This is a genomic window from Amycolatopsis suaedae (assembly GCF_004214935.1).
Lineage (GTDB): Bacteria > Actinomycetota > Actinomycetes > Mycobacteriales > Pseudonocardiaceae > Amycolatopsis > Amycolatopsis suaedae.
The window spans coordinates 1-56,592 of the sequence record NZ_SFCC01000017.1; the positions used below are offsets into that span (position 1 = coordinate 1).

Sequence of the window (56,592 nt, forward strand, 5' to 3'; positions counted from 1 at the left end):
TGGTACAGGCCTCGACTGCTGCCCATCACCTCGTCGGAGTCCGCGAGGTCCCGCTCCAGGCTGTCGAGCAGCGGCTCAAGATCAGTCACGGACCACCATCCTCACAATCGCATCAGGGCTCGGCTGCCCGTTCGCCACGCGGTCGATGATCTCCTGTGTCCGATGGTGCCCGCCAGATAGGTCGATACCGGACATGCCACGCGAACCAGTGACCGGGTCCTCCACCCGGAGCCGGAGCACATCGTCGTTCGACACGTCCACGTCTGTAGAGTCTCACCGAGCGTGACATGCCGATATTGCCGTCTCGCGGCCTACTCACCCATGATCAGTCTCAAATCCGTGGCATTTCCTCGCTAGGCGAGATCAGACGGCTTGCTCGAGTCGGGCCGCGTACACCACGCTGAGCCCCGAGCACGAGGACTACCGGCGAGCCCAGATCGCGCACCGGTGAGTTTCCCACGCCGCGCTGGTCTATACGTCGGACACCCACGGACGGAAGGCTGGGCCATGCGGAAACTGATCTACGGCATGAACCTGACATTGGATGGCTACGTCGCCGTACCCGGCGACGACCTCAGCTGGAGCGGGCCGAACGACAAACTGTTTCAGTGGTGGTGCGACCAGGAGCGAGCGATCAGCCTGTTTCTTTATGGGCGCCGACTGTGGGAAACCATGAGCGCCCACTGGCCAACCGGCGACCAGCAGCCCAATGCCACCCGGCGGAGATCGAGTTCGCGCGGAACTGGCGGGACACGCCGAAGGTGGTGTTCTCCTCGACGATCGAGAAGGTCGACTGGAACACCCACCTGGTCGCCGGCGACGCGATCGCCGAGATCACCCGGCTCAAGGCCGAGGACGGTGGACCGATGAGGGTCGGTGGCACACCCCTCGCAGGAGCGGTCATGCGGGCCGGGCTGATCGACGAGTACGAGATCGTCACCCATCCGGTCCCCGTGGGTGGCGGCACACCGTTCTTCACGGCGCTGGACAGCTGGGTGAACCTGAACCTGGTGGAGACTCGGACGTTCCCCGGCAGCGTGGTCCTGACCAGGTACGAGACGAGGCACTGAGCAGCAGTACCCAGGCGCTGCTTTTACGCCGACTCACGGCAGACGGACACATCGAGTCGCAGCCGGCACCGTCTGTCAACGACTGACGACCGTCCTGACATATTCCGTCTGATCAGTGACTAAAGGTTACCGAACGTTACAATTTGACGTCATACTGTTCAAATGGCGGATTAGGCGGTTAAGTCACGATGCTTCCCAACCTACCCGGTGTTGTGGCCCGGTCAGCTGTGTTGGACGAACCCGTAGCCTCCTAGAATGGGAACGATCGGGCGACCGCCCCCTCTTGCATCTTGCTGATGAGCTCCAGCGCCGATCCGAGCGACGCTCTGAATTTTCCGACGTCACCTTACCTGACCGGGTGCTCGACTGTCTCACACTCGGCGAACAGTGGCAGACTCAACCGAAATTATTTTCACAATTCGTTGAGGGCATTTTCGAGTGTTCTCTTACAGATCGAGTAGGTCACCTGAAACTGCTCCAATGCCGTGCGGATCCTTTGAAAATAGCCGCCACCTTCCGGCCCGTGATCCAATTCGGTGGTATTGTCGATAATTTGTTCAATTTGCTTGCCGGCGACGTTGATAATTGCCGCCAGTCGGTCGTCTGGATGGGGGTGGGTCGAGAAGCTTGTCGGCGCGGCCCCCAGGGCGCTCACAAGGTACATCGCAAGAATTGTGAAAGCGATCCCGTCGACACAGAAGAGGATGAGACCAAGGCGTGAACGGTCCGGCCCGAGTGGGTGCTCCCCGATACGCCGAACCTGTTCCCAGTTGCTAGCGAGTAGGAGTTCATTGTAGCCCGTTAAGTCTGCTTGAAGCTCCTGCATCCATTCATTGGACAATTCGCCAGCATTGTGGAGTGCATCCATGTTCGCAGCAACGGAGTCTGCCAAGTAGGCTCTGGCGACCTTCTTGACAGGCGCTCCGACGTGGCCGTGCAGAATGTGGGCGAGTTCATGTCCGATAATAAACCCTTCGGCCATATAGATGCGTCGTTTTCGATGTTCGAAGTCGATGTCACTGACCCCTTCTCGGCGCAATTCGAATAGTTCCGCTCGGCCTTTGTATCGCGCCACAAAGCTTGGGTCTCCACCGACCAGGAAGCGTTTGAGTTCGATCGTGCGTGCAATGAATTCTGGTAGTTCGCGCTTGGTTGCCCAATTTTCGATGTACTGGCGTAATTCATCCTCCGCCAGCTTAGCGTTCGCCACACGTGCGTAAACTTTAGCTTGAAGTCTGCCCACGTTTTCCCACAGGTACAAACATTGATCAAGGGCGACGTAGAGACCTTCGGAGACAGCAATGTATGGCGCCGAACCAAAGGAACTCTCAGCACTGGCGTTCGGAGACAGGAAGCTTACGCGGCCAACGAATACTTCTTTTAAGGAAGCATGAAGCTGCCAGGGCGAGTATTTCTTGTACCGGTCCAATATTTCATTGACGATCGGACAGTTGCTCGCCTGGCCTCTAGACGACCATCCGAGCACCTCAGGTCGAACATTTAACTTGACACCTGTCCGCTCCTGCAGCCAGGCGTAGTAATTTTGTTCTCCTGATACTCCGAATCTTTGACTGAATGCGCTCCTGGACCTGCGTAGTGCTTGCTTCATTTACCAGCCTACTGATTGAAGTGGGGTCAACTGATGACGCACACTCTAACCGACTCACCGTCGAAACATGACCATCTCGTTGGGAGGCATCGGCGGCGCGATGGTTCAGTGCTGCTGGTGGCGGGTTTAGGTCGTACCTTGCGGCACCCAAGAGCCGGGTCAAGCAGGACATCACCGACAACTAGTGAACCTGATTCGCCGACGCTGGTTACGGGTCCTTGCCCGCAAGACGAAGTACACCGCAACACGAAAAGCAATTGACATCTGCGCCCGCGTTGGCGCCGTTGAGCCGCCACAGAAGTCCGAGTTGTGCGCGTTGCGCCGGTGGCGCTTAGCCGCCTTTCAGCGCCCCCACATCAGCAGGCTCCTCCGCTCATACCATCCCCTCCACCGCTTTCGCACCCCGCCCGCAACCGTAGAAGGGCGCAGCGCCACACTGAGCATTCTCACGGCCCTGTCATGCGACGGACCCGCCCACAAGGCGGGACAGCGCCGAAACACCGTCGGAAGTCCAAGCCCCCGCCATATCTCGCGCCCTCGTGAACACCGCAGACCGGGAAGCATCTGGCCGGTCGGCTACCGCAATTCTGTCATCCGGCCAATAGACTGAGCGTCCGCGAGTTGGAAGGAACGAGGCCGGTCAGCAGACAAGACGCGTGGCCAGATCTGGGTTCCGCCGACACTGGCCACGCCGATGAGGCCAACTGCCGGCCGGCCTATCGAGGGCGTATGGGATGACGCTGGATGGTCCCACTCCGCTGGCGCAGGCGAACCCCGAAAGGCTCCTTCTGATGGGGCGACCGCCGCTGTCGGTCGGGACCTACGGGAACGTGAGCACGCGCAAGCTCGGCCGCGACCGCTGGCAAGCCTACGCGCGGTATCGAGCCGCGGATGGTTCCCTCATGCCGGCGAAGCGTCGCGGGAAAACCAAGACCGAGGCCGAGAACCGGCTGCGAGAGGCTCTGGGTGAGCTGATCGACGCCGTGCGCGACGGAGAGATCCTTCCAACCACTCGCATGGGCGTGATCGCCGAGGCCTGGTTCGAAGAGATCGAACGAGAGGCGGACCTCGGTGACCGATCACCCACGACCGTCCGGCTCTACAAGTCGGTACTGAAGAACTGGATCCTGCCCTCGATCGAACGTTTGCAGGCCCGCGAAGTCCGGGTGGCCACCTGTGATCGCGTCCTCAAGCGGACCGAGGACACAGCGAGCCGCTCGGTGGCGAAGACCTGCCGGGCGGCGTTGTCGGGACTCTGCGACTTCGCGGTGCGCAACGGTGCCATGACCATCAGCCCCGTACGGTCGCTTCGCCGGACTCGTGCTCCGGCGGCCAAGGACGTGGCGGCGCTGACCGCGGAGCAGCGCAAGGACCTACTCACCCAGCTCGAGCAGCTGGCAAACCGGCGGGCGGTGGATTCGAAAGGCCGCCGGCTCGGTGCTCGGGCACGGATCTGGGCCATCCTCCCCGACCTGGTCCGGACGATGCTCGCTACCGGCATCAGACTCGGCGAACTTCTGGCCCTCGATGCTGCGTCGTTCGACCGGCAACGCGGCACGCTGGCCATCGACTGGCGGCTCGTGCGGGTGACCGGACAGGGGCTACGCCGACTCCGCCTCCGTATGGGCAACAAGGCCGGCATCCTGCTGAAGCTTCCCAATTGGGCGATACCCATGCTGACCCGCCTCGCCGACGCGGCGGGCGAGGACCAACCCCTGTTCGCTTCGGCGGCCGGCGGGTGGCTCGACCCGAGCAACGTCGTGCACCGGATCCGCGAGGCATTCGACGAGTGCGGCTACGAGTGGGTCACCAGCCACGTCTTCCGAAAGACGGTGGCCACCGTGCTGGACGAGGCGAACCTGCCCACCGGGGCTGTCGCCGACCAGCTGGGCAACACCCGAGCCGTGGCCGAGAAGCACTACATCGCGCGCCGCACGGCGAACGACGAGAACGCAGCCGCGCTGGAGACCTTCGAAGACGTCGCGTGAGTTTGTGCACCATTTATGCACCCTCAGGCCATTGGCTGGACCTTTGAAAGGGCTCTGACCTGGGAAGATGCTCCCCCGATTGGACTCGAACCAATAACCTGCCGGTTAACAGCCGGCTGCTCTGCCAATTGAGCTACAGGGGACTACCGTGCGGCCGGGCGTCCCGGCCAACGCAGAGAACTTTAACGCATGCCCTCCGGCCGCCCTGCAGCCACCCCCGGCGTCAGGGGACAATGGACCGGCGAGGCGAGGAGGAGGTGCGAACCGATGAAGAAGTTCTTGCTGGGCGCGGCTCTCGGCTACGTGCTCGGAGCACGGGCCGGCCGGGCGCGCTACGACCAGATCGTGCGGACCTACCGCAAGGTCGCCGATCACCCCGCCGTGCAGAGCGCCGCCGGGGTCGCCAGGGCCAAGCTCGGCGAGAAGGTCCCGCTCGCCGACCGGCTGGGCGATCGTCACCGCGACTGACCGGTCACCGCCACCACGAAGATCCGGCGGAACGGGAACCAGGTGACGCCGTCGGGCCTGCGCGGATAGGCGTCGCGCAGCAGGCCGCCGAGTTCGTAGCGGAACCGCTGCCAGTCCTGTTCGGGCAGGGCCGCCTTGACCGGGCGCAGCGCCGTGCCGGTGATCCACTCCAGCACCGGATCCTCGCCCCGCAACGGCTGCAGGTAGGTGGTCTCCCAGGCGTCGACGGCGCAGCCCGCGTCGGTCAGCTGGTCCGCGTAAACCACCGGGTCCGCCACCGCGTCCTGCTCGCGGAACACCACGTCGTCCAGCTGCGCGGCCCAGCGCGGGGTACGCGCCAGCTTGCGCACCAGCTCGTGGGACGGGGCGCCGAGGTTGCCCGGCACCTGGACGGCCAGCGTCGCGCCCCCGGGCAGCTGACCGACCCAGCGGTCCAGCAGCTCACGGTGCGTGGGCACCCACTGCAGGACGGCGTTGGACACCACGACGTCCGTGTCCGGCTCCGGCACCCACTCCGTCACGTCGCCGACCTCGGCGTCGACCCCGCGCTCGCGGGCCGCGGCAACCATGTCCGGTGAGCTGTCGAACGCCTGCAGCGTCGCCGACGGCCAGCGCCGCGCCAGCACGGCGGTCAGCGTGCCCGGCCCGCAGCCGAGGTCGACCACCCGCCGCGGCGAGTCGGCCCCGATCCGCGAGATCAGGTCGTAGAACGGGCGTGCCCGCAGGTCGGCGAAGTCGAGGTACTTACCCGGATCCCACACAGTACGAGCGTACTGCTATTCGCCGGAACGGGCCAGCTTTCGTGCGGCCTCGTCGGCGATCCCGGCGACCAGCTCCAGGTCGGCACCCGGATCGGGACGCACCTGCAGGACCGTGCCGTCGACACCGGGCGGCTTGCGCTGGACGAACCACGCCCCTCCCCCGGGTAGGTCCTCGTGGTGCCGCGCCCGGATCGACCCGTCGACCCGCTGCCGCACCAGCAGCGGCACCTTCCCCGGCGACGCCACGGCGAAGGACACCGGCTCCCGGTCGGTCAGCAGGACGGCGCCGCCCGCGTTGCCCGACTCCTCGGCCTCGGTGACCGTCAGCGTCCCGTCCTTCCAGACGGCCTTGCTGATCAGGTGCCAGCCGATCCGGCGCGCACCGGCGCCGTCGGGCACCCACAGCCCCAGCCGGGTCACCACCAGATGACCGCCGCCGGTGACGGCCGCCGAGCCGACGGCGTCCTCCCCCGGCTCCAGCGGGCCGGGAAACCCGTCCGGCAGCCGGTCGCCCAGCAGGCGGCGCAGCAAGCCCATCAGTCCAGCCCTCCGACGGCCTGCTCACGCAGCGCCTTGCGGTACTGCTCCAGCGCCACCAGGTCGCCGAACAACGCCCGGTAGTCCTCCGGCGCCTCCACCGGCGACAGCCGCTGCAGCTTGGACTTGATCTCCAGGATCTGCCTGCCGACCAGGTTCTCCTGCACCGCGGCCAGCACGCCGGAGATGTAGCGCGAGTCGACCTCGCCCTTGGCGCGCAACGGTTCCACCGCCAGTTCCGAGAGCACCCTGCGGACCGTCCCTTCCGGACAGTGCGGGGCGGCGGCGTCCAGCAGCGCGGGCCCGGACAGGCCACCGGCGGCGCCACCGGCCTTGAGCACGGCCTTGTGCACGGTCACGTACACCGGATGGGTGAACGCCTCCTCGGGCAGCGCGTCGTACTCCGGCCCGGCGAACGCGGGCTCCTGCAACGCGGCCTTGAGCGCCTCCCGCTGCGCCAGCAGCCGCGGGTCGCCCGGGTTCGGCGGCGGCAGCTCACTGGGCGCGGCGGACTCCGCGGGCTTGCGCGGGGCCGTCAGCACGGCACCGTCTGCCGGACCGGACGCTCCGGCACTGGCCCGCACCCTGCGCACCACCATCGCCTCGTCCTGCCAGCCGACCCACCAGGCCAGCTTGGTGGCGTAGCCGTCACGCTTGGCCCGGTCCTTGATCCGGCCGACCAGCGGCACCGTCTTCTGCAGGGCGGCGACCTGGCCGTCGACGGAGTCGAGGTCGTAGCCGGCGAGCATGCTGCGGATGGCGAACTCGAACAGCGGAATGCGCCGCGCCACCAGGTCGCGCACCGCGGCGTCGCCCTTGGCCAGGCGCAGCTCGCACGGGTCCATGCCGTCCGGGGCGACGGCGACGTAGGTCTGCCCGGCGAAGGTCTGGTCGCCCTCGAACGCCTTGAGCGCCGCCTTCTGGCCTGCCGTGTCGCCGTCGAAGGTGAAGATGACCTCGCCGCGGAACGCGTCGTCGTCCATCAGCAGGCGGCGCAGCACCTTCATGTGGTCGGCGCCGAACGCCGTGCCGGAGGAGGCGACGGCCGTGGGCACGCCGGCCAGGTGCATCGCCATCACGTCGGTGTAGCCCTCGACGACCACCACCTGGTGACGGCGGGAGATCTCCTTCTTGGCCAGGTCCAGCCCGAACAGCACCTCGGACTTGCGGTAGACCGGGCTCTCGCTGGAGTTGAGGTACTTCGCCTCGATGCGGTCGTCGTCGAACAGCCGCCGCGCGCCGAACCCGACGACGTCGCCGCCGAGGTCGCGGATGGGCCACACCAGCCGCCGGTGGAAGCGGTCGATCGGCCCGCGCTGGCCTTCCTTGACCAGTCCGGAGGTGATCAGCTCCTTGAGCTCGAACCCCTTGGTGAGCAGCAGCTTGGTGAGCTTGTCCCAGCCCGCCGGGGCGAACCCGCAGCCGAACGTCTTCGCCGCGGCCGCGTCGAAACCACGCTCGGCGAGGAACTCCCTGGCCTTCAGCGCCTCCGGGGTCTGCAGCTGCTCGGCGTAGAACTCGGCGGCGATCTTGTGGGCCTCGACCATGCGGGTGCGGGTGCCGCGGTCGCGGCGCACCACCGCGCCGCCGCCCTCGAAGGTCAGCCGGATGCCTGCCCGGTCGGCCAGCCGCTCGACGGCCTCCACGAAGCCGAGGTGCTCGATCTGCTGCACGAACCCGATGACGTCGCCACCGGCGCCGCAGCCGAAGCAGTGGAACGTGCCCTTGCTGGGGCGGACGTTGAACGACGGGGTCTTCTCGTCGTGGAACGGGCACAGGCCCTTCAGCGAGTCGCCACCCGCGCGGCGCAGCGCCACGTACTCGCCGACGACGTCGTCGATCCGGCTGCGCTCCCGCACGGATGCGATGTCGCTCTCCCGGATCCGTCCCGCCACGCGTCCAGCTTAGTCGCCGGGCACACTGGACCCATGTCCGACTCCGCTCCCGCCCTCACCGACGAGTTCGCCGCGCAGCGGTCGCACCTGATCGCCGTCGCCTACCGGCTGACCGGCTCGGTGTCCGACGCGGAGGACGCCGTGCAGGAGGCCTGGCTGCGGCTGGCCGCGCTGCCGCGGCAGCGCCGGGACGAGATCCGTGACCTGCGCGCATGGCTGACCACGGTCGTCGGCCGGATCGGGCTGGACCGGCTGCGGTCGGCCGCCGTGCGGCGGGAGCGCTACGTCGGCCAGTGGCTGCCGGAGCCGATCGTCACCCCGCTGGGGTCCACCTCCGGGGAGGACCCGCTGGAGGCCGCCGTGCGGGACGAGGGCGTGCGGATGGCGGCGATGGTGGTACTCGACACGTTGTCGGCCGAGCAGCGGGTGGCGTTCGTCCTGCACGACGCGTTCGACGTGCCGTTCGCCGAGATCGCCGGGATCCTGGGCTGCTCACCGGCGGCGGCGCGGCAGCACGCCTCGCGGGGCCGCCGGGCGCTGGCGGACGCGGAGCCGCCGCCCCGGGCGCCGCTGCCCGAGCAGCAGGCGCTGCTGGAGCGCCTGGTGGCCGCCATGGCCACGGCCGACGTCCAGGCCATCGCCGAGGTCCTGCACCCCGACGTCGTGCTGATCGGCGACTCCGACGGCCGCGCCCGCACGACCCGCCAGGTCATGGTGGGCGCGGACAAACTCGTGCGGTTCTTCCACGGCCTGGCCCGCATGTACAGCCCGGAGGCGCTGGCCAAGGCCACGCCGGTGCTGGTCAACGGCGACCTCGGGCTGTACATCCCGGCCTCGCCTGGCTACGGGCCGTACCGCGCGCTGGACACCCACGTGCAGTCGCTGGCGATCCGCGACGGCCGGATCGTCGCGGCCTACGACCACGCCAACCCGGAGAAGCTGACCCACGTGGCCGTCTGAGCCCCGGCGCTACGAGCCGGGGACCGAACCGATCACCGGCGGCGACGGCGGCTGGCCGGCGACGACCGTGCCCAGCGAGTCCCGCCAGGCCTGCTCCCAGATCCCGGCCTGCTCGATCTTCTGCAGCCAGGTGTTGACGAACCGCTTGAACGCGTCGTCGCCCCGGCGGATGCCGATGCCGTACGGGTCGCTGGTGAACGGCTGGCCGACGATCTGGATCTTGTCGTTGAGCCGTGCCGCGCCGGCGAGCACGGTCAGGTCGTGCACGTAGGCGTCGACCCGGCCGGTCTCCAGCGCCTGGACGCACTCGGCGGGCGTGCCGAACGTGGTCAGCTTCGCGGTGGGCACCTGGCGCTCGACGGCGTCGGCACTGGTGCTGCCGGCCAGGGCGGCGACGTCGCGCCCGGCCAGATCCTCGACCTTGCCGATGCGGCTCTCCGAGCGCAGGGTGGCGATCGACTGGCCGGAGATCAGGTACGGGCCGGCGAAGGCCACCTTCTCCGCGCGCTGCGGGGTGATCGTGTAGATCCGGATCACCGCGTCGACCGTCCCGGTCTGCAGCACGGCCTCCCGCGTCTCCGGGGTGGACTGGACCACCTGGACGTTGGGCTCGCCGATGATGTACTTGGCCAGCATCTTGCCCAGCGTGGCGTCGAATCCCTCGGTCTGCCCGGTGATCGAGTTCTGCTCGGACAGCAGCGGCATGTTCAGCTCGCCGCCGACCAGCAGCTGGCCCCGGCGCTTGATGGCCTGCGCCGTCGGGCTCTCGGCGAGCTCGGCCTCGGTCGCGACCGGCGCCCGGTCCACCAGACCCACCGGTGCGGCGGCACTGCTGTCCGCCAACGGCGTGCCACCTCCTCCGCCCGTGCCGCAGGCGGCGGTCGCCGTCAGGGCGAGCACCGCGGCCACGGCAGGCAGAAGTCGACGCCTCGGCATGAGCCCACACTCCATCCGTCGTTCCCAGTGGGCGACTGGCCCCCAGGACCTCCAGCCGGAGCGAACGCACGCTCGGGCACAGACGATAACCACTCGAACGGGCTAACGTAAAACCCTCTGCTTCAGTGTGTGAAACACCAACTTGCAGGGGCTATAGGTAAACAATCACCGCAGCCGGTTTCCCCCGGTACGCGGACTGATCCGCGGGATCTCCGCCGGGAAGAACTGCCGCACCCGCCACCACACTGTGTCCTACGCCACAGTCCGGTGGCGGGTGTAGGACAGGACCTAACTACGCTCCGTGGAAGCAGGTATCTGGCAGGCGTCGCCACTGGTGAAACCCTGTGCGGGGATGTCGAGCGCGCTGTTGACCCTCGCCCGCTGGTTCTCCAGTGCGATCAGGTAGGTCAGCTCGACGACGCCGGCGCGGCCGAACTCGCGCTCCAGGCGCGCCACCTGCTCGTCGGTGACGGCCACCGGGGTGGCGGTCATCGCGTCGGCGTAGGCGATGGCGAGCCGCTCCGGCTCGCTGAACAACGGCGAGGTGGCGTAGTCGTCGATGGCCTTCAGCCGGTCGACGTCGAGGCCCTCGTGCTGCTGCAGCATCGTGCCGAAGTCGACGCACCACCAGCAGCCCAGCTTCACGGCGACCCGGTAGACGGCCAGTTCCCGCACGCTGACCGGCAGCGTGCGGGCCGCCTTCTCGACCAGCAGCTCGTGTACCCCGCTGGCCCGCAGCAGCTTCGGATGGTGGGCCGAGACGGCCATCGGCTCCGGCATCGCGCCGAACCGCCTGCGGGCGAAGCGGTAGAACAGCTTCAGCAGCGGGCCGGCTTCGCGTTCGGTGACCGCGGGAATGCGCGGCATGGTGACCTCCAACGGTTTCGTGGCTCTCGCCGGATGGACGAGACACCCACCGCCCGTGTGACACGACCATTCGCCAGGAGTGGTTAACTCGCGCATCCGCAGGGGTGGACTCGCGGGTCCGGAAGGGTGGACTCGCACCGCACCGGTCGGGCCCGTCGGCGTCTGGACTGACGAGCCCCAAGGCCGCCCCGCGGCCGACGGCGAGGAGGGAAGACGCCGACCCATGGGGCCCGACCGACGCGCGAACGGAGTGAGCGCCAAGGATTCAGCCGGACGGGCTTTGTTCCGCCTGGTCAGGTACTGGTCGCGGCGCTGGGCGCCGGAAGTCGTCGAGCGGCTCTACGAGGGCGCCCCGCCCGCGTGGACGGTCCAGAACCTCTACGTGATCGAGGCGATCTCCAGCGCCACCCGGGTCAACGACGAGGTCACCGTGGCCGACGTCGCCCGCCAGCTGGGCCTGGACCGGTCCGTTGCCAGCCGGATGATCACCGACGCGGTGTCCGACGGGTTCGTCACCCGGGAGACGTCCACGCAGGACGCCCGGCGCGCCCGGCTGCTGCTGACCGGGGAGGCCGAGCGGTTCCTCGCCGCGACCCACCGGCACCAGCGGGAGGCGTTCAACGCGCTGGTGGCCGACTGGCCCGCCGAGGACCGCCGCCGCTTCGCCGGCTACCTGCGCAGGCTCGCCAGGCAGGTGCTGGACGAGCCGGTCAGGGAGTGAACTCGCGGACGTCCCACATCCAGACGTTGCCGACCACCCTGGCCGGCTTGTGCAGGATGGCTTCCAGCGCGGCCTTGAGCTGGTCGTCGTAGCGGTGGGCGGGCAGCACGATCACGTCGGCGTTCCAGTACCGCAGGTCGGCCAGTGCCCTGGCGCGGTCGCCCTCGTCGATCACCGGTTCGGTCCCGTCCTCGGAGATCTCCTCCAGCAGCCGGGACAGCGGACGGCGCGGAGCGCCGTAGGTGCCCTTGCCGTCCGTGCCGGGGCCGACGAAGTACCCCTCCGGCAGCGGGAAGGCGAAGCCGGTCTCGACCTGCCACTGCAGGGGTTCGACGCTGCCGCTGTCGGGTAGCGGGACCGGCACGACCGTCCCGCCCGGATCGACGTAGTTGCGCCACAGGCCCTGGGCGAAGAACGGCGGGGTCTCGGGCCGCCGCACGACCTCCAGCGGCGTGGGCGCGATCGGCAGCAGCGCGCCTGCCAGCGCCGCGAACCACAGCGGCCACACCCACCTGCGGCCGGCCAGCACCCGGTCGGTCGCGACGGCCAGCAGCACGGCGATGGCCGGCACCGCACCGAGTGCGAACCGGGACTCCAGCACCGACTCGAACAGCGGCAGGTCGAACATGCCCAGCCACGGCCCGGGAACGGCCGTCGCGCTGCCGTCCACGATCAGGAACACGCCGGTGGACAGCCAGCACATGGCGAACGCGGCGATGGCGGCGGCGCGGGCCACCGCCACCCGCCACAGGCAGACGGTGAGCACCACGAACAGGATCACCAGCGGCCAGCCGAAGAACGCGTTCTCCTCGGTGCGGTTCATCGACAGTTCGCGGGCGGCCTCCGGCTGCGCCGCCCAGGACTCGGTGGCGAAGGTGGTGAACGCGGCCGCGTCGTTGCCGGCGTAGCCGTGCTCGATGGAGCCGTAGCTCTGCGGCCCGAAGAACTGCCACCACAGCGGGAACGCGACGATCACCAGCGCCACCCCGGCCGCGGTGCCCAGCCCGGCCGCGAGCCGCCGCGGGCGCAGGTCGACCTCGTGGCGGCGGATGGCCAGCCAGGACACCGCGAAGATCAGGAACGTGACCGCGCCGATCAGCAGCGGTTCCTCGCCGAGGAAGATCTGGTACGCCACCAGCAGGCCGAGGACGACGCCGTCACGCACCGGCCGGGTGGTGTGCAGCAGCCGGACGACGCCGAGCACGATGAACGGCAGCAGCACCAGCACCGCGAAGTTCGGGTGCGCGTTGGCGTGCGAGATCATCGGCGGCGCGAACCCGCAGAACGCCCCGCCGACCGCGGCGCCGATCCGGGATCGCACCACGTGCCGGGACAGCACCCAGTACCAGCCCGCCGCCGTGCCGGCCAGGCCGCCGGTGAGCGCGACCGCCCAGGTGACCGACGGCCCGAAGACGATCGTCACCGGCGTCAGCGGGATGGCCAGGCCCAGCATGGTGGTGTTGGCCATCATGTTCACGCCGAGCGGGTGGTTCTGCCACGGCGACAGCAGCGGGTTGTCCAGGTTGACCACGGCGTGGGCGGTGCTGGCGAAGAACCACTCCCACATGTGCTGGTCGCTGGCGCTGTTGTACAGGTAGCCGGTGCCGACATGACGCCAGAACGGCCCGAACACCACCATGGCCAGCGCGAGGAAGCCGACCATGGCCAGGAGGTCGCCGACGGTGAACGGCCTGCGGACCCGCTCGGACACCGGCGCGCCGGGCCTGCCCGGGGGTGCCTCGATCACCCTGAGTACCTCCCCGACTTCCCCGGCGATCCTGCTGGCGGATCACCCTACTGGGGCCGGGTCCCGAGTTGGGAGTCCGGTGCATGAGTCGGTGAGCCCAGGGTTCTGCTGGCAAGGCGCCGGTTCGCCCCTCGTACTGGGCCGTACTCGGGCGGGCCGGCAACGCCGCCAGCGGGGCCCTGGGCCCGGCGAATCATTCAGCGGATTCCCAACTCGGGACACTCACTCTCGCCAGGAAGTAGAGGGCGCCGGTGGGTGCGTGGCGGACAAGCAGCAGGAACGGGCGGTCCACCCGCACCTCGGCCTCGTCGGGGATGAACGCCACCATCCGGATCATCGCCGCGGTGGCGGCAGCGCCCTCCAGGCCGTTCTCGTCGAGCCGCAGCACCGCCTGGTGCTGGACGTCGGACACCACCAGCCGCGGGTCGGGCGAGAGGTTGCCCAGGTCCGCGCCGGGGCCGAACACCGTGCGCACGCCGAGCGTGCCCAGCGCGTCGACGAGGTCGGCCCGCTCGTCCAGGCGCAGTTTCGGCATGGTCAGCGAGATCTGGGTGTCGGTGCGTGCGGCCAGCAGGTCGCCGACGAGCGCGGCGTCGAGGTCCGGCTCACGCTCGGTGAGGTCGCCGCCGGGCAGCAGCACGACGGCCTCGACGTCACCCGCCGCCGGGACGCTCACCACCGTCCAGCCCGCGTGCTCGGCGTAGCCGAGGCGTTCGGAGATCCGCATCATCGGCACGCTGCGCACGCCGGACGGGGTGGTGAACTCCCCCGGCGCCGTGTCGCCGTCGGGGAACGGTGTGGCCCAGGACGTCCGCAGGTACAGGGCGTTGACGACGCTGGCCACCGTGTCGGCGTCGACGGCGCCGCTGTCGAGCAGCTCGGGGATGAGGTCGCGGGTGGTCTCGGCGACGTCGGCGTTGATCACCTGCCGGGCACGTTCCGGGTCGGTGACGAACGGGGCGGACCGCACGGCGCCGGCCGGCCAGGACTCCAGCTCACGCAGGAACGGCTCGGCCAGCGGTAGTTCGTCCCAGGCCCACAGCGTGTTGGCCACGGTCAGCACGGCGTCCTCGGACGGCAGTTTCGCCGCCGCGTGCAGCAGTTCCTGGTGGCCGTCGAGGTCGCCGAGCAGGGTTTCCAGCTCGGCCGCCGTGCCGCCCCTGGCGGCTCTGGCCACGAGGGTGAGCGCGCTGGCCACCGAGTAGGGCGAGAAGCAGAAGTTGCCCTTCCCGGCCAGCTTGTGGTGCAGATCCAGGGCGAAGCGGAGGTGGACCATTCCCCGACGCTACCTGCTGTGCCTGCCCGCGTGCCACGAGTGCCAGGCGTGGGCCTGGGCGTCGGTCAGCACGGCCACCTGGTCGATCACCACGCGCAGCCGGGCCGCGTCGTCGCCCGCCCGCTCCCAGGCGGGTACGAACGTCGGGTCCAGCGCCTCGGGTGCCCGCCGCAGCAAAGCGGCGACCAGTTCGGCGAGCATCTCCCGCTGCCAGTCCTGCATGGCCAGCCTGCGCGGGTCGCTCATGACGTAACGCAGTGCCAGCGCCTTGAGCAGGGCCACCTCGGCGCCGACCTGCTCGGGCACGACCAGCCGGGCGCCGTAGCGGCACAGCGGCCCGTCGCCGTACACCGCCCGGGTCCCGGTGACGGCCGCCGAGGCGAACCGGCCGACCAGCTCGCTGGTCATCCGTTTCAGCGCGACCTGCGCGGCCAGCGAGGCGTCGAATCCGTCCAGTGCCGCGACGGCGGGCAGCGCCGCCAGCTCCCGGGCCGCGGCCTCCACAGTGGACACCGACTCGGCGGTGAAGTGCTTGGCGGCCAGGTCGGCCACGGCCGCCCGGTCCTGCGGGTCGGCCAGCACGTGCAGTGAGATGCGGCCGGCCAGTACGCCGTCCTCGACGTCGTGCACCGAGTAGGCGACGTCGTCAGCCCAGTCCATGATCTGGGCCTCCAGGCTGGGTTGCCGCTCGGGCGCCCCGGCACGCATCCAGTCGAACACGGCGAGGTCGTCGTCGTAGGCGCCGAACTTGCCCTGGCCCGCCGAACGTGGCCACGGGTACTTGGTGGCCGCGTCCAGGCAGGCCCGGGTGAGGTTGAGGCCGACGCCGTCGACCTTGGGCTCCAGCCTGGTCAGGATGCGCAGGGTCTGCGCGTTGCCCTCGAATCCGCCGCAGGGCTGGGCGACCTCGTCGAGCGCGTGCTCGCCGTTGTGGCCGAACGGCGGGTGCCCGATGTCGTGGGCCAGCCCGGCGGTGTCGACGAGGTCCGGGTCGGCGCCCAGTTCCTCGGCGATGCCGCGGCCGATCTGGGCGACCTCCAGCGAGTGGGTCAGCCGGGTGCGCGGGATGCCGGTGATCTCGGCGCCCTCGCCGGGGCCGACGACCTGGGTCTTGCCCGCGAGCCTGCGCAGCGCCGCGGAGTGCAGCACCCTGGCGCGGTCCCTGGCGAAGGGGGTGCGCTCGTCGGCGCGCGCGCCCGGCAGCGTGCCGCCCTTGGGCGGCTCGGGGAGGCGGCGTTCCAGGTCGTGCGCGGTGTACGGGCTCACCAGGTCACATTAGCCGCAAGCTCGTGAAGGCCACCTTCACCACGTCACACGTCAGGGTCCCGGCGAGGTCCGGAGTCGTGGGCGATTGCCGTGAGGGCCCCCTTCACGGCATCAGACGCCACCACATCCGCCCTCACCCCGGGCACACCCGCCCCACCAGCCTCAAACACCACAACCACCCCACCAGCCACCACGAACGAGACAACCCACCGAGCACCAGAGCACGTGAAGGCCACCATCACCACGTCACACGTAATGAAGGTGGCCTTCACGAGCTTGACCTCAGGGCGCCACGTGAGAACCCGATCCACATCGTGAGTTCTGCGCTCACGCACGCGAGTTCTGCGTTCCGGCCCGCGAGTTCTGCGCTCGGGACCACCACCCACCCCGCCGGACACCCACTCTGCCGGACCCTGACGTGCGACGTGGTGAAGGTGGCCTTCACGAGCTTCAGCCGAGGCCGGTGCCGCCGATGTCGTCGGCGGGGCGCTTGGTCAGCCGGTAGAACAGCAACGCCCCGGTCTCCCGGAAGATGTACTTGGCCTGCGTCTCGCGGGTCTGCACGATCGGGCCGCTGTGGGTGGGCGACGTCCACGCCTCCAGGCCCTCGTCGCGGGCCATCGTGCGGGCACGCAGCGAGTGCCACGGGTCGCTGACGATCACCGCCGTGTTCCAGCCACGCCGCCGCACCTCGTCGGCGACGGCCCGCAGGGTGCCCAGGGTGTCGCTGCCCTCCCCGACGACGATGCTGCGCTCGGCGGGCACTCCCCGGTCCACCAGCCAGCGCGCGCCGGCCTCGCCTTCGGTGAACCGGTCGCCGTCCTTGCTGCCGCCCGAGGTGAGCACGTAGCCGGCCACCCCGGACTCGAACAGTTCCTTGGCGTGCACCAGCCGCGCCCGCAGGATCTCCGACGGTTTCCCGTTGTACTGCGCGGCACCGAGCACGACGATCACGTCGGCCTTGGCACGGTCGTCGACGCGGGCGACCTCCCACACGCGGAAGGCCGTGCCGCCGACCACCAGCAGCACGATCAGCAGCGACCCGAGCACGGCACGCCGCACCCAGCGGCCCGCGCTCACCTGTCCCGCTGCTCGATGTGTCACGGTGAAATCCTGACAGACTAACCGTCCGTAACTACAGCCAGCCGCGTTCCTCGGCGAGCCGCGCGGCCTCGGCCCTGGTGCGGGCGCCGGTCTTGCCGATGGCCGATGACAGATGGTTGCGGACCGTCCCGTCGGACAGCCGCAACCGCCGCGCCACGTCGGCGACGGTCGAGCCGTCACTGGCCGCCCGCAACACATCCTGCTCCCGCGCGGTGAGCGGGCTCACCCCGGTGGCCAGCGATTCCGCGGCCAGCGCGGGATCCACCACCCGGAGTCCACTGTGGACACGACGGACGGCGTCGACGAGCTGCTCGGGCGGGCTGTCCTTGACGACGAACCCCGCAGCACCCGCGGCCATGGCCCTGGCCAGGTAGCCGGGCCTGCCGAACGTCGTGCAGATGATCACCCGGCACTCCGGCAGCGCGGCCCGCAACTGCGCCGCGGCGTCCAGCCCGTTGCCGTCGGGCATCTGCACGTCCAGCAACGCGACGTCCGGAGTGGACTCCCGCGCCGCGGGCACCACCTGCGCGGCCGAACCGACCTGCGCGACGACCTCGATGTCGGCCTCCAGTCCCAGCATCGCGGCCAGCGCGCCACGCACCAGCGCCTGGTCGTCGGCCAGCAGCACCCTGATCATCACGCCTCCGCCCGCACCGAGAAACCACCGCCCGGCCGCGGTCCCGCCCGCAGCCGCCCGCCTGCCTGCGCCAGCCGCTCGGACAGGCCACGCAGGCCGTTGCCCTCCGCTCCGGGCTCGGCGGTGCCGTCGTCGGTGATCTCCACGAACCGTTCCCCGAGCCGGATCCGCACGACCGACGCCCCGGCGTGCCGGATGACGTTCGTCACCGCCTCCCGGACCACGTGGCCGAACACCGGCCGCAACTCGGCGTCGACGTCGTCCACCGCGTGCGGCAGATCGGCCCGGATGTCCGCCGCCCGCAGCGCCTCCCGCGCCCCGGCCAGCTCGGCCGCCAGCGACACCTCGCGGTAGTCGGTGACGGTGGCGCGGACGTCGGCGAGCGCGCCGCGGGCCAGCGACTCGACCGTGCGGATCTCCTCGATGGCACGTGCCTCGTCGTGGCTGGTCTCCAGCACCCGCCTGGCCAGCCCGGCCTGCACGGCGATCGTGGTCAGGCTGTGCCCCAGCAGGTCGTGCAGGTCGCGGGCGAGGCGTTCGCGTTCGGCGCTGACGGCCAGCGCCGCGATCTCGTCGCGGGCCAGCCGCAGCTGCCGGACGGTGCGGGAAAGCCTGCCGAGGAAGAACATCGCGGTGCTGACCGACACCACGGTCACCAGGTCGCCGACCTCCGTGACCAGCAGGTCCAGCGCCGCCAGCCAGCCGGTCAGCGCCAGCACCGCCACGCCCAGCACTGTCAGCGCCAGCGGCGTCGGCAGCGACATCGCGATCAGCACGGTCGCGTACAGCAGCAGGTGCATCGTGTTGATGCCCAGCACGGCCACCAGCGCGAACCCGACGGCCAGATGGGCCAGCCCGAAGCCGAGCCGCACGCCGAGCCCCCGCCGGGCCAGCATCAGCGGCAGCGCCAGGTAGCCGGCGCTGTACACGGTCAGCAACGCCACCACGGTCGTGCCCCGCGGGAGGTCCGCGGTGAACACGCCGTGCAACGTGGGGACCACCAGCGGCAGCAGGGTGACCGGCCCGATGACCAGCCACCGCAGCGGGAACCGGAACGGGCCGCCGGGCGGCAGCCGGATGTCGTCGCTCCAGCGCGCCCAGCGGCTCGTTGCTGTCACCATGTCACCCTCGCGCACTGTCCCTGCGGTACCGACGGACCACTATCGCACCGAGCACCACCGTCCACCCGGCGAGGACGGCGGCCGCGCCGAGCAGGTCCACCGACAGGTCGGCGGTCACCGCTCCCCTGCCGATCTGGGTGAGCCAGTAGGTGGGCAGCACCGGCGACACCTCACGCAGCCAGTCCGGCATGGCGTCGATGGGCACGAACAGCCCGCCCGCGAACCCGAAGACCATCATCACCAGGATGCTGATGCCCTGCATGGAGTCCGGAGTGGCGAACTGCCCGATCACCAGACCGAGCAGCACCAGCGGGATCGCGCCGAGCCAGCTGCCGGCCACCACCCTGACCCAGCCCGCCGGATCCAGGCTCACGCCCTCGACCAGCACGCCGACCACCGGCACCAGGATCAGCGCGGGCAGCGTGACCAGCATCCCCGCCAGCGTCTTGCCGCCGAGGTAGCCGCCGCCGGACAGCGGGGTGAGCCGCAGCTGCCGCTGCCAGCCCCCGGCCCGCTCCAGCGCGAGCCTGCCACCGCCGGTCAGCGCCGCGCCGAACGCGCCGTAGACCATCATGTTCACCATGAACACCCCGGCCAGCTGCTCGCGGTGCGGGGTCTCCCCCTGCAGGAACACGTTGGCCTGCAAGAGGAACAGCACGACCGGGAAGGCGACGGCGAGTACCACGTACCGCGTCGACCGGAACGTCCGGCGGATCTCCAGGGTCAGGTAGGTCAAGCTCATCGGGCCGGCTCCGTTTCGGTGGTCAGCGACAGGAAGGCGTCCTCCAGCCCGGCCGCGGCGACCTCGATGTCGTAGGCGTGGCCGTACCGCGACAGCAGGGCGCGCAGGGTGCGGTCGGAGTCGTCACTGGACAGCGTCGCCCGGTCGGCCCGCAGGTCGACGGCCGTGACGCCGGGCAGGGCGAGCAGTTCGGGCTCGCCAGCACCGGGCACGACGGCCCGGACGGTGCGGCCACCGGCCAGCGCCCGCACGGTCGCCACCGTGCCGTCGGCGACGATCCGGCCCGACCGCAGGAACACCACCCGGTCGGCGAACTCCTCGGCCTCCTCCAGGTAGTGGGTGGCGAACAGCACGGTGCGGCCGGTGTCGGTGTACTCGCGCATGGACCGCCAGAACTCACGGCGGGCGCCGACGTCCATCGCCGCGGTCGGCTCGTCGAGCACCAGCAGGTCGGGGTCGCTGACCAGGGCGATGGCGAAGCGCACCCGCTGCTTCTGCCCGCCGGACAGCTTGCTGCCGCGCCGCCCTGCCAGCTCGGTCAGCCCGCAGCGGCGCAGCACCTCGCCGGCCGGCATGGCGTTGCGGTGCAGCGAGCCGACCATGGCGATCATCTCGGCCACGGTGGCGTCGTCGAGCAGGGTCGCACCCTGCAGCATGGCGCCGATCGCTCCGTCGGCGACCGCGTCGGCGGGCGACCTGCCGAACACGGTCACCGTGCCGGAGTCCGGTGTGGACAGTCCGAGCAGCATGTCCACAGTGGTCGATTTGCCCGCGCCGTTGGGGCCGAGCAGCGCGACCACCTCGCCGGGCGCGATGGTCAGGTCGACGCCGTCGACGGCGCGGACCTCCCCGTAGTGCTTGCGCAGCCCGGCCAGATGGACCGCGGCTCCGGCGGACACCTCGTCAGCAACGTTTTTCCTCATGCCACGAGCGTGCCGCCGGGGCGGCTCACGCTCGCAGGCCGGGCGTCACGATCTCACCATGACAAATGTCAGGGCAGCTCGGTACAGCTCAGTTGCACCGGAAGCAGGCCGTACAACGCCGTCTCCGTGGAGCACATGGCGTTGGCCTGGCTCTGCGGCGCAGGCTTGCAGCCGATACCCACCGGCAGGTAGCCGAACAGCAGCTCCAGCAACGACAACGAGTCGCAGTCGTAGTAGTCGTAGCCCGGGGGTGGCGTCTCCTGGGCGGAGGCGGCCGGCGCGGCGAGCGACGCGGCAACCAGCGTGGTGGCTGCGACCATGGCGATCCTGCGCATGATGACTCCCCTTTCCCCTGGCGGGATTTCGGTGATCACGGGGATAACCACGCGCCGTTCGCCACAAACGAACACCGGCCCAGGTCCACCGGAGTAGGTGACGGTGCAGGATGGACCGATGACGACCGAGCCGTTCGCCGACACGATCACCCTGCCCGACGGCACCGCGGTCCGCGGGCGCGGACGGCGGCAGGGCCTGCCGGCCGGACCGTTGCCCGACTACGGCCTCTACCTCGGTCACAGCCCGGACGCGCCACACCGGCCGCTGCTGCGGCTGGAGAAGGTGTGGCGGCCGGGCTGGGCCGCCGACTGGATCACCTGGCCCGACTTCCGCACGCCCCGCGACGCGACCGCGGCCGCCGCGCTCATCGAGCACGCCCACGAACGCGCCAGGGCGGGCGACCGGGTCGAGATCGCGTGCTACGGCGGAACCGGGCGCACCGGCACCGTCATCGCCTGCCTGGCGGTGCTCGCCGGGCACCCGGCCGCCGGCGCCGTCGAGTGGACCCGGCGCCACTACCGCCCGAAGGCCGTGGAGACCCGGGGACAGCGGCGCTGGGTCGAGTGGTTCGCCGGGTACCGGGCGGCGGCCGTCAGCAGCCGATGAGCCGCGCGGCCAGGTACGACTCGACCTTGTCCAGCGCGATCCGCTCCTGCTGCATCGTGTCGCGCTCGCGGATGGTGACCGCGTTGTCCTCCAGCGAGTCGAAGTCGACCGTCACGCAGAACGGCGTGCCGATCTCGTCCTGGCGGCGGTAGCGCTTGCCGATCGCCCCGGCGTCGTCGAAGTCGGCCGACCAGTGCCTGCGCAGCGCGGCGGCGAGGTCGCGGGCCTTCGGCGTCAGGTCGGCGTTGCGCGACAGCGGCAGCACGGCGACCTTGTACGGCGAGAGCCGGTAGTCCAGCCGCAGCACCACGCGCTTGTCGACGCCGCCCTTGGCGTTGGGTGCCTCGTCCTCGGCGTAGGCGTCGACCAGGAAGGCCATCATCGACCGGCCCACACCGGCCGCCGGCTCGATGACGAACGGGCGGTAACGCTGCCCGGAAGCCTGGTCGAAGTAGGACAGGTCCACGCCGGAGTGGTTGGAGTGCGTGGTCAGGTCGAAGTCGGTCCGGTTGGCGATGCCCTCCAGCTCACCCCACTCCTGGCCGCTGAAGCCGAAGCGGTACTCGATGTCGACGGTCCGCTTCGAGTAGTGCGACAGCTTTTCCTTGGGGTGCTCGTAGTGGCGCAGGTTGTCCTGCTTGATCCCCAGGTCGGTGTACCACTCGGTGCGGGTGTCGATCCAGCGCTGGTGCCACACCTCGTCCTCGCCCGGCTCGACGAAGAACTCCATCTCCATCTGCTCGAACTCGCGGGTGCGGAAGATGAAGTTGCCCGGCGTGATCTCGTTGCGGAACGACTTGCCGATCTGGCCGATGCCGAACGGCAGCTTCTTGCGCGAGGTCGTCTGCACGTTGAGGAAGTTGACGAAGATGCCCTGCGCCGTCTCCGGCCGCAGGTACGCCAGGCCCTCCTCGGTCTCGACCGGGCCGAGGTGGGTCTTGAGCAGGCCGTTGAACTCACGCGGCTCGGTGTACTGGCCGCGGGTGCCGCAGTTGGGGCACGGCACGTCGCTCAGGTCGCCCTCGACGACCTCCTTGCCGGTGCGCTCGGCGTACTCCTCCGACAGGTGGTCGGCCCGGTAGCGGCGGTGGCAGGACAGGCATTCGACCAGCGGGTCGACGAACGCGTCGACGTGGCCGGACGCCGTCCACACCTGGCGGGGCAGGATCACCGAGGAGTCCAGGCCGACGACGTCGTCGCGGCCCTGCACCATGGCCTTCCACCACTGGCGCTTGATGTTCTCCTTCAGCTCGACGCCCAGCGGACCGTAGTCCCACGCCGACCGGGTTCCGCCGTAGATCTCCCCGCACGGAAAGACGAAACCACGACGCTTGCAGAGACTGACTACGGTCTCGATGGTGTTGGCGGGCACTCCACGCTCCGTGACATGCGGGGACGGTTATCGGACTGAAGAGTTACCAGGGTATCCGCACCGTTTCCGCGCGCCCACGAGGGGTTTGCCGGTTACCGAACGTCAGGGGCGCTTGACGAGTTCCGCGGTGACGATGCGGTTGTCGCGGTAGCCGTCGGTGCCGCCCACGTAGTCGCCGCCGCAGGTCACCAGCACCAGCCGGTGGTCGCCGTCCTGGCCGAACAGCTCGGCGGCCTGCGCGGGCAGGTCGTCCTTGTGCACGGTGACGATGTCGGTCACCTTGTACAGCCACTGGCCGCCGGAGGAGTCGATGACGCTGACCTCCTGGCCGTTGCGGCTGCGCCACAGCTCGTCGAACGGGCCCTTCTTGCCCTTCCAGTTGACGTGGCCGGACAGCAGCGCGGCGCCCTTGCTGGCGCCCAGCCCGGCGCCCCACCAGGTGGCCTCGTCCAGGCCCTCCGGGATCGGCAGTGTGCCGTCCGGGGTGAGTTCGCGGCGCACCAGCGTCGCGGTGCCGCCCTCGGGGAGCTTGATCGTCCCCGGCTGCTGGCCCTTCGGGGTGTCGGCCTGCTGGCCGGGTGCGGCCTCGCCGGCGGCGGGCCCGCCCTGCGCGGTGCCGGCGGTCTCGTCGCCGCCGGTGAACACGAGCACCCCGGCGACCACGGCGGCCACCAGCACGACCGCGAGCCCGCCGAGGATCCACGGCAGCTTGCGGCGGCGTGGCTGCTCGGGCTCGGGGTACTCCTCGTCGTCGTACTGCGGGTAGCCGTAGTGGTCAGTCACGGGAGACCTCACTCCTTGTCAGCGAACGAGCCCGGTAGGCCACTAATATGGCGTACCCCGGATGAGGGACGTGCGCCGGGTCACGGTTTGGCGATCAGCTGTGCGATGACGATGCGGTTGTCCCGGTAGCCGTCGGTGCCGCCGACGTAGTCGCCGCCGCAGGTCACCAGGACCAGGCGGTGCGCGCCGTCCGGCCCGAACAGTTCCTCGGCCCTGGCCGGCAAGTCGTTCTTGTGCACGGTGACGATCCCGGTCACCCGGTAGAGCCACCGTCCGCCGGTCGTGTCGACGACGCTGACGTCCTGCCCGGGCACGGTGCGCCACAGCTCGTCGAACGGGCCGGGCCGCGAGTTCCAGTTGACGTGACCGGACAGCAGCGCCGCACCGTTCGGCGCGCCCAGCTTCACGCCCCACCAGGTGGCTTCCGCGAGGCCGTCCGGGATGGGCAGCACGCCGTCGTCGGTGACCTCCCTGCGCACCAGCGTCGCGGTACCGCCCTCGGGCAGGCGGACGGTTCCGGGCGGCTGACCCGGGCCGGGCACGCCCTCCCCCAGTGCCGACGCGGGCAGCTGGCTGCCGGACGGCGGTGGCGCCGCGGCGGGCCCGGCGTCACCGGCGAGACCGCTGAACGCGAGCACCCAGACCCCGGCTCCGGCCGCGACCAGCGCGCCGAGTGCGAGCAGGGCCGCGACCACACGGTCGCGGCGGGAACGCTCGCCCTCGGCCATCAGGCGGGTGGCCGGCGCCGCCGCAACACGGCGACGGCCGCCACGCCGAGGACGGCTCCGGTGCCGAGCAGGCCGTAACCCAGGAGGTCGTCACCGCCGGGGTCCGTGCCCGCGGGCACCTTCGTGGGCACCTTGGGCTTGGCCGGCGGGGCCGCGGCGCCGCTGAAGTTCTTCGGCACCGAGCAGCTCACCCCGCCCAGGACCATGCGGGTCTTCACGTCGGCGGTCTGGCCGTCGCCGCGCACGACGTGGCTGACGATCTCGACCAGCCACCCGCCGACGGCGGTGGCGTCGCCCGCCCGCCACTGGTCTTGCCGCAGCAGTTCGTCGAACCGGGTGACGCGGCGGATGGTGAGGTCGGAGGTGGTCTTGTCCTTGTCGATGCCGGGCACGGCCGTCGGCGGGCCGAACGGCAGGCCTTTCAGCGACAGCGGCGTACTGCCCTCGGGCACCGAGACCTGGTCGAGGCCGGTGTCGGTGCGTACCCAGAGCCGGTCGACGGTCGACGACGCGGTCAGCGCACCGGGCCGGGCGCACTCGACCGAGGTGCGGGCGCGCTGCATCGCCAGGACGGTGTTGTCGATCGGCCGGTCACCGCCGATGGCCTGGTCCTGCAGGGCGTAGTTGGTCTCGGCGACGGCGGCCGGCACGGTGTCCTGGCGCAGCGCGGCGGTCACGGCGTGGGCGCGGCTGCCGACACCGTCCGGGTAGGGGCCGGGCGCGGCGAACTGGCCGAGGTGGACGAGGTAGTTCTCGCCGAGCGCCTTGCGCTCGCCCGCGTCGCGGGGCACCAGGTTGCGGCTGGGGGTGAGCCGGGACTGGCCGGGGGTGGTGGGCGACTTCTGCGTCTCGGTGATGACCGTTCCGGCCTGGGGTCCCTCTCCGACTCTGACGGCGATGGCGTTGGCGAACGACACCGGCCCGGTGCGTTCGTCGACCGGCGTCTGGGCCGCCGACGCGCCGGGAAGGGCCAGCAGAGCCGTCACCGAAACCGCCGCGGCGGCGAGCAACCTCGTCGTCATCTCTCCTCGAACCCCTGTCCGCAACGAACCCGCGAGTGGTTCGCACCACACGCGGCGGAAATGAAACTCTCACACATCCCGGGGGTCAAGTCACGCCGCTGCTGCATCCGCGTGACGCTGTGTGGTCCGGGGGACCACTAGGATGGTGGGGTATACCCCGGAGCAGGCTGGAGTTGTGCGATGTCGACGGTGAGCTCGGACGCGGTGCCCTCGGGGCTGCCCGACGAGCCCGACCAGCAGGTGCACTCCCCCGCGCGGCCCGCGTCGCCGCACGCGCCGGTGCACACCGCGGACACGCTGACCGAGGCCGGTGAGCTGCTGCGGGCGCTCGCCGCGCCGGTGCGGATCTCGATCGTGTTGCAGTTGCACGAGGCCGACCGGTGCGTGCACGAGCTCGTGGAGGCGCTGGGCGTCGCGCAGCCGCTGATCAGCCAGCACCTGCGGGTGCTGAAGGCGGCCGGGGTCGTACACGGCGAACGGCGGGGGCGCGAGGTGGTGTACCGCCTCGTCGACGACCACCTGGCCCACATCGTCGTGGACGCCGTGGAACACGTGCAGGAGGGCAGGCATCAGTGAGCGTTACCACCCGAGGGCCGGCTCCGCTGCCGGGACGGCGGGCCACCAAGCAGCGCGCGGCCGTCGTCGAGCTGCTCGACGACACCGACGACTTCCGCTCGGCCCAGGAACTGCACGACGAGCTGCGCAAACGTGGTGAGGGCATCGGCCTGACCACGGTGTACCGGACGCTGCAGTCGCTGTCGGAGGCCGGTGAGATCGACGTCCTGCGCACCGACTCGGGCGAGGCCATCTACCGGCGCTGCTCGTCGCACCACCACCATCACCTGGTGTGCCGGCACTGCGGGTTCACCGTCGAGGTGGAGGGCCCGGCCGTGGAGCGCTGGGCCGACAAGGTGGCGGCGGAGAACGGCTTCTCCGACGTGAGCCACACCGTGGAGATCATGGGCACCTGCGCCACCTGTGAGCGCAAGCTCGCGTCGTCCTGACGCCCGGGGTTCCCGCCACATTTCGTGACCGCCGGACGGCGGAACTCGCGGTCCTGAGCGCAGAACTCAGGATGTGGACCCGGCTCTCCTGTCGTGAGGTGGCGGGGTGACCGGTGATGCGGTTGTGACGCCTGGTGCGGCTGGGACCTGTAGGGCCGGGTGAAGGCCTAGTTCCTGCCGTCTCACCTGATGAAGGTGGCCTTCACGTGCTGCGGGCGGGATCGGGCGGCTAGTACTCGTAGGGGTCCTGGGGAGCCTGGACGCGGCGGGCCGTGGCCAGGGTGAGGTCGGGCGTGTAGCCGTTGGCGGTGGTCGCCGAGCCGGGGACCACCTGGCCGGTCACCTCGATCCAGGTGTCGGCGGGCAGCCCGGCCACGGCACCGGTGCCGCCGGTCACGCGCACGGTGACCGGGTAGGCGTCGGCCGCGCAGCAGCCGATCACCATCCTGGCCAGCAGTGTCGACCCCTGCTCGTGCACGACGAACCCGGTCAGCGACACCGTCCGCCCGTTCAGCGAGCCGTTGCCGTCCCAGCCCGCTCTGGTGACGAACTCGGTCACCGTCAGCGGGACCACCGGCCCCTCGGGCAGCGGCGGGAACGCCGACGCGTCGCGGACCGCGCCCTGCGGCGCCCTGGCCTGCGTGCGGGTCACCGAGTCCGACCCCAGCGCGGGCGGCGCCACCAGGAACACGGCCAGCACCGGCAGCACGAGCAGCCACGCCGACCGCGCCGGGTGCGCGTGCCCGGCGTGCTCGGCGTGCCCGCCGGACCGGGCCCGGCCACGCCGTGCCGCCAGCAGGTCGCGGCCCATCGCCAGCACACCGAGCAGCACCATCACCGCACCGGCGGCGATGATCCACGGCTGCTGCGCCGGCTTGACGTAACGTAGGTAGTCGCCGTTGATCGCGATCTTCAGCAGCGCACCGCCGAGCAGCAGCAACAGGATGTTTTGCGTCTCCCTGCGCATCAGAGCACCACCGCCCCGGCCAGCACCGCACACGCCACCGCGACCACGAACGTCACCGGCGCGAACCGCAACGCGAACGAGCGCCCGAACGTGCCCGCCTGCAGCGCGAACAGCTTCACGTCCACGGCGGGCCCGACGACGAGGAACACCAGCTTCGGCAGCAGCGGCAAGGCCGTCAGCGACGCCGCGACGAACGCGTCGGCCTCACTGCACAGCGCCAGCACCACGGCCAGCACCGCCATCACCAGCACCCCGAGCACGATCTGGTCGCCCAGCGCGCCGAACCACTCGGCGGGCACCAGGACGCCGAGCGCGGCCGAGATCAACGCGCCCAGCACCAGGAAACCGCCCGCCTCGACCAGGTCGGCGCGGGCCGTCTCGGTGAACGTGCGCCACCGCGACCCCGGCTCGCTGTCGGGCAGCCGCCGCAGCGCACGCTCGGCGATCCACTCCGCCTTGCCGAACCGGACCCACAGCCAGCCCATCACCATCGCCGTGCCCAGCGAGCCGAGGAACCGGGCCAGCACCATGCCCGGCTGACCGGGGAAGGCCACCGCCGTGGCCACCAGCACAACCGGGTTCACCGCGGGCGCGGCGAGCAGGAACGTCAGCGCCACACCGGGTGCCACACCCTGGCCCATCAGCCTGCGGGCCACCGGAACCGACGCGCACTCGCAGCCGGGCAGCGCCACCCCGGCGAGTCCGGCCACGCCGACGGCCGCGCCCTCGTTACGCGGCAGCACCCGGCGCAGCACCCTGGCCGGCACGAACGCCGCGATCGCACCGCTGATCAGCACGCCGAGCACGAGGAACGGCAGCGCCTGCACGCACACCGCGACGAACACCGTCGACCCGGTCCGCAGCGCGGGAACGTCCAGCACGTCCTGCAGCCACGCCTGTCCCAGGATCGCGATCAGCAGGACACCGCAGAGCACCTCGATGGAGGTGATCCGCCAGCGGCGACGCGGTGGGCTATCGGCAACCGTTTCCACCTGGCCGATGATGCACCAACCACCGACAGTTCAGTCGGCCGGAGTCTCCAAGAGGTCCGTTCGCAGACCCGACGCGGTCGAGATGACCAGCATCAGCAGCGTTCCCAGCGCCGCCGTCGTCATCCCGGCCGCGGGGAACGCGTAGCGCAGCGTCACGTCCAGCCCGTTCTCGGTCCGCACGACGCCGAGGGTGCCGAACAGTCCCTGCCCGGCCCGCTCGGCCGCTCCTGCGGCCAGCGCGGGGTCGTCGGGCAGGTCCCAGGCGACCACGCAGGTCAGGCTGAGCACGGTCAGCCCCTCCGCCAGCTGGGTCGCCTGGACCACGCAGGGCACCCCGCCGTGGGAGAACGTCAGCGTCCCGTCGTCGTCCACCCTGACGTCGAGGTAGCGCTCCAGCGCCTCGGCAGCGTGGGTGAGCAGCGCGCCGGTGTCCTGGGCCTCGCTCACGCGCCCTCCCCCGCCGCGTCCACCGCGCCGCCGAACCGGCGGTCGCGCTTGGCGTACTCCAGGCACGCCTCCCACAGCCGCCGCCGGTCGAAGTCGGGGAACAGGGTGTCCTGGAAGACGAACTCGGCGTAGGCCGACTGCCAGGGCAGGAAGTTCGACGTCCGCAGCTCCCCGCTGGGCCGCAGGAACAGGTCCACGTCCGGCATCTCCGGCTGGTAGAGGTAGCGGGCCAGGGTGCGTTCGTCCACCTTGTCCGGGTTGATCTTGCCCTCGGCGGCGAGCTGCGCGATCCGCCTGGCGGCGTCGCCGATCTCGGCCCGCCCGCCGTAGTTGACGCACATGGTCATGTTCATGACCGTGTTGTGCTTCGTCTTCTCCTCGGCGTCCTGCAGCTCCTTGATGACGCTGCGCCACAGCCGCGGGCTGCGGCCCGCCCACCGGATGCGCACGCCGATCGAGCCGAGGTAGTCGACCTGCCTGCGGATGGTCTCGCGGTGAAAGCCCATCAGGAACCGGATCTCCTCCGGGCTGCGCTTCCAGTTCTCGGTGGAGAACGCGTACACCGACAGCCACTTGATGCCCAGCTCGACGGCGCCGCTGGCGACGTCGATCATCACCGCCTCGCCACGCTTGTGTCCCTCGGTGCGCGGCAGGCCCCTGCGGTTGGCCCAGCGGCCGTTGCCGTCCATCACCAGGGCCACGTGCCGGGGCACCAGCTCCGCCGGGATGGCGGGCGGCGTCGCACCCGACGGGTGAGGATCGGGCGGACGCACCGTCGCCGGCGCCGCCTTCTCACGTCCCCTGCGCAGCACCACTACTCCTCGCTGTCGACCGTCACCGTCGCGGCCGACCCTACTTCCCGCGTCTCCCGCGCCCGCCGGTCCACCAGCGGTAGCGACCGCAGCTGCCGCTCCAGGTGGTACTGCAGATGGGCGGCGACCAGGCCGCTGGTGTCGCGGCGCACGGCCGCGGTCGACGTCTCCGCCTCGGCCCAGTCGCCGTGCAGCAACGCCGCCAGCAGACCGAACACCTCGGGTGAGGGCAGCACGCAGCCCGCCACCCGGCACCGGGCACACAGCGCGCCACCGGCCGCGACGTTGAACGCCCGGTGCGGACCGGGGTCGCCGCAGCGGGCGCACTCGCTGATGGCAGGCGCCCAGCCGGCGAACGCCATCGCCCGCAGCAGGAAAGCGTCCAGCACCAGCGCGGACTCCCGCTCGCCACCGGCCAGCGCCCGCAGCGCCCCGGTGACCAGCAGGTACAGCTTCAGCGCCGGCTCACCCTCCTCGGCGGTGAGCCGGTCGGCGGTCTCGGCGATCGCGCTGGCCGCGGTGTAGGCCTGGTAGTCGGCCACGATCGGCAGCGCGAACGCGTCGACGGTCTGGACCTGCGTGACGACGTCGAGCGTGCGGCCGGTGTAGAACTGGACGTCGACGTGGCCGAACGGCTCCAGCCGGGCCCCGAACCGGGAGCCGGTGCGGCGCACGCCCTTGGCGACGGCCCGAACCTTGCCGTGCCGCCGGGTCAGCAGGGTGATGATCCGGTCGGCCTCACCCAGCTTGTGCGTGCGCAGCACCACCCCGGTGTCGCGATACAGGCTCACGACACCATCGTCGCACTATCAGCAGTAGCTGGAGTAATCACAGGGGTCGTAGGAGCTGGCCCAGATGGCGCCGCTGGCGGCCAGGATGATCAGGATCAGCCCCAGGACACAACCGATACCGCCGAGGATGCTGGAGATCAGGCAGATCGTCTTCGTCGTCCGCGACGCCTGCTCGGCCATCGGGTAGTTGCCCTGCATCTTGTACGTGCCGACCTCGTTGGACTTCATGATCGCGAAGATCCCGAGGATCAGCCCGCCCAGGAACAGCGACGCGATCGCCCAGCCCTTGTAGTCGGGGATCGAGTTGATGTCGCCACCGCCCGGCATTCCGGGGCCACCACCGGGTGCGCCGTACGCCGGCTGGCCGTACGGCGGCGACGGCTGCCCGTAGGGGGCGGGCATGGCGCCGGACGGCGGGCCGTAACCGGGCTGCTGCGGCGGCTGCTGGCCATAGGGCTGCTGCCCGTAACCCGGCTGGCCATACGGATTGGTCACTGGGGTTCCCCCACTTCTGCTACCTGCGAAAGTCGATGAACAAAACTAGCTGTTCCGGCCGACCAGGTCGGTCGGCGGGAGCGTACTCGGTCGGGTGATCGCACACGCCACCGGCTGAGACGAGACGGCGGGGCGGAACGTTCCACCCCGCCGGGTACTCACTGGAACGGCGCGGGCGGTGACTGACCGAAACCGGGCTGCTGGCCCATGGCGCCGTACGGCTGCTGCTGGCCGAATCCGGGGCCGGGCGGCATGCCGGTCTTCGGCACCACGACGACGACGGTCTTGAGGATCTTGTCAGCGAACGTCTGGCTCTTCTCGTCCCACAGCGGCCACAGGTAGCCGATGCTGCAGGCCGCGTTGTCCAGGGCGTGGCACAGGTCGCGCAGGAACGCCTGCCCGGCGCCGATCGGCTGGCCGGTCTGCTCGCCGACGAGCTTGATCCCGACCATCTTCTTGCCCAGCGACTGGCCGGTGTTGCCTGCCTGGATCCACCTGTTGAAGATGTTCCAGGCGATCCCGCCCAGCCAGCCCAGCACCATGAGGATGGTGCCGAAGGTGATGCTGGCGAACATCACCAGCCCGCCGATCAGGACCAGCGCCAGCATCGGTCCCATGTCGATCAGGTAGGCACCGACCCGCTGGCCCCAGTGGGCCAGCTGCTGCCCGCCGGCGGGGGCGGCCTGGCCGGGGAACGGGCTGGCGCCGAACGGCGGCGCGCCACCGGGCTGCCCGCCGAACGGGTTAGCCGGCGCCTGCTGGCCGGGCTGGCCGAACGGGTTGGCCGGGGGCTGCCCGGGCTGCTGCGGCGGAGCGGGCTGGGCCTGGGGCACCGGCGCGGGCTGCGCGGGGAACGGCGCCGACGGCGGCTGGGCCCCGGGCTGGGGCGCGAACGGGTTCGGCGGGGCCGACGCAGGCTGCTGCGCCTGGGGTACCGGTCCGGACTGGGGCGGCCCCTGCTGTCCGGGCATCGCCTCCGGCGTGACGCGCTGCGTCGGGCCGTCCGCGGGCTGCCCACCGGCGGGGGGACGCACGACCTGGGTGGCTTCGGCCTCGGCGAACGCGCCGGAGCCGACTCGCTGGGTCGCCCCGTCGGGCGTACCAGGCGCCGGGGGCGGCGGAATGCGGGTGGTCGGTTCCGGCTGATCCTGCGGACCGGTCGGGTTGCTCAACGAAATTCCCCTCGTCGGAAAGCGTCAGACGTACAGTGTGTCGAACGGCGGGAACGGCAGATTCCGCACGATGAACCAGCCGCCGAGTACGACGGCGCAGATCAACGGCGTCCACCGCCAGTGCAGCCAGCTGTTCACCGGTCTGCCCCGCCAGCGGCCAACCGCCCACGCGGCAATACTCCAGCAGAACAGCAGCACGAACACCAGCGACACGGCGTTGTAGTGCAGGGCTGCCGGCAGGTCGCCGCGGAGCAGGCTGTACATCATGCGGGTACCGCCGCAGCCTGGGCAGATGATGCCGGTGAGCGTCTTGGTGGGACAGGGCGGCAGCAGGCCACCGGGTGTCGTGGGGTCGGCCCACAGCACGAACCCGCAGCAGGCCGCACCGCCGGCGGCCAGCGCCACGACGGGGCCGATCCGGCGCAGCCGGCCGCGCCAGTCGGCTGCCGGGGCACCGGTGTAGACGGGGTGGGTAACGGTCACGGGACGAGCTGGCTCCATGTCACGCCGCCGATCACGAAGATCATGAACACGATGAACAGCAGATAGAGCAGGGCGAAGATGACCAGGCTGAGGGCCGACCAGATCGACCACTTCTTGGCCGCGTCCGCCGCCCGGTGCGCCGCCTCGAACTGCCCCTGCGCCCAGAGGCCGTTGACCTCGCTGGCCTTGACGATCGCCACGATGCCCAGCGGCGGACAGCACATCACGGTGGACAGGATCGCCCAGACCAGGTTGTTCTCCGGAGGCGGCCCCTGCGGTGGCCCGCCGTAGGGGTACTGCGGATAGCCACCCGTGCCCGGGCCGTACTGCCCGTAGTTGCCGCCGTATGGGTCGGTCACGTGCGTCTCCCCTGTTGCTGCTGAGCCGCCCAGACCCTAACCCAGGACCTGGCACCCGCACGGGCGAACCGCCTAGAAGCCCAGACGGCGGAGCTGCTTCGGGTCGCGCTGCCAGTCCTTGGCCACCTTGATGTGCAGGTCGAGGTAGACCTTGCTGCCCAGCAGCGCCTCGATCTGCCTGCGCGCCTCGGCGCCGACCTGCCGCAGCCGCTGCCCCTGGTGCCCGAGGATGATCCCCTTCTGGCTGGGCCGCTCGACGTAGAGCAGTGCGTGCACGTCCACCAGATCGTCGCGGCCCTCGCGGGGCAGCATCTCCTCGACGGTGACCGCGATCGAGTGCGGCAGCTCGTCGCGGACGCCTTCCAGCGCGGCCTCGCGGATCAGCTCGGCCACCAGTGTCTGCTCCGGCTCGTCGGTCAGCTCGCCGTCGGGGTAGAGCGGCGGGCCCTCGGGCAGCTTGCCGACCAGCAGGTCGGCCACGGTGCCGACCTGGAAGCCGTCGACGGCCGACACCGGAACCAGGTCGGCGAACTCCATGACCTCCTGCAGGGCCAGCAGCTGCGCGGCGACCGCGTCCGGGGGCACCAGGTCGGTTTTGGTGACCACGCCGACCACCGGGGTCCGCCGCGCGATCTTGGCCAGCTCACCGGCGATGAACCGGTCACCGGGGCCGATCTTCTCGTTGGCCGGCACGCAGAACCCGACGACGTCCACTTCGGACCAGGTCGAGTGCACGATGTCGTTGAGCCGCTGGCCGAGCAGCGTGCGGGGCCGGTGCAGGCCAGGAGTGTCCACAATGACCAGCTGGGCGTCGGGCCGGTGGACGATGCCGCGGACCGCGTGCCGGGTGGTCTGGGGCTTGCTCGACGTGATCGCGACCTTGGTGCCGACGAGGGCGTTGGTCAGCGTCGACTTGCCGGCGTTGGGACGGCCGACGAAGCAGGCGAACCCGGAGCGGTGCGTGGTGCTCATCGGTGCATTCTCACGTACCGGTGCCCGGCGGCTCAGCGCAGGACCTCCTGGACGGTGCCACCGGGGTCGGCGCGGTAGACGGGGGCGCGGTCGGAGAGGTCACGCACGGCGTGCACGGACGCCTCGCGGAACACCGGCTCGGCACCGACGACGGCGGCGGCCTCCAGGCCCTCGGCCCCGCTGGACACGGCCGCGGCGACGGCGGCCTGCAGCGCGGTGAGCTTGAGCGAGGGCAGGTCGACGGTGGCGGCGGCGTAGGTGCGGCCGTCGGTGTCGCGGACGGCGGCGCCCTCCTCGGCGCCGGTGCGGGCGCGTGCCGAGCGGGCCAGGATGACCAGCTTCTCGTCCTCGGCGTCCAGGGGTTCAGGCATGTTCCACGCTCCGTTCGTCGGTGTTGTCCGGCCGGGGCACCCGCAGGCGCCTGCCGGCGAGGCGTTCGTCGTCGGCCCGGACGACGACGGTGGTGATGCGCATGCGGCCGCGCCGGTCCTTGCCGCCTTCGGCGTGCAGCCGCAGCCCGGCGACCTCGGCTTCCGCGCCGGGCAGCGGTACCCGGCCGAGGCGCTGAGCGAGCAGGCCGCCGACGGTCTCGACGTCGTGGTCGTCCAGTTCCAGTCCGAACAGTTCGCCGAGGTCGTCCACGCCGAGCCGCGCGGACACCCGGACGGACCGGTCGTCGAGGTACTCGACGGGCGGGCGTTCCTCGGTGTCGGACTCGTCGGTGATCTCGCCGACGATCTCCTCGAGGATGTCCTCGATGGTGAGCAGGCCGGCGGTGCCGCCGTACTCGTCGACGGCGACGGCCATGTGGTTGCGGGACAGCTGCATTTCCCGCAGCAGCTCGTCGAGCCGTTTGGAGTCGGGGACGAAGCCGGCCTCGTTCATCAGCTCGCCGACCTGGCGGGCGGGCCCGTCCTGCTGCATGGCGGCGCTGGCGAGGTCCTTGATGTTGACCACGCCGACGATGTCGTCGACGGACTCGTCGATCACCGGCAGCCGGGAGAACCCGCTGCGCAGCGACAGGGCCAGCGCCTGGCGCACGGTCTTGTCCCGTTCGATCCAGACGATCTCGGTGCGCGGGACCATGACCTCGCGGGCGACGGTGTCGCCCAGCTCGAACACGGAGTGGATCATCTCCCGCTCGGAGTCCTCGACGACGCCGCGTTCCTGGGCGAGGTCGACCAGTTCCCGCAGCTCGACCTCGGTGGTGAACGGGCCTTCGCGGAAGCCCTTGCCGGGGGTGATGGCGTTGCCCAGCAGGATCAGCAGGCGGCTGAGCGGGCCGAGCACGGTGCCGAGCACACGGACCGGTCCGGCGAGCAGCGTGCCGACCCGGTAGGGGTGCTGGCGGCCGATGGTGCGCGGGCCGACGCCGACGATGACGTAGCTGACGACGACCATGACCACACCGGCGACGAGCACGGCCAGCGCGACCGGCTGGATCCAGCGCAGGAAGACGATGGTGACCAGGACCGTCGAGGTCACCTCGCAGCCCAGCCGCAGCAGGAGCAGCAGGTTGATGTGCCTGCGGCGTTCGCCGATGACGGCGACGAGCTGGCGGGCGCCGGTGCGGCCGAGCCGGACCAGGCCTTCGGCCCTGGCCAGCGAGACCGCGCTGACGGCGGCGTCGGCCGCGGCGAACAGGCCGCCGAGCAGGACGAGGGTGACGGCGAGGACGAGCAGGCCGGTGGAGCCGGACATGGTCAGCCGGCTGTGCCGGGGTCGTCCGTGGCGCTGTCGAGGCCTGCGGTGCCCAGGACGCGGTCGTCGGCGCTGCGCTGGGCGTTCTGCCGCTGGACGGCCGCGGTCGCGGCACGGAACTCGCCAAGGATGCGCTTCTGCAGGCCGAACATCTCCTTCTCCTCGGCCGGTTCGGCGTGGTCGTAGCCGAGCAGGTGCAGCACGCCGTGGACGGTGAGCAGGTGCAGTTCGTCCATGAGGGTGTGGCCCGCGGTGCGGGCCTGGTCCCTGGCGAAGGCCGGGCACAGCACGATGTCACCGAGCAGCGCGGGCGAGGCGTCGGCGGCGTCCGGGCGCCGGGTGGATTCCAGCTCGTCCATGGGGAAGGCCATGACGTCGGTGGGGCCGGGCAGGTCCATCCACCGTTCGTGCAGGTCCTCCATGACGTCGAGGGTGACCAGCAGGACCGACAGCTCGGCCAGCGGGCTGACCTCCATCTTGTCCAGCGCGAAGCGGGCGGCGGACACGATCGACGCCTCGTCGACGCCGACGCCGGACTCGTTGGCGATCTCGATGCTCACCGACGGCCCTTCCAGCCGTTGGCCGGCTCGGCGTCCTGGGCGGCCTGCCACTTCTCGTAGGCGTCGACGATGTCGCCGACCAGCTTGTGCCGCACCACGTCCTGGCTGGTCAGGGTGGCGAAGTGCAGGTCCTCGACGCCGTCGAGGATGTCACGCACGACCCGCAGGCCGCTGCGCTGGCCGCTGGGCAGGTCGACCTGGGTGATGTCGCCGGTGACGACGATCTTGGAGCCGAACCCGAGGCGGGTGAGGAACATCTTCATCTGTTCCGGCGTGGTGTTCTGCGCCTCGTCGAGGATGATGAACGCATCGTTGAGGGTGCGGCCGCGCATGTAGGCCAGCGGCGCGATCTCGATGGTCCCGGCCTGGGTGAGCCGCGGGATGGACTCGGGGTCGACCATGTCGTGCAGCGCGTCGTAGAGCGGGCGCAGGTAGGGGTCGATCTTCTCGTTGAGCGTGCCGGGCAGGTAGCCCAGCCGCTCGCCGGCCTCGACGGCCGGGCGGGTGAGCACGATCCGGGTGACCTGCTTGGCCTGCAGTGCCTGCACGGCCTTGGCCATGGCCAGGTAGGTCTTGCCGGTGCCGGCGGGGCCGATGCCGAAGACGACGGTGTGCTTGTCGATGGCGTCGACGTACTTCTTCTGGTTCAGCGTCTTGGGCCGGATGGTGCGGCCGCGGCGGGACAGGATGTCCAGGCTGAGCACGTCGGCGGGCGACTCGGCGCCGCCGGAGGACAGCATGCCGATGGTGCGCCGCACGGTGTCCGGCCCGACCTGCTGGCCGCGTCCGGCGAGGGTGACCAGCTCGGCGAAGACCCGCTCGGCGAAGGCGACGTCGGCGGGGACGCCGGTGAGGGTGACCTCGTTGCCGCGGACGTGGACGTCGGCGGCGAGGAGTTCCTCGGCGACCCGCAGGTTCTCGTCGCGTGACCCGAGCAGCGTGAGCACGGCGGCGTCCGGGATGGGGAACCGGGACTGTGCGGCCTGAGCGGTGCCGGGTGTGGAGTCGGGCTGGGGGACGTCCGGCGGGACGTCGGATCGGGCTGCTCCGCCCTGTGCGGTACCGGCCACTGAGCCTCGGGCCTGCTTTCTGCTGCTTCTCGGGTACGTCTGGACGCCTTCGATGCTAGCGGGTGGGGTGCGTGCGGCGCAGGTGGTTACCTGCCGGGCCCGCCGAAGTGGGCGAGCGGCTCACCACCGAGGACGTGCGCGTGGACGTGGAAGACCGTCTGCCCGGCGTCGCTGTCGGTGTTGAAGACCACCCGGTAGCCGGACCCGGTGATGCCTTCCTTCTCGGCGACGGTGGCGCAGGTGGCGACGACGTCGGCGAGCAGCTGCGGGTCGGCGGCGGCCAGCTCGGCGAGGTTGCGGTACCGCGTCTTGGGCACGACCAGCACGTGCACCCTGGCCTGTGGCGCGATGTCCCGGAACGCCAGGGTGGTCTCGGTCTCGTGCACGATCTCCGCCGGGATCTCCCGCGCGATGATCTTGAGGAACAACTCGTCCGCGTCACTCATGGCGCCCACCCTAGTGCCCTCACCAAGCCCCTTCACGGCACGTGAAGGCCACCTTCACCACGTGACACGTAATGAAGGTGGCCTTCACGTGCTTGGAACCGGGGCCGCGCGGGTGAGTGGGTGGGAACGTCCCGGCGAGCGAGGGCCCCCAGGCCCGAGCAACGCCCCCACGGCGAGCGAGGGCCGCCAGGCCCGAGCAAAGCCCACGCTGGTCAACGCACGACGCGACCACGCAGTCAGGACGAGGAGCACGCACCGTGGGGGTCTGGGGGCTCGGCCCCCAGAGACGACGCGGAACCGCGGGGAGCGAAGGTGGCGCAGCCACCGAGTAGACGCCGCGGCGCGGTGAAGCCTGGGGGTCGCTCCACCGCTGCCGCGGCTCCGCCGGACCGAGGGGGGAGGTGTCCGGCGGGGACATCAGCACTCGGGCTCTGTTCCTAGGGAAACCGTGTGTGCTGCCTTGGTTAACCACAGTAACGGTTGTCAATGGGGTTGCGCCACCGGCACAGCCATTTTTACGACCAGCGGTCGGTTATTGCGCCGAGTGCACCCAACGCCACCGCGCCGGCCGTGGATGCCCGCAACACGGTGGGGCCGAGCCGGACCGGCCGGGCGCCGGCTTCGGTGAGGGTGCGCAGTTCGTCGGCGGTGATGCCGCCTTCCGGGCCGACGACGAGGACGAGTTCGCCGGACCGGGGCAGTTCGGCGTCCGCGAGGCGGGTGTCCGCGGTGGCGTCGAGGACCAGGGCCGCGGCGGCGGCGCGGACGCGGTCGGCCAGGCCCGCTGTGCCGACCGGCGGGCTGACCTCGGGCAGCCGGCCGCGGCGGGCCTGTTTGGCGGCGGCGCGGGCGGTGGCCCGCCACCGGGCCAGTGCCTTGTCGCCGCGTGGGCCGTCGTCCCAGCGGGCGATGCTGCGGCTTGCCTGCCAGGGCAGTACGGCGTCGACGCCCGCTTCGGTGGCCAGTTCGACGGCGAGTTCGCCGCGGTCGCCCTTGATCAGGCCCTGCGCGAGCACGACCTGGGGTTCGGGCCGGGCCTCGTGCCAGCGGCGGCCGACGGTGAGGCCGAGGGTGGCGTCGCGGCCGGGACGGACGGTGTCGACGACGCATTCGGCGAGTTCACCGGCGCCGTCGGTGAGCACGAGGGTCTCCCCCGGGCGCAGCCTGCGCACGGTGGCGGCGTGGCGGGCCTCGTCGCCGTCGAGCACGGTGGTCTCGCCGGCGGGCAGCCGGTCGACCAGGAAGACCGGTGGCGTGGTGCCGCTCACCGGTGGCTGCGGGAGCGCAGCTTGGCGAACAGCCCGCCGTGCTTGCTGCCGTTGCCGGCGAGGCTGGGCAGTTCCTCGCCGCGGCGCTCGGCGAGCTGGCGCAGCAGGTCGCGCTGTCCCTCGTCGAGTTTGGTGGGGACGACGACGTCGATGTGGACGTGCAGGTCGCCGCGGCCGTCGACGCGGCCGGAGGAACGCAGGCGCGGCATTCCCTTGCCGGGCAGGAGCAGTTCGGTGCCGGGCTGGGTGCCCGGGTCGATCTCCAGGTCCTGCTCGCCGTCGATCAGCGTGTCCAGCGGCAGGGTGGCGCCGAGCGCCGCGGTGGTCATCGGGATGCGCAGGTTGCAGTGCAGGTCGCTGCCCTGCCGGACGAACAGGTCGTGCGGGGCCTCGTCGACCTCGACGTACAGGTCGCCTGCCGGGCCGCCGCCCGGGCCGACCTCGCCCTGTCCGGACAGCCGGATGCGCATGCCGTCGCCGACGCCGGCGGGGATCTTCGCGGTGATCGTGCGGCGGGACCGCACGCGGCCCTCGCCCGCGCACTGGCGGCACGGGTCGGTGATGACCTCGCCGAAGCCCCGGCACACCGGGCAGGGCCGCGCGGTGACGACCTGGCCGAGGAACGAGCGCTGCACCGACTGGACCTCGCCCTGGCCGCCGCAGGTGTCGCAGGTGACGACCTTGCCGCCCTCGGCGGTGCCCGCGCCGTGGCACAGGTCGCAGACGACGGCGGTGTCGACGGTCAGTTCCTTGTCGACGCCGGTCGCGCACTCCTCGAGGGTGAGGCCGATGCGGATGAGGGCGTCGGCGCCGGGCTGCACGCGGCTGCGCGGGCCACGCCCGCGTCCGCCGCCGCCCGCGGCGCCGAAGAAGGCGTCCATGATGTCGCCGAGGCCGCCGAAGCCGGCGAACGGGTCGCGCCCGGCACCGGCACTCGCGCCGTTGTCCATCGGGTCGCCGCCGAGGTCGACGATCTTGCGTTTCTGCGGGTCGGACAGCACCTCGTAGGCCGTGGTGACCTCGGCGAAGCGGCTGCGCGCGTCCTCGGCGGGGTTGACGTCGGGGTGCAGTTCGCGGGCCAGCTTGCGGTACGCGCGCTTGATCTCCTGATCGGTCGCGTTCTTCGCCACCCCGAGAATGCCGTAGTAGTCCCGTGCCACCGTCTCGCCCGTCCTCCTGTGAAAGCCGCTACCGGCCGGAGAGGATCTGGCCGACGTAGTTGGCGACCGCGCGCACCGCAGCGATGGTGCTCGGGTAGTCCATCCGAGTCGGCCCGACGATCCCCATCCCGCCGAGCAACGTGTCGTTGCCTCCGTACCCGATCGACACGACCGAGGTACTGCGCATCTGCTCGTCCTCATTTTCCTCACCGATGCGCACGGTGACGGCACCGGGGTTGCGTGCGGCCGCGAGCAGCTTGAGAACGACGACCTGTTCCTCCAGCGCTTCGAGCACCTGCCGCAGCGATCCGGGGAAGTCGGCGGCGTTGCGGGTGAGGTTGGCGGTGCCGCCGAGGACCAGCCGTTCCTCCGGGTGTTCGACCAGCGACTCGACGAGCACGGTGGCGACCCTGGTGAGCATGCCGCGCAGGTCGGCCGGGGCCTGGTCGGGCAGTTCGGCGACCTCGGCCGCGGCTTCGGTCAGCCTGCGCCCGCCGAGTGCCGAGTTGAGCACCGAGCGCAGCCGGGCGACCTGGTCCTCGGTGATGACGTCGCCGAGGTCGACGGTGCGCTGGTCGACGCGGCCGGTGTCGGTGATGAGCACGAGCATGAGCCGGGCCGGGGTCAGCGGGACCACTTCGAGGTGGCGCACCGAGGCGTTGGCGAGCATCGGGTACTGGATGACGGCGACCTGCCTGGTCAGCTGCGCGAGCAGCCGGACGGAGCGGCGCAGCACGTCGTCGATGTCGAGGGCGCCGTCGAGGAACTGGGTGATGGCCCTGCGCTCGGCGCCGGACAGCGGCTTGATCTCGGACAGCCGGTCGACGAAGACCCGGTAGCCCTTGTCGGTGGGGATGCGGCCGGCGCTGGTGTGGGGCTGGGTGATGTAGCCCTCCTCCTCCAGCGCCGCCATGTCGTTGCGGACTGTGGCGCTGGACACACCGAGGTTGTGCCGGTCGACGATGGCCTTGGAGCCCACCGGCTCCTGATGGGACACGTAGTCGGCGACGATCGCCCGCAGGACCTCGAACCGCCGCTCTTCCGTGTTGGCCACCGTGGCACCTCCCGTCCGCTCCGCGTCCGGTGTCCAGCTTAATGGCCCGCGGCCGGTGCGGGTGCGCGGCGAGTTGTGCGGCCGGTTCCGCCGGCGGCGCGATGGGTTATCTCGAACGTGGCGAATCCGGCTACGGAGCGTGCCCGATGGGACCGGAACGGGCCCAGGACACCCGCCGCCGCGAACCGCCTCAGCAGTCACATGAGTCCCGTGAGCCCCACGCGCCACTTCCGTAAAGGAGCAAGGGAGCTTTACTACCCTAAGACGAGAGTAAAGCTCCCTTGCTCCCACGTTCACCCGGTCAGGTGTTGCGCGGGAAGCCCAGATTCACTCCGCCATGGCTGGGGTCGAGCCAGCGGGAGGTGACCACCTTCGTCCTGGTGAAGAAGTGCAGGCCTTCCGGGCCGTAGGCGTGGGTGTCGCCGAACAGCGAGTCCTTCCAGCCGCCGAACGAGTAGTAGCCGACCGGCACCGGGATCGGCACGTTGACGCCCACCATGCCGACCTCGACCTCGTTCTGGAACCGCCGCGCGGCCCCGCCGTCGCAGGTGAAGATCGCCGTGCCGTTGCCGTAGGCGTTGGCGTTGACCAGGTCCAGCGCGGCGTCGTAGCTGGGCGTGCGCACCACCGACAGCACCGGGCCGAAGATCTCGTCGGTGTAGACCGGCATGTCCGTGCCGACGTGGTCGAACAGCGTCGGCCCCAGCCAGAAGCCGCCGTCCGCGCCGTCGACGGTGACCTCGCGGCCGTCCACCACCAGCGTCGCGCCCGCGCTCGCCCCGGCGTCCACATAGGACTCAACCCGGGCGCGGTGCGCGGCGGTCACCAGCGGGCCCATCTCCGACGACTCCCGCCTGCCGTCGCCGACCCGCAGCCTGCCCATCCGCTCGGCGATCCTGGCGACCAGCTCGTCGCCGACCGGGTCGACGGCCACCACGACCGACACGGCCATGCACCGCTCCCCCGCCGAGCCGAACCCGGCCGACACGGCGGCGTCGGCCGCCAGGTCGAGGTCGGCGTCGGGCAGCACCACCATGTGGTTCTTCGCCCCGCCCAGTGCCTGCACCCGTTTGCCGTTGCGGGTTCCGGTCTCGTAGACGTAGCGCGCCACCGGCGTCGAGCCGACGAACGACACCGCCTTCACCGTGGGGTGCTCCAGCAGCCCGTCGACGGCCACCTTGTCGCCGTGCAGCACGTTGAGCACGCCCGCGGGCAGCCCCGCCTCGGCGAACAGCTCCGCGATGAAGTTCGCCGCCGACGGGTCCTTCTCGCTCGGCTTGAGCACCACGGTGTTGCCGCACGCCAGCGCGTTGGGCACGAACCACAGCGGCACCATCGCCGGGAAGTTGAACGGCGAGATCACGCCGACCACGCCCAATGGCTGGGCGATCGAGTACACGTCGACGCCGGTGGACGCGTTCTCGCTGAAGCCGCCCTTCAGGTGCGCCGCCGCACCGCAGGCGTACTCGACGTTCTCGATCGCCCGCGCGATCTCGCCCGCCGCGTCGGACTCCACCTTGCCGTGCTCGGACGTCACGATCCTGGCCAGCTCGTGCTTGCGTGCGGCCAGCAGCTCGCGGAAGGCGAACAGGATCCGGGTGCGTGCCGCCAGCGACGCCGACCGCCAGCCCGGCAGCGCCCGCGCGGCCGCGTCGACCGCCTCGGCGACCTGCTCGGGCGCGGCGAAGTCCACATGGGACCGGATCTCCCCGGTCGCCGGGTCGAACACGTCGCCGGTGCGCTGCGCCACCCCCGACCACGGCTTGCCGTCGATCCAGTGGCTGATCCGTTCCACCATCAGGAGACCTCCCGGTCCGCCACGGCCACCGAAGCGTCCAGAATGGACAGTGCCTCGTCGGCCTCCTCCTCGGTCAGCGTCATCGGCGGCGCGAGCCGGATGACGTTGCCGTGCAGCCCGCCCTTGCCCACGAGCAGGCCACGCGACTTCGTCTCCTCCAGCACCCGGCCGGCCGCGCCCGGCGCCGGGTCACCACCGCGGCCGACCAGTTCCAGGCCGATCATCAGCCCCTTGCCCCGGACGTCACCCAGTACCGGATAACGTCCGGCGACGTCCCGCAGCCCGCCGAGCAGCTTGTCGCCCAGCTTCGCCGCGTTGCCCTGCAGGTCGTGTGCCAGCAGGTAGTCCAGCGTCGCCTTCGCCCCGGCCGTCGACACCGGGTTGCCGCCGAAGGTGGAGATCGAGTTCGCGGTCAGGCAGTCCATGATCTCGCCGCGCGCGACGACGCCGCCGATGGCCAGGCCGTTGCCAAGGCCCTTGGCGAACGTCATCAGGTCCGGGGTGACGCCGTGTGCCTGGATGCCCCAGAAGTGCTCGCCGGTACGCCCCCAGCCGGTCTGCACCTCGTCGGAGATCAGCAGGATGCCGTACTCGTCGAGCACCTCCTTGAACGCCCCGAACAGGCCGTCCGGCGGCACGGAGAACCCGCCGACGCCCTGGATCGGCTCGGCGATCATCGCCGCGACGTCACCGGAGGTCGTGGTGGCCAGCACGTCGCGCAGGTCGTCGACGCAGGCCGCGATGTAGTCCGCGTCGGACATCCCGGCGAACGGGCCGCGGAAGCGGTAGCCGCCGTGCACGTAGCTCACCTTCACCGGCGACAGCGCGCTGGCCGACCAGCCACGGTTGCCGGTGATGCCGACGGTGGCGAACGCCCTGCCGTGGTAGGAGTTGCGCAGTGCCAGCACCTGGTTGCTGCGGCGGTACTGGGTGGCCAGCATCAGCGCCGTCTCGTTGGCCTCGGTGCCGGAGTTGGTGAAGAACACCTTGGCGTCCGGGATGCCGGACAGCTCGGCGATCTGCTCGGCCAGCTCGACCTGCTTGCGGATGAGGTAGAGCGTCGAGGTGTGCAGCACCCCGGTGTCGATCTGCGAGCGGACGGCGTCGGAGATCTCGGCGACGCCGTACCCGATCGCGTTGGTGAGGATGCCGGCGAAGAAGTCGAGGTAGGTCACCCCGTCGCTGTCGGTGACGTGCCGCCCCTCCGCGTGGGCGATCTCGATCGGCTCGTCGTAGTACAGCGCCAGCCAGTTCGGCAGCACCGCCCGATGCCTGCTCAGCAGCTCCGATTCGCTCATGTGCGCAGTGTCGGGGCCGCCACCGGCGGGGCACCACCGGCAACGTGTACGGACTACGGCTCGCGGCCGTACAGTTTGCCGCATGTACCCGACGGTCGCCGAGGTGCTCGCCCTCCCGGTGATCCGCCACGGGCGGCCCAGGGTGGTCGCGGGCAACGCCGGGCTGGACCGCCGGGTGCGCTGGGCCCACGTGGCCGAGGTGATCGACATCGCCCACCTGCTGCGTGGCGGCGAGCTGGTGCTGACCACCGGCGTCGCGCTGCCCGACGACCCGGACGCGCTGGCCGGCTACCTCGACTCACTGGCCGAGGTGGGCGTGGCAGGCCTGGTCATCGAACTGGTGCAGCACTGGCCGGACGCGCCACCCGCCGCCCTGGTCCGCGCCGCGGAACGGCACGGGATCCCGCTGGTCACCCTGTCCAGGGAGATGCGGTTCGTCGCCATCACCGAGACGGTCAACGGCCTGATCGTCGACGCGCAGGTCAGCGAGCTGCGCGCGGCCGAGCGGGTGCACCAGACGTTCACCGCGCTGACCGTCGCCGGTGCCGAGCCCGCGGAGGTGCTGCGGGAGGTGGCCCGCACGACCGAGCATCCGGTGGTGCTGGAGACGCTGTCGCACGAGGTGCTCGCCTACGACGCCGCCGGCACCCCGCCGGGCGACCTGCTGGACGGCTGGCGGGACCGCTCGGCCCGGGTGCAGCTGGGCGAGCGCACCGGCTACCACGCCGGCAGCGGCTGGCTGATCACCGTCGTGGGCGCCCGTGGCCACGACTGGGGACGGCTGGTGGTGCTCTGCCCCGAGCCGCCGCCGGACCGGCACGTCGTGGTCGCCGAGCGGGCGGCGTCCGCGCTGGCGGTGCACCGGCTGGTGGCCCGCGACGGCGAGAGCCTGGAACGGCAGGCACACCGCGCGGTACTGACCGAACTGCTGACCTGCCCGGTACCTGGCGCCGAACTGGTCGCCCGCGCCGGAGCGCTCGGCGTGCCGCTGTCCGGGCGGCAGCTCATCGGGCTGGCCATCCGGCCGCTGCTCGACGCCGCCGACCAGCCCGCCCTCGCGGCCGGGCCGCTGCTGCGTGACCTGGCCGACGCCGCCGCGCTCGCGGCGCGCCGGGCCAAGATCGGCGCGCTGGTCGCGGTCGGCGAGGTGGGCAGCGCGGCGGGCGTGCGGATGCTGCTGGCGCTGTCGCCGCAGGCGCAGCCGGAGACCGTCGTGGAACGGCTGGCCGCCGAGGTGCACCACGCCGTGCGCGGGGCACCGGCGGTGATCGCGGCGGGCAGCACGGTCGAGGCGGCCGTCGACGTGCGGCACAGCCTGCTGGAGGCCGGGCAGGTGGCGGCCGCGGTACGGGAGCCGGGCGCGGGGGTGCACCGGCTCGGCGACGTCCGCCTGCGCGGGCTGCTGCACCTGCTCGCCGGTGACGAGCGGGTCGAGGCGTTCGCCGACCGCGAGCTGGGCCCGCTGCTGGCCAGGGACGCGGCGGCGGGCAGCAGGCTGACCCAGGCGCTGCGGTACTTCTGCGCGCATGGCGGCAACAAGTCGGCTGCCGCGGCGGCCGCGCACATGTCGCGGACCGCCTACTACCAGCAGCTGGCCCGTGTCGAGCAGGTGCTCGGCGTGTCGCTGGAGGATCCGGAAACCGTGCTGTCCCTGCACGTGGCGCTGCTGGCACAGGAGGTCCGGGGTAACCCGGGCGAGTGAGACTTGATCACACGGTCGAGTTGTCCGGTGATCAGCCCGGAGCGCCGATGAACCGAATATGGCATTCCTTCCCTTCGAACCGATCACCGCGTGCGCGCTCACCCTCGCCTGCCTCGGTGCTCCGGCCCCCGGCGACGCGTCGCTCACCCTGACCCAGCACGAGTCCTCGGGTGCGGCGGCGATCGTGACGCTGCACTGTGACCCGGTCAGCGGCACCCACCCCGACGCGGACCGGGCCTGCGCAACGCTGTCCGACGCCGGTGGCGACTTCGCCCGCATCGAGTCCGAGGACGCCGCGTGCACGCTGGAGTACGCGCCGATCGAGGTGCACGCCCGCGGCAACTGGCACGGCAAGCGCGTCGAGTACGCCACCACCTACCCGAACCGCTGCGTCGCCGTGGCAGAGTCCCGGGGCGTGTTCGGCTTTTGAGCCTGAGTCTTCTGCCCTCGCTCCGCTCGGGCGCGGTCGGGCCCTTCGGTCGGCGTCTTCCCTCCTCGCCGTCGCTTGCTGCGCAAGCTTTGGGCTCGTCAGTCCAGACGCCGACGGCCCGACCGGTTCGGGTCGCTTGGGCGGAGCGAGGCAATACACACACTGTTCACCGTTGAGTGACGTGGCACACATTCTGACACTGCCGTAGGGCACCGGCGCGACCGAGGATTCCGCAATGAAGCCCAGCGGGTCCACGCACGTACACGCCGACGGCCGCGTCGAGCTGACCGACACGGCGCCCCTGAAGGGCAGCAGGTTCGCCAACGACGAGCTGGCACCCGTCCCGGTGTCCGGCCGCACCTGGAGCACCTACAACTACTTCGCGCTGTGGATGGGCATGGCGCACAACATCCCCAGCTACGCGCTGGCCGCGTCGCTGATCGCGCTGGGGATGGACTGGGTGCAGGCGCTGATGACCATCACGCTGGGCAACATCATCGTGCTGGCGCCGATGCTGCTGAACAGCCACGCAGGCACCAAGTACGGCATCCCGTTCCCCGTGTTCGCCCGCGCCTTCTACGGCATGCGCGGCGCGAACCTGGCCGCGCTGCTGCGGGCGTTCATCGCCTGCGGCTGGTTCGGCATCCAGACCTGGGTGGGCGGCGAGGCGATCTACATCCTGGTGGGCAAGCTGACCGGCTCCGGCTGGCGCAACGCGCCCGAGCTGGCCGGGCAGCCGTGGACGCTGTGGCTGTCCTTCGCCGTGTTCTGGGTGATCCAGATGCTGATCATCTGGCGCGGCATGGAAGCCGTGCGGCGCTTCGAGAACTGGACCGCGCCGCTGGTGTCGGTGGCGTTCCTGATCCTGCTCGCCTACGTCCTGGTCAAGGCGGGCGGCCTGGGCCCGATCCTGTCCGAGCCGTCGGAACTGGGCTGGGGCCCGGAGTTCTGGAAGACGTTCGCGCCCGCGCTGATGGCGATGATCGCGTTCTGGTCGACGCTGTCGCTGAACATGCCCGACTTCACCCGCTTCGGCGGCAGCCAGCGCAAGCAGGTGCGTGGCCAGATCCTCGGCCTGCCCACCACGATGACGTTCATCGCGATCGTCGCCATCCTCACCACGTCCGGCGGCAAGGTGCTCTACGGCGAGGAGATCTGGGACCCGGCCAAGCTCGCCGACCGGTTCGACAGCCCGCTGCTCGTCGTGGTCGCGCTCATCGCGCTGGTGCTGGCGACGATCTCGGCGAACCTGGCGGCCAACGTGGTCAGCCCGTCCTACGACTTCTCCAACGCCTTCCCGCGCAAGATCACCTTCGCCGTCGGCGGGCTGATCACCGGCGTCATCGGCGTGGTGATCATGCCGTGGAAGCTGTACTCCGACCCGAGCATCTACATCTTCGCCTGGCTGGGTTTCTACGGCGGCGTGCTCGGCGCGGTGGCCGGGGTCCTGGTCGCGGGCTACTGGGTGGTCCGCCGCACGAAGCTGGACCTGGCGGCCCTGTACAGCGAGGACAGGCGCGGGCCGTACTGGTTCCGCGCCGGCTGGAGCTGGCAGGCACTGGTGGCGACGGTCGTCGGCGGCGTGCTCGCCTGCGGCGGCGCCTACACCGCACCGGGCACGCAGGGGCCGTTCCCCGCCGACGGGCTGATCCCGCTGCTCAAACCGCTCTACGACTACAGCTGGGCAGCCGGGCTGGCCGGCGCGTTCGCCGTCTACCTGCTGCTGCAACTGGGAAGTTCGAAGTCCGACCGAACCGAGGAGGAAGCCAGTGAGCGACGTGGTACGAGCCGGGTTGATCCAGCAGCGATGGACCGGTGACAAGGAGTCCATGATCGCGGCGGCGGTCGACGCCATCGGCACGGCCGCCTCGCAGGGCGCGCAGGTGGTGTGCCTGCAGGAACTGTTCTACGGGCCGTACTTCTGCCAGGTGCAGGACACGGACTACTACTCCTACACCGAGGCCATCCCGGACGGGCCGACGACGAAGCTGATGCAGGAGGTGGCCGAGCGCCACGGCGTCGTGCTGGTGGTGCCGATGTACGAGGTCGAGCAGCCCGGCGTCTACTACAACACCGCGGCGGTGATCGACGCCGACGGCCGCTACCTGGGCAAGCACCGCAAGAACCACATCCCGCAGGTGAAGGGCTTCTGGGAGAAGTTCTACTTCCGGCCCGGCAACATGGGCTACCCGGTGTTCGACACCGCCGTCGGGCGCATCGGCGTCTACATCTGTTACGAGCGGCACTTCCCCGAGGGCTGGCGCGCGCTGGGCCTGGCCGGGGCGAAGATCGTGTTCAACCCGTCGGCCACCAGCCGCGGGCTGTCGGAGTACCTGTGGCGGCTGGAGCAGACCTCGGCCGCCGTCGCCAACGAGTACTTCGTCGGCACGATCAACCGGGTGGGCGTGGAACCGCTGGGAGACAACGAGTTCTACGGCCAGAGCTACTTCGCCGACCCGCGTGGCCAGCTCATCGGCGGCGCCGCGTCGGACACCGAGGAGGAGATCGTCGTCCGCGACCTGGACATGGGCCTGCTGGCCGAGGTCCGGGACCTGTGGGCGTTCTACCGCGACCGGCGGCCGGACACCTACGGCCCGCTGACCGAGGCGTGATCGGCATGCGCACGCTGATCAAGAACGGCACCGTGCTGTCCGCCACCGGTGCGAGCGCGGCCGACGTGCTGGTCGACGGCGAGACGATCGCCGCCGTCGCACGGCCGGGCGTGTTCGCCGACGACGCCGCCGACACCGTGCTCGACGCGGCAGGCCGCTACGTCCTGCCCGGCGGCATCGACGCCCACACGCACATGGAGATGCCGTTCGGCGGAACGTTCTCGCACGACACGTTCGCCACCGGCACCACCGCCGCCGCGTGGGGCGGGACGACGACGATCATCGACTTCGCCGTGCAGGCCAAGGGAACCTCACTGCTGTCCACAATGGACAAGTGGCACGAGAAGGCCGACGGCAACTGCGCGATCGACTACGGCTTCCACATGATCGTGTCCGACGTCAACGACACGACGCTGAAGGAGATGGAGAGCTGCGTCTCGGCCGGGGTCTCCAGCTTCAAGATGTTCATGGCCTACCCCGGCGTGTTCTACTCCACCGACGGCGAGATCCTGCTGGCCATGCAGAAGGCCCGCGACACCGGCTCGACGATCATGATGCACGCGGAGAACGGCATCGCCATCGACGAACTGGCCGCGCAGGCCGTCGCCGCCGGGCGGACCGATCCGGTACAGCACGGGCTGACCCGGCCACCGGAGCTGGAAGGTGAGGCCACGCACCGGGCCATCCGGCTGGCGAAGGTGACCGGCGCGCCGCTCTACATCGTGCACCTGTCGGCGGCGCAGGCGCTGGCGGAGGTGGCGGCGGCCCGTGGCGAGGGCCAGAACGTGTTCGCCGAGACCTGCCCGCAGTACCTGTACCTGTCCATCGAGGACCTGGCCAAGCCGGGCTTCGAGGGCGCGAAGTACGTGGCGTCACCGCCGCTGCGGGAGAAGCACCACCAGACCGACCTGTGGCGGGGGCTGCGCACCAACGACCTCTCGGTGGTGTCGACCGATCACTGCCCGTTCTGCTTCAACGACCAGAAACAGCTGGGCGCGAACGACTTCCGGGCCATTCCCAACGGCATGCCCGGCGTCGAGCACCGGATGGACCTGCTGCACCAGGGTGTGGTCGCGGGCGAGCTGTCGCTGGCGCGCTGGGTGGAGACCTGCGCGACCACGCCGGCGCGGATGTTCGGGCTGTACCCGCGCAAGGGCGTCATCGCGCCCGGGTCCGACGCCGACATCGTGATCTACGACCCGAAGGCCACGCAGACGCTGTCGGCGGACACGCACCACATGAACGTCGACTACTCGGCCTACGAGGGCCTGGAGATCACCGGGAAAGTGGAGACCGTGCTCTCCCGCGGCAGGGTCGTCGTCTCGCCGGACGGGTTCAGCGGCAGCACCGGCCACGGGAAGTTCCTGTCCCGCGACCTGTGCCAGTACCTCAACTAGGGAGGCATGGGTGGACTTCGGTGTGGTGCTGCAGACCGACCCGCCCGCGCGGGAGGTCGTGCGGCTGATGGTGGAGGCCGAGCGGCGAGGGTTCCGCTACGGCTGGACGTTCGACTCCTGCGTGCTGTGGCAGGAGCCGTTCGTCATCTACTCGCAGGTGCTGGCGGCGACGTCGTCGCTGCTGGTCGGGCCCATGGTGACCAGCCCGGGCACGCGGGACTGGTCGGTGCTGGCTTCGCTGTTCGCCACGCTCAACGACACCTACGGCAACCGGACGGTGTGCGGTATCGGGCGCGGTGACTCGGCGCACCGGGTGGTCGGGATGCCGCCGTCGACGCTGGCGACCGTGCGCGAGTGCATGCGGGTGGTGAAGGATCTGGCCGAGGGCCGGGAGGCGCGGCTGCGCGACACAGTCGTGCGGATCCCCTGGGTCAACGGGGGCCGGCTGGAGATGTGGATGGCCGGCTACGGCCCGAAGGCGCTGGCCACGATCGGTGAGCACGCCGACGGGTTCATCCTGCAGTGCGCCGACCCGGCCATCGCCCGGTGGACGATCGGCGCCGTGCGCGACGCGGCCCGCGCGGCGGGCCGGGACCCGGCGGGGATCGCGGTCTGCGTGGCCGCGCCCGCCTACGTCGGCGACAACCTGGCCCACCAGCGCGAGCAGCTGCGGTGGTTCGGCGGGATGGTCGGCAACCACGTCGCGGACCTGGTGGCCCGCTACGGCGACTCCGGTCCGGTGCCCAGGGAGCTGACCGACTACATCCGCGGGCGGCAGGGCTACGACTATGCCCACCACGGCAGGGCTGGCAACCCGTCGACCGACTTCGTGCCCGACGAGATCGTCGACCGGTTCTGCCTGACCGGCCCGGCGGCGGCCCACGTCGACCGGCTGGCCGAGCTGGCGGAGCTGGGCGTCGACCAGTTCGCCCTGTACCTCATGCACGACCAGCGGGAGCAGACCCTGGCCGCCTACGGCGACGAGGTGATCACCAAGCTGGTCACCTGAGCTCCAAAGCACGTGAAGGCCACCTTCATTACGTGAGATGTCAGGGCCCCGGCAAAGTCGGTGTGGGTGGCTTTGTCGCGGGTCCCCCAATGTGGCATTGGGGTACTTGAACTCCCCCAATGCCACATTGGGGGAGTTCGCCGGTCGCCGGGGTGGTCTCGTTCGTGGTGACCGGCGGGGCTACCGAGCCTGCTGAGCCTGCTGTGACCACTGAGACTGCCAAGGCCGCGACACCGGCGCCGCAAAGCTCGTGAAGGCCACCTTCACCACATGAGACGACAGAAACTCGGCCTTCACCCGAACCCACACGCCCCAGCCACACCAGGCGTCACAACCGCATCAACGCTCACCCGCCACCCCACGCCGCCGGCAGCCAGCGCCGACTTCGCCGGGGCCCTGACGCGAGACGTGGTGAAGGTGGCCTTCACGTGCTTGGGACGGCGCCGGACCGTGTCGGGTCCGGTCAGGCCTGGGACTTCGCCTCGGCGGCCTTCTCGACGCGCCAGACCTCGTCGGTGGCGCCGCGTCGCCAGTAGCCGGAGATGGAGAGCAGGTCACGGGACACGCCACGCTCGTCGAGCAGGTGCCTGCGCAGCTCGCGGACGAACCCGGCCTCGCCGTGGACGAACGCCTGCACGGTGCCGGGCGGGAACTCCAGGGCCCGCACCGCGGCGGCCAGGTCGGCACCGGCGCTGCGGTGCAGCCAGGTGACCTGGACGTCGCCCTTGGTGGCCAGGGCCTGCTCCTCCCCGGCGTCCTCGACCAGGATCAGCGCGTGCCCCGGCGCACCGGCGGGCAACTGCTCCAGCGACGCGGCGATGGCGGGCAGGGCACTCTCGTCACCGGCCAGCAGGTGCCAGTCGACGTCCTCGCGGGGCGCGTAGGCCCCGCCGGGGCCGAGGATCAGGAACTCGTCCCCGGGCCGCAGCGCCGCCGCCCACGGGCCGGCGAGGCCCTCGTCGCCGTGGTGGACGAAGTCGATGGCCAGCTCGCCGGATTTGGCGTCGTGGTAGCGCACGGTGTAGCTGCGCTGCCGGGGCCACTGCTCGCGGGGGTAGGTCTCGCGCACCGCCGCCAGGTCGAACTCGTCGGGATAGACCACGCCCGGCACTGGGAAGATAATCTTGACGTAGGCGTCGGTGAACCCGTTGGGAACGAAGCTGGCGAAGTCTCCGCCACCGGCGACGACGCGGATCATGTGCGGGGTGAGGCGCTCGGTGCGCAGCACCCGCAACCGGATCAGCGGCCTGGCCTTGCGAGCCATACGGTCACTCCTCGAAGACGGGACCAGATGAACCAAGGCTAACCTAATTTGACCCGCGTCGCCCGTTCGGTCTACTCCTTCGCCGCGACCAGGCTGACCGGGGTCGCCCGGGTGGCCGACACACTCGTCCACACGCTCGTCGCCCCGACCACCAGGAACGCGCCGGCGACCACCGCCCCGACCACCGGCCAGGGAACGTCGATCACCGCCTCACCGGTGATCTCCCCGAGCGCGCTGGCCATGGCGAGGACCGACCCGGCGGCGGCCACCGCGCCCAGCAGCACCCCGACCGCGGTCACCGCCCACGATTCCAGCAGCGCCGCGCCGACCACCTGACGCCGGGTCAGCCCGGTCAGCCGCGCGGTGGCGAACTCGGCCCGCCGCTCCGCGGCCGCGATGACCACGGCGTTGATCACCGCCATCAGCGCGTACAGGCCACCCAGCCCCATGACCACGGCCATGATCCCCTCCTGGGTGTCCTGCTGCGCCGAGGCCGAGGCCGCCAGGTGGTCCGGCACGGTGACGACCTGCCCCAGCCCGGCCGCCTGGATCCGCGCCCCGACGTCCTCCGGGCGCAGCCCCGGCGCGACGGAGACGATGCTGGTCGCGTCCCCCTGCGACGCGACCAGCCCGGCGGGCAGCACGTAGTCCACGCCGCCGTTCATCGTCGAGGCCAGCACGGCCACCACCCTCAGGTCGAGCCGCCGTCCGTCGACCGTGAACGGCACGGTCGCGCCCAGTTCCAGGCCCTCCTCGCCGGCCGAGCCCGGCCCTACGGCGACCGTGTTGCCCCGCAGCGCCTCCAGCGAACCCTCCTCCGCCGGTGCCGGATGCGTGCGCCGGTAGTCGGCCGGGTCGACGATCACCGCCTCCCCCGCCCGGTCCCTGGTGCGTTCGTCCTCGTCTCCCCGGTCCTCGGTGAGGGTCGCCGTCACCGCGACGGCGGTCTCGGTCGAGACGTGCTCGACGCCCTCGACCTCGCGCAGCGCCCCGGCCCGCGCGGCGGTGGAGTTCACCACCAGGTCGCCGACGGTGTTGCGGGCCTGCTGGCGTTCCGACGCGGTGGCGATCGACGACATCGTGCCCAGCTGGCCGATCACCAGCGCCACCAGCACCAGCAGCGGCGCGGCCGTCGCGGCGCTGCGGCGCACCCCGTGCCGCAGGTTGGCCTCGGCGAGGCCGCCGAGCGTCGTACCCCGCAGCACCAGCCCGAACAGCCTGCCGACCAGCGGCACCACCAGCGGGCTGAGCGCGGCCAGTCCCACCGACGCGGCCAGCGCCGAGTTGATCGCCAGCGGGATGGCACCCTCCGGACCCGCGACCTGGGCCACGATCGCCATCGCCACGGCACCGGCGAGGAACAGCAGGCCGAAGAACCACCGCGACACGGTCATCACCCGCACCGCGGCGCCGGTCTCGCGCAGTGCTTCCAGGGGCCGCACCGACGACGCCCGGCGGGACGCGACCAGCACCCCGGCCAGCGCGACCCCGACACCGACCCCGGCGGACACGCCGAGGATCCAGTCCATCCAGCGGGCCTGGAACTGCGGCGGCAGGAAACCCAGCTCGATCAGCAGCCAGGACTGCGCCCGCATGGCGAGCAGTCCCAGCGGCACACCGGCGACGGTGCCGATCACCCCGAGCAGCACCGCCTCGGACAGCAGCAGCCTGCGCACCTGCCGCTTGGCTCCGCCGACCAGGCGCAGCAGCGCGAGGTCGCGGCGGCGCTGGGCGACGGTGAAGGCGAACGTGGACGCCACGATGAACACGGCGAGGAAGACGCTGATGCCGAGCGTGACGCCGAGCAGCGCCAGCGCGGCGGTGTAACCGTCCTCGATCCTGGCCGCCACCATCGGCGGCACACCGGGCGGGGCCTCGGCGGTGGCGGCGGAGACGAGGATCAGCAGCGAGGACTGGACCAGCGCCACCCCGAAGCAGACGGTGAGGATGGCGCCGACGAACAGCTGCCAGCGCTCGGTGAACGTGGAGACCGACAGGCGCAGCATCGGCTCAGCCCTCCAGCGTGGCGAGCCGGTCGGCCACCTCGCGCGCGGTGGGCGCGACGGCGTGGTCGACGATGCGGCCGTCGGACAGGAACAGCACGGAGTCGGCGCTGGCCGCGGCGGCCGGGTCGTGGGTGACCATCACGATGCTCTGGCCCGCGGTGTCCACCATCTCGCGCAGCAGGTTCAGCACCGTGCGGGCGGACCGGGAGTCCAGCGCGCCGGTCGGCTCGTCGGCGAACAGCACGGCGGGCCGGATGACCATCGCGCGGGCGATCGCCACCCGCTGCTGCTGGCCGCCGGACAGTTCCTTCGGCTTGTGCTTGAGCCGGTCGCCGAGCCCCACCCCGGACAGCACCCCGCGAACGTCGCGTGTGGACACCCGGCGGCCGGCGAGTTTCAGCGGCAGCGCGACGTTCTGCTCCGCGGTCAGCGAGCCGATGAGGTTGAAGCTCTGGAACACGAAGCCGACGTGCTCGCGCCGCAGCGTGGTCAGCTCCCGGTCGGACGCGCCGGTGATGTCCTGGCCGGCCAGGCTCACCGCGCCCGACGAGACCCGCTCCAGGCCGGCCGCGCAGTGCAGCAGCGTCGACTTGCCCGAACCCGACGGCCCCATGACCGCGGTCCACGAACCCGCCGGAAAGCTCACCGTCACGTCGTCCAGTGCGCGTACCAGCGCCTGCTTGGTCCCGTAGTGCCTGCTGACACCGCTCAGCGCGACGGCGGGGGCCTGGGTCGCGGGCTGCCGGATGTCCATCCGTACTGTCATGCCCCGATTCCACCGGGAAAACCGGGCGCGGTCCCGACCGCACGCCCCCGGACCTGCGGTGGGGCCAGCCCTACCAGGCATCCGAATTGGTCCAGACCCTTACGGCGGCTTCTCAATTGGTCCAGACCCATTTACGGTCGGAGCATCCCTGTTCCCCCGTTGGGAGGCGTCAATGAAGACGACCGCTCGGCTGGCCGCGCTCACGGCCGGCCTGCTCATGACGGCGCTCGCCGTCCCCGCCACCTCCGGCGCCGCCGGCCCGGCGGCGATCACCGGCGCGGCACCGTACATCGACATCACCATGGCCCAGCCGTCACTGGCCTCGGTCGCCGCCGCGACCGGCCAGAAGAGATTCACGCTGGCCTTCGCACTGGGCTCGCACGCGGGCTGCGACCCGCGGTGGGGCGGCACGATCCCGATCGACGACTCCCGGATCGTCAACGACGTGCGTGCGCTGAAGTCGGCGGGCGGCGAGGTCGTCGTGGCCACCGGCGGCGCGGCCGGCCCGTACCTGGAGCACGTCTGCGGCACGGCCGACGCGCTGCTGGCCGCGTACCGCAAGGTGCTCGACACCGTCGGCAGCAACCATCTCGACGTCGACGTGGAAGCCACCATCCCGCACGACATGGTCAACACCGCGCTGGCCCGGCTGCAGGCCGAGCGCGGCACGTCGGTCAGCTACACCATGCGGGTGCAGGGCGACGACTACGGCATGGACCCGTACTCGATCACCGTGCTGCGCAGCGCGGCGGCCAAGGGTGTCGAGGTGCAGGTCAACCCGATGACGATGGAGTTCGGCACGTCGCGGGCCAACTGGGGCGACGCGGTCATCGCGGCGGCGGAGAGCAGCCTGCGGCAGCTCAAGGAGATCTGGCCGAACCGGTCCGACGCCCAGCTCAAGCGGATGCTCGGGGTCACGCCGATGATCGGGCGCAACTTCAACGGAAAGATCTTCGACCAGAGCCACGCGCGCAAGCTGGTGCAGTGGGCCGGCGCCAACCGGATCGGCTTCCTGGCGTTCTGGTCGGTCGGCCGGGACAACGGCGGCTGCCCTGGCGGCGGCGTGTCGCCAACCTGCAGCA

At 70.9% G+C, this 56,592-nt stretch carries 57 protein-coding genes and 1 tRNA gene (1 of these 58 only partly in view); 15 read left to right on the forward strand and 43 right to left on the reverse strand.

The genetic code is table 11. The annotated features are described in order from the left end of the window. Window positions 1-614 precede the first annotated feature (614 nt). A complete protein-coding gene (locus tag EWH70_RS28900; RefSeq protein WP_338078624.1) occupies window positions 615-1,070 on the forward strand; it encodes a dihydrofolate reductase family protein in 456 nt (151 codons plus the stop codon). A gap of 412 nt (window positions 1,071-1,482) precedes the next feature. On the opposite strand, the gene EWH70_RS28905 is transcribed toward EWH70_RS28900, so the two are convergent. Further along, entirely contained in the window at window positions 1,483-2,679 is a 1,197-nt protein-coding gene (locus EWH70_RS28905; protein WP_130478714.1) for a M48 family metalloprotease, read from the reverse strand. A gap of 734 nt (window positions 2,680-3,413) precedes the next feature. Here EWH70_RS28905 and EWH70_RS28910 point away from each other — a divergent pair. Beyond that, entirely contained in the window at window positions 3,414-4,667 is a 1,254-nt protein-coding gene (locus EWH70_RS28910) for a tyrosine-type recombinase/integrase (RefSeq protein ID WP_130478715.1), read from the forward strand. A 70-nt stretch (window positions 4,668-4,737) separates the two neighbouring features. Here EWH70_RS28910 and EWH70_RS28915 read toward each other — a convergent pair. Next, window positions 4,738-4,810 (reverse strand) — tRNA-Asn (locus EWH70_RS28915). A 124-nt stretch (window positions 4,811-4,934) separates the two neighbouring features. Between EWH70_RS28915 and EWH70_RS28920 the strand changes: the two genes are divergently transcribed. After that, window positions 4,935-5,135 carry a hypothetical protein gene (locus EWH70_RS28920; RefSeq protein ID WP_130478716.1) on the forward strand — a complete coding sequence of 67 codons (201 nt, stop codon included), beginning with the start codon at window positions 4,935-4,937 and terminating at the stop codon, window positions 5,133-5,135. Here EWH70_RS28920 and EWH70_RS28925 read toward each other — a convergent pair. Genes EWH70_RS28925 through dnaG form a run of 3 tightly spaced genes read right to left on the reverse strand, consistent with a single transcriptional unit; the run spans window position 5,123 to window position 8,328 of the window. Further along, complete coding sequence (locus EWH70_RS28925; protein WP_130478717.1) at window positions 5,123-5,896, reverse strand: trans-aconitate 2-methyltransferase; 774 nt, start codon at window positions 5,894-5,896, stop codon at window positions 5,123-5,125. The genes EWH70_RS28920 and EWH70_RS28925 overlap by 13 nt on opposite strands. A 15-nt stretch (window positions 5,897-5,911) precedes the next feature. Continuing rightward, the gene (locus EWH70_RS28930) at window positions 5,912-6,433 is read right to left on the reverse strand and encodes a hypothetical protein (RefSeq protein ID WP_130478718.1); all 522 of its coding nucleotides are present in this window, start codon (window positions 6,431-6,433) and stop codon (window positions 5,912-5,914) included. Further along, entirely contained in the window at window positions 6,433-8,328 is a 1,896-nt protein-coding gene (gene dnaG, locus EWH70_RS28935; protein WP_130478719.1) for a DNA primase, read from the reverse strand. Before dnaG ends, EWH70_RS28930 begins: the two co-directional genes overlap by 1 nt. Window positions 8,329-8,361: 33 nt before the next feature. Here dnaG and EWH70_RS28940 point away from each other — a divergent pair, with 33 nt between their 5' ends. Further along, on the forward strand, window positions 8,362-9,288 hold the full coding sequence (locus EWH70_RS28940) for a sigma-70 family RNA polymerase sigma factor (RefSeq protein ID WP_130478720.1): 927 nt from the start codon (window positions 8,362-8,364) through the stop codon (window positions 9,286-9,288). Between the two features lie 9 nt (window positions 9,289-9,297). Here the strand turns inward: EWH70_RS28940 and EWH70_RS28945 are convergent, their stop codons facing one another. Together EWH70_RS28945 and EWH70_RS28950 are read right to left on the reverse strand one after the other, a co-directional pair. Beyond that, window positions 9,298-10,224, reverse strand: a complete 927-nt coding sequence (locus EWH70_RS28945) for a glutamate ABC transporter substrate-binding protein (protein ID WP_130478721.1) — start codon at window positions 10,222-10,224, stop codon at window positions 9,298-9,300. Window positions 10,225-10,512: 288 nt separating this feature from the next. Further along, window positions 10,513-11,091: a carboxymuconolactone decarboxylase family protein gene (locus tag EWH70_RS28950; RefSeq protein ID WP_130478722.1), complete on the reverse strand. Its 579-nt coding sequence runs from the start codon at window positions 11,089-11,091 to the stop codon at window positions 10,513-10,515. 280 nt (window positions 11,092-11,371) lie between these two features. Between EWH70_RS28950 and EWH70_RS28955 the strand changes: the two genes are divergently transcribed. Continuing rightward, window positions 11,372-11,812 carry a MarR family winged helix-turn-helix transcriptional regulator gene (locus EWH70_RS28955; protein ID WP_240687290.1) on the forward strand — a complete coding sequence of 147 codons (441 nt, stop codon included), beginning with the start codon at window positions 11,372-11,374 and terminating at the stop codon, window positions 11,810-11,812. Here EWH70_RS28955 and EWH70_RS28960 read toward each other — a convergent pair. The 9 genes from EWH70_RS28960 to EWH70_RS29000 all read right to left on the reverse strand — a co-directional run bounded on the left by EWH70_RS28960 (window position 11,802) and on the right by EWH70_RS29000 (window position 20,963). Further along, a complete protein-coding gene (locus EWH70_RS28960; RefSeq protein WP_420809106.1) occupies window positions 11,802-13,556 on the reverse strand; it encodes a glycosyl transferase in 1,755 nt (584 codons plus the stop codon). The two genes, EWH70_RS28955 and EWH70_RS28960, sit on opposite strands and share 11 nt — an antisense overlap. Before the next feature lie 196 nt (window positions 13,557-13,752). Continuing rightward, a complete protein-coding gene (locus tag EWH70_RS28965) occupies window positions 13,753-14,835 on the reverse strand; it encodes a serpin family protein (RefSeq protein ID WP_130478725.1) in 1,083 nt (360 codons plus the stop codon). A gap of 9 nt (window positions 14,836-14,844) precedes the next feature. Further along, window positions 14,845-16,104 (reverse strand): deoxyguanosinetriphosphate triphosphohydrolase, encoded by a 1,260-nt coding sequence (locus EWH70_RS28970; RefSeq protein WP_420809107.1) that lies wholly within the window; start codon window positions 16,102-16,104, stop codon window positions 14,845-14,847. 447 nt (window positions 16,105-16,551) lie between these two features. Beyond that, on the reverse strand, window positions 16,552-17,205 hold the full coding sequence (locus tag EWH70_RS28975) for a YdcF family protein (RefSeq protein ID WP_130478727.1): 654 nt from the start codon (window positions 17,203-17,205) through the stop codon (window positions 16,552-16,554). Window positions 17,206-17,236: 31 nt separating this feature from the next. Next, window positions 17,237-17,842 (reverse strand): response regulator transcription factor, encoded by a 606-nt coding sequence (locus tag EWH70_RS28980; protein ID WP_130478728.1) that lies wholly within the window; start codon window positions 17,840-17,842, stop codon window positions 17,237-17,239. Further along, on the reverse strand, window positions 17,842-18,960 hold the full coding sequence (locus tag EWH70_RS28985; protein WP_240687291.1) for a sensor histidine kinase: 1,119 nt from the start codon (window positions 18,958-18,960) through the stop codon (window positions 17,842-17,844). Before EWH70_RS28985 ends, EWH70_RS28980 begins: the two co-directional genes overlap by 1 nt. Before the next feature lie 4 nt (window positions 18,961-18,964). Then, window positions 18,965-19,705: an ABC transporter permease gene (locus EWH70_RS28990; RefSeq protein ID WP_130478730.1), complete on the reverse strand. Its 741-nt coding sequence runs from the start codon at window positions 19,703-19,705 to the stop codon at window positions 18,965-18,967. Beyond that, window positions 19,702-20,628 (reverse strand): ABC transporter ATP-binding protein, encoded by a 927-nt coding sequence (locus EWH70_RS28995; RefSeq protein ID WP_130478731.1) that lies wholly within the window; start codon window positions 20,626-20,628, stop codon window positions 19,702-19,704. Before EWH70_RS28995 ends, EWH70_RS28990 begins: the two co-directional genes overlap by 4 nt. 68 nt (window positions 20,629-20,696) lie before the next feature. Beyond that, window positions 20,697-20,963 carry a hypothetical protein gene (locus EWH70_RS29000; protein WP_130478732.1) on the reverse strand — a complete coding sequence of 89 codons (267 nt, stop codon included), beginning with the start codon at window positions 20,961-20,963 and terminating at the stop codon, window positions 20,697-20,699. A gap of 118 nt (window positions 20,964-21,081) precedes the next feature. Between EWH70_RS29000 and EWH70_RS29005 the strand changes: the two genes are divergently transcribed. Further along, on the forward strand, window positions 21,082-21,570 hold the full coding sequence (locus tag EWH70_RS29005; RefSeq protein ID WP_130478733.1) for a protein-tyrosine phosphatase family protein: 489 nt from the start codon (window positions 21,082-21,084) through the stop codon (window positions 21,568-21,570). On the opposite strand, the gene EWH70_RS29010 is transcribed toward EWH70_RS29005, so the two are convergent. The 4 genes from EWH70_RS29010 to EWH70_RS29025 form a co-directional block, all read right to left on the reverse strand. Beyond that, window positions 21,557-22,942 carry a glycine--tRNA ligase gene (locus EWH70_RS29010; RefSeq protein ID WP_130478734.1) on the reverse strand — a complete coding sequence of 462 codons (1,386 nt, stop codon included), beginning with the start codon at window positions 22,940-22,942 and terminating at the stop codon, window positions 21,557-21,559. The two genes, EWH70_RS29005 and EWH70_RS29010, sit on opposite strands and share 14 nt — an antisense overlap. A gap of 102 nt (window positions 22,943-23,044) precedes the next feature. After that, window positions 23,045-23,650, reverse strand: coding sequence for a class F sortase (locus EWH70_RS29015; protein WP_130478861.1), 606 nt, complete (start codon window positions 23,648-23,650; stop codon window positions 23,045-23,047). Between the two features lie 155 nt (window positions 23,651-23,805). Beyond that, window positions 23,806-24,453: a class F sortase gene (locus EWH70_RS29020; RefSeq protein ID WP_130478735.1), complete on the reverse strand. Its 648-nt coding sequence runs from the start codon at window positions 24,451-24,453 to the stop codon at window positions 23,806-23,808. Next, window positions 24,453-25,475 (reverse strand): hypothetical protein, encoded by a 1,023-nt coding sequence (locus EWH70_RS29025; RefSeq protein WP_130478736.1) that lies wholly within the window; start codon window positions 25,473-25,475, stop codon window positions 24,453-24,455. The genes EWH70_RS29020 and EWH70_RS29025 overlap by 1 nt, the downstream gene beginning before the upstream one ends. A gap of 180 nt (window positions 25,476-25,655) precedes the next feature. Between EWH70_RS29025 and EWH70_RS29030 the strand changes: the two genes are divergently transcribed. Further along, window positions 25,656-26,051, forward strand: a complete 396-nt coding sequence (locus EWH70_RS29030; protein WP_130478737.1) for an ArsR/SmtB family transcription factor — start codon at window positions 25,656-25,658, stop codon at window positions 26,049-26,051. Then, complete coding sequence (locus tag EWH70_RS29035) at window positions 26,048-26,479, forward strand: Fur family transcriptional regulator (RefSeq protein WP_205669305.1); 432 nt, start codon at window positions 26,048-26,050, stop codon at window positions 26,477-26,479. The genes EWH70_RS29030 and EWH70_RS29035 overlap by 4 nt, the downstream gene beginning before the upstream one ends. Before the next feature lie 229 nt (window positions 26,480-26,708). Here EWH70_RS29035 and EWH70_RS29040 read toward each other — a convergent pair whose 3' ends face one another. From EWH70_RS29040 to EWH70_RS29135, 20 genes are all read right to left on the reverse strand, one after another. Then, window positions 26,709-27,446 carry a TIGR03943 family putative permease subunit gene (locus EWH70_RS29040; RefSeq protein WP_130478738.1) on the reverse strand — a complete coding sequence of 246 codons (738 nt, stop codon included), beginning with the start codon at window positions 27,444-27,446 and terminating at the stop codon, window positions 26,709-26,711. Next, a complete protein-coding gene (locus EWH70_RS29045; protein WP_130478739.1) occupies window positions 27,446-28,438 on the reverse strand; it encodes a permease in 993 nt (330 codons plus the stop codon). The genes EWH70_RS29040 and EWH70_RS29045 overlap by 1 nt, the downstream gene beginning before the upstream one ends. A 30-nt stretch (window positions 28,439-28,468) precedes the next feature. Beyond that, window positions 28,469-28,885 carry a YbjN domain-containing protein gene (locus EWH70_RS29050; protein ID WP_130478740.1) on the reverse strand — a complete coding sequence of 139 codons (417 nt, stop codon included), beginning with the start codon at window positions 28,883-28,885 and terminating at the stop codon, window positions 28,469-28,471. After that, complete coding sequence (locus EWH70_RS29055) at window positions 28,882-29,697, reverse strand: isoprenyl transferase (protein WP_130478741.1); 816 nt, start codon at window positions 29,695-29,697, stop codon at window positions 28,882-28,884. The genes EWH70_RS29050 and EWH70_RS29055 overlap by 4 nt, the downstream gene beginning before the upstream one ends. Before the next feature lie 2 nt (window positions 29,698-29,699). Then, complete coding sequence (gene recO / locus EWH70_RS29060; protein WP_130478742.1) at window positions 29,700-30,488, reverse strand: DNA repair protein RecO; 789 nt, start codon at window positions 30,486-30,488, stop codon at window positions 29,700-29,702. A gap of 18 nt (window positions 30,489-30,506) precedes the next feature. After that, a complete protein-coding gene (locus EWH70_RS29065) occupies window positions 30,507-30,983 on the reverse strand; it encodes a CD225/dispanin family protein (RefSeq protein ID WP_130478743.1) in 477 nt (158 codons plus the stop codon). 158 nt (window positions 30,984-31,141) lie between these two features. Then, window positions 31,142-32,155, reverse strand: coding sequence for an RDD family protein (locus tag EWH70_RS29070; protein ID WP_205669306.1), 1,014 nt, complete (start codon window positions 32,153-32,155; stop codon window positions 31,142-31,144). Window positions 32,156-32,179: 24 nt separating this feature from the next. Continuing rightward, complete coding sequence (locus tag EWH70_RS29075; RefSeq protein WP_240687292.1) at window positions 32,180-32,638, reverse strand: DUF2752 domain-containing protein; 459 nt, start codon at window positions 32,636-32,638, stop codon at window positions 32,180-32,182. Further along, window positions 32,635-32,997, reverse strand: coding sequence for a CD225/dispanin family protein (locus EWH70_RS36345; protein WP_130478745.1), 363 nt, complete (start codon window positions 32,995-32,997; stop codon window positions 32,635-32,637). Before EWH70_RS36345 ends, EWH70_RS29075 begins: the two co-directional genes overlap by 4 nt. Window positions 32,998-33,069: 72 nt before the next feature. Continuing rightward, window positions 33,070-33,969, reverse strand: coding sequence for a GTPase Era (gene era, locus EWH70_RS29085; protein ID WP_130478746.1), 900 nt, complete (start codon window positions 33,967-33,969; stop codon window positions 33,070-33,072). Between the two features lie 32 nt (window positions 33,970-34,001). After that, window positions 34,002-34,340 (reverse strand): cytidine deaminase, encoded by a 339-nt coding sequence (locus tag EWH70_RS29090; protein WP_130478747.1) that lies wholly within the window; start codon window positions 34,338-34,340, stop codon window positions 34,002-34,004. Then, complete coding sequence (locus EWH70_RS29095) at window positions 34,333-35,670, reverse strand: hemolysin family protein (RefSeq protein WP_130478748.1); 1,338 nt, start codon at window positions 35,668-35,670, stop codon at window positions 34,333-34,335. The genes EWH70_RS29090 and EWH70_RS29095 overlap by 8 nt, the downstream gene beginning before the upstream one ends. Window positions 35,671-35,672: 2 nt before the next feature. Further along, entirely contained in the window at window positions 35,673-36,230 is a 558-nt protein-coding gene (ybeY, locus tag EWH70_RS29100) for an rRNA maturation RNase YbeY (RefSeq protein ID WP_130478749.1), read from the reverse strand. Next, on the reverse strand, window positions 36,227-37,300 hold the full coding sequence (locus EWH70_RS29105; RefSeq protein ID WP_130478750.1) for a PhoH family protein: 1,074 nt from the start codon (window positions 37,298-37,300) through the stop codon (window positions 36,227-36,229). The genes ybeY and EWH70_RS29105 overlap by 4 nt, the downstream gene beginning before the upstream one ends. Window positions 37,301-37,386: 86 nt before the next feature. Further along, entirely contained in the window at window positions 37,387-37,746 is a 360-nt protein-coding gene (locus tag EWH70_RS29110) for a histidine triad nucleotide-binding protein (protein ID WP_130478751.1), read from the reverse strand. Between the two features lie 515 nt (window positions 37,747-38,261). Next, entirely contained in the window at window positions 38,262-39,014 is a 753-nt protein-coding gene (locus EWH70_RS29115; protein ID WP_130478752.1) for a 16S rRNA (uracil(1498)-N(3))-methyltransferase, read from the reverse strand. Continuing rightward, window positions 39,011-40,174 (reverse strand): molecular chaperone DnaJ, encoded by a 1,164-nt coding sequence (gene dnaJ / locus EWH70_RS29120; RefSeq protein ID WP_130478753.1) that lies wholly within the window; start codon window positions 40,172-40,174, stop codon window positions 39,011-39,013. Before dnaJ ends, EWH70_RS29115 begins: the two co-directional genes overlap by 4 nt. A gap of 28 nt (window positions 40,175-40,202) precedes the next feature. Beyond that, a complete protein-coding gene (gene hrcA, locus EWH70_RS29125; RefSeq protein WP_130478754.1) occupies window positions 40,203-41,228 on the reverse strand; it encodes a heat-inducible transcriptional repressor HrcA in 1,026 nt (341 codons plus the stop codon). Window positions 41,229-41,529: 301 nt separating this feature from the next. Then, the gene (locus EWH70_RS29130; protein ID WP_130478755.1) at window positions 41,530-43,026 is read right to left on the reverse strand and encodes a CoA-acylating methylmalonate-semialdehyde dehydrogenase; all 1,497 of its coding nucleotides are present in this window, start codon (window positions 43,024-43,026) and stop codon (window positions 41,530-41,532) included. Beyond that, window positions 43,026-44,324 carry an aspartate aminotransferase family protein gene (locus EWH70_RS29135; protein ID WP_130478756.1) on the reverse strand — a complete coding sequence of 433 codons (1,299 nt, stop codon included), beginning with the start codon at window positions 44,322-44,324 and terminating at the stop codon, window positions 43,026-43,028. Before EWH70_RS29135 ends, EWH70_RS29130 begins: the two co-directional genes overlap by 1 nt. Before the next feature lie 82 nt (window positions 44,325-44,406). On the opposite strand from EWH70_RS29135, the gene EWH70_RS29140 reads away from it, so the two are divergent. The 6 genes from EWH70_RS29140 (at window position 44,407) to EWH70_RS29165 (ending at window position 51,474) form a co-directional block, all read left to right on the forward strand. Further along, complete coding sequence (locus tag EWH70_RS29140) at window positions 44,407-46,026, forward strand: PucR family transcriptional regulator (RefSeq protein WP_130478757.1); 1,620 nt, start codon at window positions 44,407-44,409, stop codon at window positions 46,024-46,026. Window positions 46,027-46,084: 58 nt separating this feature from the next. After that, entirely contained in the window at window positions 46,085-46,456 is a 372-nt protein-coding gene (locus tag EWH70_RS29145) for an SSI family serine proteinase inhibitor (RefSeq protein ID WP_130478758.1), read from the forward strand. Between the two features lie 235 nt (window positions 46,457-46,691). Next, window positions 46,692-48,275 carry an NCS1 family nucleobase:cation symporter-1 gene (locus EWH70_RS29150; RefSeq protein WP_130478759.1) on the forward strand — a complete coding sequence of 528 codons (1,584 nt, stop codon included), beginning with the start codon at window positions 46,692-46,694 and terminating at the stop codon, window positions 48,273-48,275. Beyond that, a complete protein-coding gene (locus EWH70_RS29155) occupies window positions 48,226-49,068 on the forward strand; it encodes a nitrilase-related carbon-nitrogen hydrolase (RefSeq protein ID WP_130478760.1) in 843 nt (280 codons plus the stop codon). The genes EWH70_RS29150 and EWH70_RS29155 overlap by 50 nt, the downstream gene beginning before the upstream one ends. A 5-nt stretch (window positions 49,069-49,073) precedes the next feature. Beyond that, window positions 49,074-50,465, forward strand: coding sequence for a dihydropyrimidinase (gene hydA / locus EWH70_RS29160; protein ID WP_130478761.1), 1,392 nt, complete (start codon window positions 49,074-49,076; stop codon window positions 50,463-50,465). Between the two features lie 10 nt (window positions 50,466-50,475). After that, window positions 50,476-51,474: a TIGR03842 family LLM class F420-dependent oxidoreductase gene (locus EWH70_RS29165; protein ID WP_130478762.1), complete on the forward strand. Its 999-nt coding sequence runs from the start codon at window positions 50,476-50,478 to the stop codon at window positions 51,472-51,474. Between the two features lie 463 nt (window positions 51,475-51,937). On the opposite strand, the gene EWH70_RS29170 is transcribed toward EWH70_RS29165, so the two are convergent. The 3 genes from EWH70_RS29170 to EWH70_RS29180 form a co-directional block, all read right to left on the reverse strand. Next, on the reverse strand, window positions 51,938-52,738 hold the full coding sequence (locus EWH70_RS29170) for a siderophore-interacting protein (RefSeq protein ID WP_130478763.1): 801 nt from the start codon (window positions 52,736-52,738) through the stop codon (window positions 51,938-51,940). Window positions 52,739-52,809: 71 nt separating this feature from the next. Then, window positions 52,810-54,744 (reverse strand): FtsX-like permease family protein, encoded by a 1,935-nt coding sequence (locus EWH70_RS29175; protein WP_130478764.1) that lies wholly within the window; start codon window positions 54,742-54,744, stop codon window positions 52,810-52,812. Between the two features lie 4 nt (window positions 54,745-54,748). Next, on the reverse strand, window positions 54,749-55,510 hold the full coding sequence (locus tag EWH70_RS29180; protein ID WP_130478765.1) for an ABC transporter ATP-binding protein: 762 nt from the start codon (window positions 55,508-55,510) through the stop codon (window positions 54,749-54,751). A 172-nt stretch (window positions 55,511-55,682) separates the two neighbouring features. Between EWH70_RS29180 and EWH70_RS29185 the strand changes: the two genes are divergently transcribed. After that, window positions 55,683-56,592, forward strand: the 5' portion of a protein-coding gene (locus tag EWH70_RS29185) for a chitinase (protein ID WP_130478766.1). The gene runs 56 nt beyond the window's last position; the window shows 910 of its 966 coding nt (coding positions 1-910); the start codon lies at window positions 55,683-55,685; its stop codon lies beyond the right edge, outside the window.

What these genes read in the sequence shown, in the direction of transcription:
- EWH70_RS28940 (WP_130478720.1), top strand. Translation starts at nt 8,362, where the DNA reads ATGTCCGACTCCGCTCCCGCCCTCACCGACGAGTTCGCCGCGCAGCGG.
- EWH70_RS29135 (WP_130478756.1), bottom strand. Translation starts at nt 44,324, where the DNA reads ATGAGCGAATCGGAGCTGCTGAGCAGGCATCGGGCGGTGCTGCCGAAC.
- EWH70_RS29140 (WP_130478757.1), top strand. Translation starts at nt 44,407, where the DNA reads ATGTACCCGACGGTCGCCGAGGTGCTCGCCCTCCCGGTGATCCGCCAC.
- EWH70_RS29025 (WP_130478736.1), bottom strand. Translation starts at nt 25,475, where the DNA reads ATGACGACGAGGTTGCTCGCCGCCGCGGCGGTTTCGGTGACGGCTCTG.
- EWH70_RS29150 (WP_130478759.1), top strand. Translation starts at nt 46,692, where the DNA reads ATGAAGCCCAGCGGGTCCACGCACGTACACGCCGACGGCCGCGTCGAG.
- EWH70_RS28920 (WP_130478716.1), top strand. Translation starts at nt 4,935, where the DNA reads ATGAAGAAGTTCTTGCTGGGCGCGGCTCTCGGCTACGTGCTCGGAGCA.
- EWH70_RS28905 (WP_130478714.1), bottom strand. Translation starts at nt 2,679, where the DNA reads ATGAAGCAAGCACTACGCAGGTCCAGGAGCGCATTCAGTCAAAGATTC.
- EWH70_RS28995 (WP_130478731.1), bottom strand. Translation starts at nt 20,628, where the DNA reads ATGAGGAAAAACGTTGCTGACGAGGTGTCCGCCGGAGCCGCGGTCCAT.
- EWH70_RS28990 (WP_130478730.1), bottom strand. Translation starts at nt 19,705, where the DNA reads ATGAGCTTGACCTACCTGACCCTGGAGATCCGCCGGACGTTCCGGTCG.
- EWH70_RS29110 (WP_130478751.1), bottom strand. Translation starts at nt 37,746, where the DNA reads ATGAGTGACGCGGACGAGTTGTTCCTCAAGATCATCGCGCGGGAGATC.
- EWH70_RS29005 (WP_130478733.1), top strand. Translation starts at nt 21,082, where the DNA reads ATGACGACCGAGCCGTTCGCCGACACGATCACCCTGCCCGACGGCACC.
- EWH70_RS29030 (WP_130478737.1), top strand. Translation starts at nt 25,656, where the DNA reads ATGTCGACGGTGAGCTCGGACGCGGTGCCCTCGGGGCTGCCCGACGAG.
- era (WP_130478746.1), bottom strand. Translation starts at nt 33,969, where the DNA reads ATGAGCACCACGCACCGCTCCGGGTTCGCCTGCTTCGTCGGCCGTCCC.
- EWH70_RS29130 (WP_130478755.1), bottom strand. Translation starts at nt 43,026, where the DNA reads ATGGTGGAACGGATCAGCCACTGGATCGACGGCAAGCCGTGGTCGGGG.
- hydA (WP_130478761.1), top strand. Translation starts at nt 49,074, where the DNA reads ATGCGCACGCTGATCAAGAACGGCACCGTGCTGTCCGCCACCGGTGCG.
- EWH70_RS29090 (WP_130478747.1), bottom strand. Translation starts at nt 34,340, where the DNA reads ATGCCTGAACCCCTGGACGCCGAGGACGAGAAGCTGGTCATCCTGGCC.
- EWH70_RS29180 (WP_130478765.1), bottom strand. Translation starts at nt 55,510, where the DNA reads ATGACAGTACGGATGGACATCCGGCAGCCCGCGACCCAGGCCCCCGCC.
- EWH70_RS29020 (WP_130478735.1), bottom strand. Translation starts at nt 24,453, where the DNA reads ATGGCCGAGGGCGAGCGTTCCCGCCGCGACCGTGTGGTCGCGGCCCTG.
- EWH70_RS29095 (WP_130478748.1), bottom strand. Translation starts at nt 35,670, where the DNA reads ATGTCCGGCTCCACCGGCCTGCTCGTCCTCGCCGTCACCCTCGTCCTG.
- EWH70_RS28965 (WP_130478725.1), bottom strand. Translation starts at nt 14,835, where the DNA reads ATGGTCCACCTCCGCTTCGCCCTGGATCTGCACCACAAGCTGGCCGGG.
- EWH70_RS28930 (WP_130478718.1), bottom strand. Translation starts at nt 6,433, where the DNA reads ATGGGCTTGCTGCGCCGCCTGCTGGGCGACCGGCTGCCGGACGGGTTT.
- EWH70_RS28950 (WP_130478722.1), bottom strand. Translation starts at nt 11,091, where the DNA reads ATGCCGCGCATTCCCGCGGTCACCGAACGCGAAGCCGGCCCGCTGCTG.
- EWH70_RS29170 (WP_130478763.1), bottom strand. Translation starts at nt 52,738, where the DNA reads ATGGCTCGCAAGGCCAGGCCGCTGATCCGGTTGCGGGTGCTGCGCACC.
- EWH70_RS29000 (WP_130478732.1), bottom strand. Translation starts at nt 20,963, where the DNA reads ATGCGCAGGATCGCCATGGTCGCAGCCACCACGCTGGTTGCCGCGTCG.
- EWH70_RS29175 (WP_130478764.1), bottom strand. Translation starts at nt 54,744, where the DNA reads ATGCTGCGCCTGTCGGTCTCCACGTTCACCGAGCGCTGGCAGCTGTTC.
- EWH70_RS28945 (WP_130478721.1), bottom strand. Translation starts at nt 10,224, where the DNA reads ATGCCGAGGCGTCGACTTCTGCCTGCCGTGGCCGCGGTGCTCGCCCTG.
- EWH70_RS28980 (WP_130478728.1), bottom strand. Translation starts at nt 17,842, where the DNA reads ATGATCAGGGTGCTGCTGGCCGACGACCAGGCGCTGGTGCGTGGCGCG.
- EWH70_RS29145 (WP_130478758.1), top strand. Translation starts at nt 46,085, where the DNA reads ATGGCATTCCTTCCCTTCGAACCGATCACCGCGTGCGCGCTCACCCTC.
- EWH70_RS29040 (WP_130478738.1), bottom strand. Translation starts at nt 27,446, where the DNA reads ATGCGCAGGGAGACGCAAAACATCCTGTTGCTGCTGCTCGGCGGTGCG.
- EWH70_RS28910 (WP_130478715.1), top strand. Translation starts at nt 3,414, where the DNA reads ATGACGCTGGATGGTCCCACTCCGCTGGCGCAGGCGAACCCCGAAAGG.